This window comes from Stappia indica (assembly GCF_009789575.1).
Classification (GTDB): domain Bacteria; phylum Pseudomonadota; class Alphaproteobacteria; order Rhizobiales; family Stappiaceae; genus Stappia; species Stappia indica_A.
On sequence record NZ_CP046908.1, the window covers coordinates 848327 to 905997 of the forward strand.

Consider the following 57671-nt stretch of genomic DNA (forward strand, 5'->3'; position numbering starts at 1 on the left):
CCGCAGCGTGCTCCTGGGCGCCGCGGCCACCGGCGCCAGCCTCGCCCTCGGCAGCCGGGCGGCCTTTGCGCAGCCGGCACTCGCCCCGCCGCATATCATCAAGCCGGGCACGCTCGTCATGAGCACCAACCCGACCCTGCCCCCGCTCCAGTTCGTCGACGACAAGGGCGAAGTGCAGGGCATGCGCATCGAGCTCGGCAAGGAGATCGCCTCCAAGCTCGGCCTGACGCCGGAATACATCAAGGTCGAGTTCGCGGCGATGGTGCCGGGCCTGGCCGCCGGCCGCTGGGACATGATCAACACCGGCATCTTCTGGACCGAAGAGCGCTCGAAGCTGATGTACATGGTGCCTTACGAGCGCGCCGCCGTGAGCTTCCTGGTGCCCAAGGGCAACCCGAAAAACATCACCAAGTGGGAAGAGCTGGCAGGCCTGTCCGTCGGCGTCGAACTCGGCGGCATCGAGGAGCGCCGCACCCGCGAAGTCGACACGATGCTCAAGAATGCCGGCCTCGAGGGCATCACCGTCCGCGTGTTCAACAACTTCTCGGAAGCCTTCCAGGCCCTGCGCGCCGGCCAGGTCGACGCGGCGACCTCGATCGACGCGACCGCGAAGTTCCTCGAGGACCGCGACGACTTCACCCGCGCCATCGCCGGCCTGTTCCCGCAGACCGCAACGCTCGCCTTCGCCGACAAGACGCTGGCCGAGGCGGTCGTCGGCGCGCTGAACGACCTGCGCGCCAGCGGCTTCTACGACGAGCTGTTCGCCCGCTACGGCGTGCTGACCATCGAGGAAGAGAAGTTCGCGATCAGCGGCCCCGGACCTGCCTGATTTCCGGCCTGAAGGCCGGGCTCGACTGCCCGGCCCTGCTCTCCCGGACCTGCCAGGTGCCCTGCACCAGGCAGGTCCTGCGGCGGACGGCGCCCCATCGCCGCCGCCGCGCTCCCCTTTCTGATACGGTCTGGACATCGTGATGAGCACCCGCCCCCGGGACAGGCTCGGGGTCATCGGCTTCGGGCCCATCGGCAGACGACTTGCCGCCCGCTTCCGCGATGCGAGCGAAGGACCGCAGCTTGCAGCCCTTCTCGTGCGCGAGCGCCAGGCGGGCGATGCTGCCGCCCTTGCCCCCGATGCCGCGATCTGCACCGACATCGACAGTTTCCTGAAAGCCCGGCCGACCGTCGCGGTGGAATGCGCCTCCGCCGCAACGCTGGTCGAGGCGGCCCCTGCCCTTTTGGCCAGCGGCTGCGATATCCTGCCCCTGTCGCTCGGCGCCTTTGCCGACCGAGATACGGAACGTCTCCTGCGGGAGGCAGCCGCCACGGGACCGGGCCGGATCGAGGTGCCGGCCGGAGCGCTCGGCTCCATCGGCTTCCTGACCGCCGCCCGCGAGAACGGCCTTTCCCGCGTTGCCATGCGCATCGGCTATCCGCTGGAGCGCTGGCAGACGATGGGCGCCGACCGCTTCATCGGCCTCAAGGGCTTGCACGAGCCGACTGTCTTTCTGGAGGCAAGCGCCCGCGAGATCGCTGCGCAGTTTCCCGGCCATCTCAATGTCACCATCGGCGTCGCGCTGGCCGGTCTCGGCCTCGACGACACCCGGGTGACGCTGGTCGCCGATCCCACGGTCACGCAGGCCTGGTTCGAGGTGGAGGCCGACTCCGCCTCCGGCCCCGTGCATCTTCGCGTCGACGGGCGCGATGCCCCCGTCCATCACGATCCGCTCGACTACACAACGTTCAGCGTCATGCGCCTCTTGCTGCGCCGCTCGGCGGCCATCGCGACGTGACGGCCGACAGAAAGACCGACAGGGAGACCACCGTGACATCGATCCTGCAGGACATCGCCAGCGCCTCGGCGCGCCAGCACGCGCGCATTCTGGACGGGCTGCGGACCTATGTCCGCGCCGGCAAGGGCGGCGAGGCGGCGGTCCAGACCCTGTTCGCCGAGAGTGCCGAGGCGCTCGGCTGCACCGTCGAGGCAAGCTCCTACAATCCGGCGGATGTGCGCATGATCGAGGAGTTCGCCGGCGAGGCCGCCATCGATCCGCAGACCCGCACCAGCATCATCGCGCGTTGCAAGGGGACGGGCGGCGGGCGCAGCCTGATCCTCTTCGCCCACCCGGACGGCGAGCCCGTCACCGGCACCGACCGCTGGCAGCACGACCCGTTCGCCGGCGAGGTCGAGGACGGCCGGCTCTACGGATGGGGCGTTGCCGACGATCTCTCCGGCGTTGCCGCCGGCCTGCAGGCGCTGGAGCTGCTCGCCTTTCTCGGCCTGCGCCCGGCTGGCGACGTGCTCATCGCCAGCACGCCGAGCAAACGCCACGCCCGCGGCGTCTCGCGGCTGATGCAGGAGGGAATGACGGCGGATGCCGCACTCTACCTGCACCCGGCCGAGTCCGGTGTCGGACTGCGGGAGATCAAGGCGCTGGCCTCCGGTCAGGTCGACTTCCGGGTAATCGTCGAAGGCCGGCAGCCGCCGACGACCGAGCCGCTCCAGACCGCCTTCGGGCATCTGGGCGTCAATGCCATCGACAAGGCCTACGTCGTCTGGGAAGCACTGAAGCGGCTCGACGCCCGGCGCGGCGAGGCGGTGCACCACCCCGCGCTGCATGGCGAGGTCGGCCGCTCGACCAACATCATGATGTCGTACATCTCGGCCGGCGATCCGAAGCGGCTGGCCCGCCTTGCGACCAGTTGCACGCTGGGCGCGGCGCTCGCCTTCCCGCCGCCGGAAAAGCTCTCGGACGTCTGCGCGCAGATCGAGGCGGCGGTGGCGGAGGCGGCTGCAAGCGATCCCTGGCTTGCGGAAAACCCGCCGCGCATCGTCTGGGACAGCGGCACGACCGGCGCCGAAGTGCCGGGCGACCATCCGCTGCTGCTCGCCGCCCATGACGCGATCCGCGGGGTCTGCGGCCTGGAGGCGCATGTGAACCCGATGCACACGGGCAGCGACATCCGCAACCCGATGATCCAGAAGGGCATCCCGACCATCGGCATCGGCCCGCTCTGCGGCGATCTCAGCCAGAACGACGGCGTCGACGAATGGGTCGATACCGAGGATCACGTGCGCTTCGTCGGCGCGGTTGCCGGCATCATCGCGCAGTGGTGCGGCGTCTCGAAACTGCAGGCCTGAGGCCGCTTGTAGAAGATGATTGCGGCGGCGAGACATGCCCGCCGCCGCAGAACCCGTCAGTCGCAGGCGGCGGTGACGATGATCTCGACCTTGAGGTCGGCGCGGGCGAGCTTGGCCTCGCCGCAGGCGCGGGCGGGTGCGCAGCCGGCCGGCACCCAGGCATCCCAGACCGAGTTCATCTCGGCGAAGTCGTTCATGTCCGCCAGCCAGATGATGGCCTGCAGCATCTTCTCGGGCGAGGAGCCGGCGCGATCGAGCAGAGCCTCGACGCGGGCGATGCAGTCGCGGGTCTGCTCGGCGACGGTCTCGCCCTCGCCGACCTGGCCGCACAGATAGACAACGCCGTTGTGCTTGACGATCTTGCTCATGCGCGTCGCGACATCGATGCGTTCGATCATTCCGTAGTCTCCTTGCTTTGCGAGGCGGCCAGTGCCGCCAGTTCGCCCAATGTCACCGGCTTCAACGGCGGCCGGATGCGGTAGTAACCGGTCTCGTCCTGGCTGCGCCCGTTTGCGGCGGCCAGCAGCTCCGTCACGGTCAACCCGCAATAGCGCCCCTGGCACGGCCCCATGCCGACCCGGCCGAAGGCCTTGGTCTGGTTGGGACCAAGGCACCCGATGGAGGCATAGCGCCTGATGTCGCCCGCCGTCACCTCCTCGCAGCGACAGACCAGCGTGTCATCCCCTGGAAGCAGCGCGCCGGCAAAGGGCGGATAGGCCCGATCCAGGAACGGGCGCACCGCCAGCTCCCGCGACAGTGCCGCCTGCAAGGGCCGCGCGGCGCGATCCCGCTCGCCCGGCGCAAGGCGGCCAAGATCGCAGGCAATAGCCAGCGCGGCGAGCCGGCCGGCAAGCGCGGCCGCCCCGGCGCCGCCGATGCCGCCGCCATCGCCGGCGATGAAGACGCCTTCCGGTCCCGCCGCGCGGCCCCAGGGGTCGCGCTCGGGCAGGAAGGCACGCTGGGCGTCGTCCCAGCGATGCGGAACGCCGATGGAGCGGGCGACCTGGGTGTTGGGCACGACGCCGTGATGCAGCAGCACCGTCGAACAGTCGATGCGATGGGTGCGCCCGCCGGCGGTAAAGCGGAGCGCCTGTGCCTGCGACGCGCCTTCCACGGCAAGATCGCTGGCGCCGGTGTAGCGGCGCACGCCTGCCCGCCGCAGCTCGGCCAGCAGGCCAAGCCCCTTGGCAAGCGCCCGCCAGCCGTGCAGCGCACCGCCGATGTGGCGCAGTGCGGCCAGCCGATCAGAATGGGTCTGCGTCTCGACCAGGGCCAGCGGCAGCGTGCCGGCGCGGCACATCTGCGCCGCCACGAGATACAGCAGCGGCCCGGAGCCGGCGAGTACCGCCCCCTCGCAGACGATGCCCGACTGCTTCAGCAGGATCTGCGCGGCACCGGCCGTCATGACGCCGGGCAGCGTCCAGCCGGGGATCGGCATCGGCCGCTCCAGCGCGCCGGTCGCGATCAGCAGCCGGCGACCCTCGACCAGCTCCGCCTCGCCGTCGAGGGTGAAGGCAACGCGGCGCCCCTCCTCCACCTGCCAGGCGGTGGCGCCTGCCAGATGCCGGATATTCGGATGCGGCAGGTCGCGGACGAGCTCCGCACCCTTGAGATAGTCGGCCCCGAGGATCGCGGCGCGGCTCTCTCCCGCCCGCTCCACATCGCGGTAGATCTGGCCGCCGGCGCGCGGCTGCTCGTCGAGCAGCACCACCGAAAGGCCGGCTTCCGCCGCCGTCCGGGCAGCAGCCATGCCGGCGGGCCCGGCGCCCAGGATGACGAGATCGGCCTCACGCATCCCCGTCCCTCCCCGCAGCCGGCATCGCGATCTCCATGCCGGGACCGACCTCGCACATGCAGGCCTGGCGGGTGACGCCGTCGATCTCCACCAGGCAGTCGAAACAGGCGCCCATCATGCAGAACGGGGCGCGCGGCGCGCCGGAAACGGGCGTGCGGCGAAACGGGGTGACGCCAGCGGCGAGCAGCTCCGCCGCCAGGTTGCCGCCTTCGCGCAGCATCAGGTCCTGCCCCGCAAAGCGGACGCGGACCCTTGGCCCCTCCGGCTCCAGCTCACGAAAGGTCGAAGCGGTCTTCACTGAACACCTCCAGGTCGGGGGCCTGCGCCGTGCCTTCCAGCCAATCGGGCAGGAAGCGCGCATGGGCGGCGGCAAGCGTCACTCCGCTGTGACAGGTCACGAGATAGGCGCCGGGCATCTCCCGGCTTTGCTGGTAGATCGGCAGACCGTCGGGCGACAGCACCCGCAGCGCGCCCCAGGCGCGCACCAGCTGGGCCTTGGCCAGCACCGGATAGGCGGTGATGGCCTGCGCGGCGATCCCGGCAATGCCGTCCACCGTCACCGTGTCGTTGTGGCCGACCTCCTCGTTGGTCACGCCGATCTGGACGCCGCCCTCGTCCACCTGGCGGGCGATCAGCGAGGGGCGGTTGAAGATCTTGGGCAGTTTCTCGGTGATCAGCACCTGGCCGCGCTGCGGGCGGATCGGCGCGCGAAACCCCATCTTCGGCCCCAGCACCGCCGAGCCGAGGCCGGCGGACAGCACCGTGCGCGCCGCCTCCACGATGGTGCCGTCGGTGCACTCGATGCGGAACACGTCGTTGCGGCTGACGGACTGCACGGTCTTGCCATTCAGCACCCGCCCGCCGCGGCGGCGGACATCGGCGGCCAGGGCCCGGAGCAGCTTCAGCGGATTGGCGTGGCCGTCCTGGTGATGCAGGATCGCGCCAACGACCTTCGGCCCGATCGCCGGCTCCTCCATGCGCAGTTCGTTATGGCCGAGCACCTCGTAAGGGTAGTTGCCGTCCAGCTTGGCCTTCAACACCTCGTAGCGGGCGACGGTCTCGGCCAGCGTCTCCTCGGAGAAATGCAGATCGTAGCCGCCGTCCTGCCGAAGCGCGGGATCCTCGCCCGTGCCCTCGCGCAGCTCCTCGGAAAAATCGCGCCAGGCGGCGGCCGAGCCTTGCGACCAGCTGGCATAGCGCGGCTGGGTCATGCCCTTCGACTGCACCCAGACGAGCCCGAAATTGCCGCGGCTGGCGCGAAAGCTGCCGTCGTCGCCGTCGATCACGGTGACCGAGCGCCCGCGCCCGAGCAGGCCCCAGGCAACGGAAAGGCCCACAACGCCCCCACCGATGATGGCGTAGTCAGAATCCATGACGATGTCCGATCAGATTGGAAAGGGTGCCGGGCAGCACGGGGCCGCCCGGCAGGAGGCAGGATCAGTCGCGGGTGTTCTCGAGAACCGAGCGCGCCCAGTCCTCGCCGATGTCCTTCAGCACCTCGGGCCACACGGCCGCGCGCACGCTTTCGGCCATCGCCGACAGCTGCTCCTCGGAGAGCGCCACCACCGTGGTGCCGAGCTCGTCGGCCAGCCGCTTCTCGTTCTTCGCCTGGTCCTGCTCGGCCACGGTCCAGCGCAGGGTCTCGAACTCGGTGGCGACACGCTGCATGGCCGCCTGGACGTCCGGGTTCAGCCCCTCGAACACCTCGGTCGAGATGATCATGAACCAGACCTCGAAATGGGTGTTGGCGGGGATGTAGGTCTTGGTCACATCGCGGAAGGAGGAGTAGTAGCCTTCCGCGCCCGAACCGATCACCCCGTCGACCACGCCGGTCTGGATCGCGGTGAAGGCCTCCGAGAACGGGATCGGCGAGGGAATGTAGCCGAGCGCCTCGCCGGTGAGCTGGAAGCTCTTGATGCCGGGGACGCGCACCTTGATGCCCTTGGCCTCGGTCGTGCCGGGGGTGATCGCGTCGCGGTTGAGCGCGATGCCGCCGAAATAGACCGGATAGGCCGCCAGCATCGTGATGTCCTGCTCGGCGAAAAGCTCCGCCATCGTGGCGTGCATGGCCCCGCCCCGGCCGTAGACCTTGCGCGCCTCCTCCCAGTTGGAGGCCAGGAACGGCAGGGAGGCGATCTGCATCCGGCGGTCGGCGGCGGTCGCCGCCGGCTGAACCGACATGTCGATGGCGCCGACCGACACGCGCTCCTGCACGGTGGTGTAGTCGCCCAGCGCAGAGGCCGCGAAGATCTGGATGTTGACCTCTCCCGCGCTCGCCTCGCGGATCGCATCGGCGAAGACCTTCAGCTCGGTGTCGATGGTCGTGCCCTGCGGGCGCACGTGGCTGATCTTCAGGTCGGCGGCCTGGGCAAGGCCGGCGGTCGCCAGCCATACGGCAGCAGCGGTGACATGCAGCATGTGTTTCATGAGTACCTCCTCTTCAGGTTTTGAAAGGTCAGCGTTCTTCTTGTTGTTGTCGGGGGTCAGTAGCCGAACAGCCGCGGCAGGTAGAGCGACAGGTCCGGCCAGAACGAGGTCAGAAAGACCACCGGCAGATATCCGGTGGCGATCAGCAGCATCGCCGGCGGGATCACCTTGGTGACCTTCACCTTGCCGATGCGCGCGCCGAGATAGAGGATCGAGGCATAGGGCGGCGTGACCCCGCCCATCGCCGTGTTGACGCCCATGATCGCCGCGAACTGCACCGGCGAGACGTCCATCGCCTGCATCAACGGCATCAGGAGCGGGGCGACGAGCAGGATCGCCGTCGTGTCGTTGACCACCATGCCGATCAGGAAGAGCAACACGTTGATCATGATCAGCAGCAGGATCTTGTTCTCGGTGATGCCGAAGATCGTCTGGACGAGTTGCTGCGGGACACCCTCGTAGACGAACATCTGGCCGACGATCATCGAGAACAGGATCATCAGCATGATCGCGCCGACGGCGGTGGCCGCTTCCTTGCCGGCGAGCAGGAAATTGTCGAGCTTCAGCCCCTTGTAGACGAGGAAGCCGACCGGCACGGCGTAGATCACGGCGAGCGCCGCCGCCTCTGTCGGCGTGACGATGCCGCCATAGATGCCGCCGAGAATGATCACCGGCATCAGCATCGCCGGGAAGGCATGGACGCCGCGCCGCGCCACCTCGCCGGCCAGGTCCCCGAGCGCCGGCTTTTCGTCCAGCACCAGGTTGAACTTGCGCGACATCCACAGGTTCACGACCGAGAAGTTGAACATGATCAAGAGGCCCGGCCCGAGCGTCGCCAGGAAGCAGGCAAGGATCGAGGTCTCGGTCACCCAGCCGAACAGGATCATGCTGAGGGATGGCGGGATCAACAGGCCGAGGATCGAGGAATTGGCGATCAGGGCAGTGGCGTATTCACGCGGATAGCCGCGCTTTTCCATCTCCGGGATCAGGAGCGGGCCGATCGCCGAGATGCCGGTGAGGCCGGAGCCGGAGATCGCGCCAATCACCGCGCAGCTGACCGCCGCGACGATGCCGAGGCCGCCGCGCACATGGCCGACGAAGGCATTGACGAAGCGCAGCAGCGCGGCGGCGATGCCGCTTTCCGACATCACCGCGCCGGCAAGCACGAAGAGCGGAATGGCCAGCAGAACGGGATTGCCCAGCTGCTGGAAGCCCCAGAGCACCATGCCCTTCATGGTGACGTCGCCGAGATAGTACATCACCATCAGCGCGGCACCGAAGCACCAGGGCAGCGGAACGCCGAAGGACAGCGTGACGACGAGGGCCGCAATGGCCAGGAGCGCGATCTCGATCATCGTGCCGCCTCCCCCGAAAGGGCGCGGACATGGCCGACCATGTGGATCACCGTGTAGAGCATCATCAGCGCCAGGCCGATCACCAACGCCACATCCGAGTAGAAGGTCGGGATGTAGAGGGTCGGGCTCTCCTTCCACACGCGCCAGGCGTAGCGGGTGAAGTCAAAGGCCCAGTAAAGCAGCCAGAGGCCGATGATCAGGCTGAGGATCTCGCCGATGATGGCGAGGATCGTGTGCTGGCGCTTCGTCTTGAGGAAGATCTCCAGCACGTTGGCCCGGATATGGCTGTTCTCGCGCGAAGCATTGACCGCGCCGAGAATGTAGAGCCAGAGCGTCGGATACATCATCGTTTCCTCCAGCCCCATCACCGGAACCTGGAAGACGTAACGCGTCAGAGCCTGAGCAAACTGACCGAGCGCCACGATGCATATCAGCGTGGTCAGAAGGTATTTCGCAAACCGATCCAAGGCACTCCCCCCTCTCATGGCGCTCTTGCGAGCCCCACAGCAACCTCCATTGCAGTTGCCATTGTCGGATCTGCTATGGCATAAAATCAAATTAGAATTACTGCTATATCGATAAAGTCGATCTATGGGACGGACATGAACCTGTCATTCCGCCAGTTGCAGACATTCGTGGAGGTGATGCGCACGGGCTCGGTCTCCGAGGCCGGCCGCTCCCTCGGGCGGACCCAGCCGGCGGTGAGCGCCATGATTTCGGGACTGGAGCGGGAAATCGGCTTTCCCCTGTTCGAGCGCGAGCGCGGGCGGCTGGTCGCCCGCCCCGAGGCCCACTACTTCCTGGAGGAAGCGGAATTCGTGCTGGAGCGCCTGTCGCACTCGGCGCGCACGCTGCAGGAAATCGGCAATCTGGAAAAGGGCAAGCTCAGGATCGCCTGCAATCCGGCCGCATCCGGCTTCTTCATGCCCAAGGTGGTGGCAGGGTTCCTGCGCGGCCGGCCGCAGATCGAGGTGTCGCTGATGATGCAGTCCTCGGTGGTCATCACCGACTGGATCGCCTCGCAGCAATACGACATCGGCCTTGCCGAGACGTCCGAGCCGCGCCGCACGATCCGCTCGCAGGACTTCGCCTTTCCCGGACTTTGCGCGATGCCCGCGGACGATCCGCTCGCCGAACGCGAGGTGATCACCCCGGCCGACCTCCACGGCCGGCCGCTCGCCATGCTGTATGACGAGCACATCACCGCGGTGCAGACCTGCCGCGCCTTTCGCGATGCGGGCGCGCAGCTCAACCGCCGCTTCGAGCTGCGCACCTTCCTGCCGGCGCTGCAGCTCGTCTCCGAAGGACTGTGCTGCACCATCTGCGACAGCTTCACCGCCATCAGCCACGAGGAAACGTTCGGGACGTCGAGCCGCATCGTCTTTCGCCCGTTCGCGCCAGACCTTTACCTCAACCTGTCGCTGATGACGCCCGCCAACCGGCCGCTCTCCATGCTGGTGCAGGAGTTTGCCGCAGAGCTGGCCGACCAGCTGGCCGAGCTTGCCGCAAGGCGGGACTGGTAGTGCTGCCGGGCGCTGGAAGAGCGGGCCGGAGCGATGGGAGCGGAAAATCTCCCCCGGCACGTGGGGCCATCACGGCCGGGGGAAGCCATGGCCAGGGGAAGCCACGGCCGGGAAAGCGGACCGTCAGGCCCCCTCCCCCTTTTGGGCAGCGGCGGCAAGACGTGCCGGCCGGATCCGCAGGAACCACACGAACGCCGCCGTCATCAAGAGCAGGATGACGCTTGCCGGGCTGCGCAGGAAGATCGTCGGATCGCCTTCCGAGACGATCAGCGACCGGCGCAGGAACTCCTCGAAATAGGGCCCGAGGATCACGCCCATCAGCGCGGGGACGACCGGATAGCCGAAGCGGCGCAGGAAATAGGCGAGCACGCCGATGGCCAGCGCCATCCACATCTGGAAGATCGAGAAGGACGAGGCATAGACCCCGACCAGCGAGATCAGGCCGATGAAGGCATAGAGGAAGCCGCGATTGATCTGCGACAGCCGCAGATAGACCGGGCCGAAGGCCAGCACCGACAGGAACACGAAGATCGAGGCGACGAAGAGCGCGGCGAACATCGGCGCGATCAGCGGGAAGTTCGCCCCCAGCAAGGCCGGCCCCGGCACCAGGCCGTGGATCAGCAGCACGCCGAAGATGATCGCGGTCACTGCATCGCCCGGAATGCCCATGGTCAGCAGCGGAATGACCGCGCCGCCGCACATGGCATTGTTGGCGCTCTCTGAAGCTGCAAGCCCCTCGTAGGAGCCCTTGCCGTATTGCTCGGGATGCTTCGATCCGCGCTTGGCATCCGCATAGGCGATGAAGGATGCCATCGACGCGCCGCCGCCCGGCAGCATGCCGATCACCACGCCGATGACCGAACTCTTCACCGAGTTCCACACGCCGATCTGGCGCAGCTGCTCGCGGCGGGGAATGAAGTCGCGGCGGCGCGGCCGCACCACCTGCGCTGCGGACACGCCCTGCACCAGCTTGGCCGGAATGCCGGACTGGGCGATCATCTCGCAGATGGCGAAGAGGCCGATCACCGCCGGCAGCAGACCGACGCCCTCGATCAGGTGGTAGCTGCCGAAATCGAAGCGGCCGACCGGCGCCATCGGGTCCATGCCGACGGTCGAGATCATCAGGCCGATGGCCATGGCCACCGCCGACTTCAGCAGCGATCCTTGCGAGACGATGGTCACCGTGACGACGGCCAGCAGCACCAGCGAGAACTTGTCCGGCGTGCGGAACAGCAGCGCAAGGCTGCTGACCGGCTGGGCCAGCGAGATCAGCACCACGGTGCCGATGAGGCCGCCGATGGCGGAGGACAGCGCGCTGACGCCCAGCGCCTGAACGCCCTCGCCGCGCTTCATCAGCGCATTGCCCTCGATCGTGGTGATCGCGCCCGACGGGGCGCCGGGGATGTTCAGCGTGATGCCGGTGATCGAGCCGGCATAGATGCCGGCCATGTAGATGCCCGCCACCATGACCAGTGCATCGGCCACCTTCATCCCGAAGGTGAAGGGCAGCAGGAGGGCGATGGCCAGCGTCGCGGTGAGGCCGGGAATGGCACCGAAGACGATGCCGAGGAGAAAACCGCCGATGAGATAGAGGAAGGTTACGGGGTCGGTGAGCGCGAGAAAACCGTCGGCAAGCTGTCCAAACATCTCACAACTCCCACATCGGCAGGTAGAGCCCGAACAGCTTCACGAAGAACAGCCAGCCGAACACCGTGATCACGGCGGAGGTCGCGAGGGCAAAGAGGACCGACCGGCCCCAGCTGCCGCTTTGCTCGTAATTGAAGAACAGGGCGATCGCGAAGGTGTAGAGCGCGGCGGCGACGATGTAGCCGGCATAGAAGAAGACGATCACGAACAGGCTGATCAGGGCGATGGCCGCCAGCGGACCGACGATGCCGAGCCGCGGGATCGCGCTGAGGGCGCTCTCGACCTCCGGTGCCGGCTCGGGGCTGCGGAACTCGTTGGCCAGGATCTTCAGGACCGCCAGATAGACGAAGCCGCACAGCAGCATCGGCATGAAGGCCGGGCCCGGTTCGCCCGTCGCAAAGGGAAGCGGCATGGCCAGCAGCTGGCTGGCATAGACCGTATTCATTCCGAGCAGGACAAATGCAAACAGCACCTGCCCCGTGACACGTCGCGTCATTGGCATACCCTCCTGCGCCGGCACGGCGCAGCCCCCAGGCCGATCAGGAACGCAAATCGGGCGGGGCACCTTAGCCCCGCCCGCATGAGCCTTACTTCTGCAGCAGGCCGTCGGCGATCAGCTGGTCGATCAGCGCGAACGCCTTCTTCTGCGACTGCTCGACATAGGCCGCGGTCTCTTCCGCGTTCATCCACACGGCGCCCATGCCGGTCTCCTTGGCGGTCGCCTGGAACTCCGGCATCTCGAAGACGGCGGCAAAGCCTTCCTCGAGGGTCTTGCGCATCGCCGGGTCCACCTCGGCCTGGGTGCCGACCAGGCGGAAGCCGCCCCAGACGACGTCGTAGCCGGCTTCCTTGAAGGTCGGAACGTCGGGGAAGTTCGGGTCACGCTTGTCGGCCATCACGCCGAGCACGCGGGCCTGGCCGCTGTCGATGGCCGCATAGGCGGCGGAGATGCTGATGGACGCAGCCTCGGTCTCGCCCGAGAGCAGGGCCTCGCGCTGTGCGGCCGAGCCGCCCGGATACGGGATGTGCTGCACCTCGATGCCCGCCTGGCTGGCGAAGTCGAGCGCCGGCAGGTGCCAGACGCCGCCGGTGCCGACGTTCGAGATCTTCAGCGTGCCCGGCGCGGCCTTGGCGGCCTCGACGAACTGCTCAAGCGTCTGCCAGGGCGAATCCGCCCGCACGACGATGGCCGTCGGGTGCACGGTGACCGAGCCGAGATAGGCGAGCTGGGCCGTGTCGAAACCCGGAACCAGGTCGTAATACGGCACGGTGATCACGCTGTCCCAGGTCAACGAGCCGATGGTGTAGCCGTCCGGGCGCGACTTCATCAGGCGCAGCGTGCCGACGCCGCTCTGCGCGCCGGTGATGTTCTGCGTGTTGATGCCGACGCCGAGCGACTTCTCGGCAAAGCTCATGAAGGTCCGCATGACGGTGTCGGTGCCACCGCCGGCGCTCCACGGCATGATGTGAATGATGTCCTTGCTGGGATAGTCCTGTGCGCTTGCCGCCGGCACGAACGGCAGGGACAGCGCCGCGGCCATGATCAGGGCCTTGGACAGTTTCGCGAATTTCATGAGCTCATTCCCTCTGGTTTGCTGATGTTGATTGAAAGCCCGGTGAAAAGGTGGATGACAGGCCCTGCCCGCCTGCGGATCAGGCGAAATACGGCAGCTTCCGCTCCTTGGCCGTGCGGACCCAGGCCGGCACGAAGGGGACGATCTTGTCCTGCGAGGGCACCATCATCTCGATGAAGTTGGCGCCCGGATTGGCGATCGCCTCGCTGAGCACCGCCTCGATCTGGTCTTCGCTGGTGATGCGCGCCGTCTTGAAGCCGAAGCCTTCCGCCACCTTGATGTAGTCGACGGCACCGAAGTCGGTGGTCCAGGGCGCATCGACATTGTCGAGCAGGATCGCCTCGCCGCGGATCCAGCCATAGGTGTCGTTGCGGGTCAGGATGACGGTGATGTTCTTGCCGCTGCGGCGGATGGTCTCGAAGTCGCCGAGCACGAAGGCCAGCGACCCGTCGCCGGTGAAGGAGATCACCGGCCCGTCGGAGGCGAAGGCCGCACCGATGCCGGCCGGCACGGAATAGCCGAGCGAGCCCATCGAATAGTTGGTGATGTAGCGGCGCCCCGCCTCGCGCACCGACATCAGCGCCGACGGGTAGATGGCGCTCACTCCCGGCTCGGCGGTGACGATGGCATCGGCCGGCAGGATGCGGTCCAGCACCTGCGTCAGCTTGACCGGCGAGACGGTGCCTTCCGGCATCGGCATGTTGGAGTTGAACACCGCGTCGAGCGCGGTGCGCTTCATCTCCGTGAGATCGATCTTCTCGCGCTTGATGCCCGGATGCTCGGCGCGGATCAGCTCGACCATGTAGTCGAGCGTGGCACGCGCATCGCCCACCATGCCGACCTTCAGCGGGAAGTTGTTGCCCACATGCGCCTCGGCGATGTCGAGATGCAGGAAGGTCTTGGTCTTCGGGTCGCCGTAGAGCTTCCAGTGGTCGGTGCCGCTGGAATCGGTGTTCGAGCCGATGAAGAAGACCGTGTCGGCCTCGCGGACATAGGAGTTGGAATACTCCATGCCGCCGCGCGCACCGATCACCCGCAGCGACAGCGGATGGGTCTCGGGGATCACGCCCTTGGCGGGCGTGGTGGTTCCGACGGGGATCTGCAGCAACTCGGCCAGGTCCAGCACGGCCTGCGTCGCCTTGGAGATGAGCGCGCCCTGTCCGCAGACGATCACCGGCTTCTTTGCGGCCAGCAGCACATCGATTGCGGCACGGATCCGGCTGTGATCGGCGACCGGACGGTGGGCGGGGAAGAACTGGTACTCCGGCTCGGCGTAGAGGTCGGTGATCTCCGCCTCCTCATGGAAGACGTTGATCGGCACGCGGATATGCACCGGCGCCGGACGGCCCGAGGTGGCGACGCGGAAGGCGCGGCGCAGCAGGAAGGGGATCTCCGCCACCTTGGTGAGGACGAAGGACTCCTTGCAGATGCTGGCATAGAGCGCCGTCTGGTCGACGCCGGTCAGGCCGTGCTTCTTGTCCTGGTTGATGGGGATGTCCGAGCTGAAATAGATCACCGGCACCGAGCTGAGATAGGCCTCGGTGATGCCCGGCGTGCAATGGGTGACGCCGGGGCTCGGCGCCTCGAGCACGCAAGGGCGGCCCGTGATCTTGGCATAGGCCTCGGCGGCGAAGGAGGCGGTCCGCTCGTCGCGGGTGAGCACGTATTCGATGTTCGAGTGCTCCTGCCATTCCTTGTACCAACCGATGGTCGTTTCCCCCGGCAGGCCGAAGACATGCCGGACGCCATGCAGCTCCAGCATCTTCAGGATGACCTGAGCGCCATTCATCGTCTGTGTCACGAAAGCCTCTCTCGTCGCCGCGCGCGACCTTGCATTCCATTCTGTATACAGGACGATACACAGAACAAAACACAATTCAATTGTTTTTTCGGGACCGATGGCTAGAGTGATTTGCAGGGACGGCGCGGGAAGTGGAACCCATTGAAAAAATGACAAGAACCGAAGGCAGCGTTGAGCGGACATACCGTGAGCTCAAGGAAATGGCGGCGAATTACCGGTTCAAGCCGGATTCCCGCCTGAACGAGAGCGAGCTGGCCAAGAAGCTCGACACCAGCCGCACGCCGCTGCGCGAGGCGCTCAACCGGCTGGTCGCGGAAGGGTTTCTGACGTTCCGCAGCGGCCAGGGTTTCTTCTGCCGCTCGCTGACCCCTGCCGAGATCATGGACCTCTACGAGGCCCGCGCCGCCATCGAATGCGAGGCGGCCAAGCTCGCGGCCCTGCGCGCCAAGCCCGAGGATGTTGCCGCGCTGGAAACATTCCTCAACGAGTCCCGCGTCGACTATCAGCCCGGCACCTCGCCAGTCGACCTCGTGCGGCTGGACGAGGAGTTCCACACGCGGCTGACCGCCCTCTCCGGCAATGCCGAGATGGTGCGGATGCTGGAGAACATGAACGGCCGCATCCACTACGTCCGCCTGATCGACCTCAAGACCCTGTGCGAGCGCGACGGCCCCGACAGCGTGACCACGGAACCGCACCAGCGGATCCTGGAGGCCGTGAAGCGCGGCGATGCGGACGCCGCGCGGGCCGAAATGGCCGCTCATATCGAGCGGCGCCTGGAATCGATCACAGAGAACGTGCGCAACGCCTTCGCGCAGCTCTACGCGCCCTGAGAGGCTGCCCTCAAGACTGCCTGAGAGGCTACGCCAGGGTAGTCAGGGCTCGGTGAACCCGTCGATGCTCAATTGCAGGTCCGCCGGGGAAATGCCCGCATCGTCGAACAGGAAGGCCCCGCGGCGGGTCGCATGGCCGGGCACATAGTCGAACCGGATCGTCTTGCGGATGCGCTGCCCCGCCGCGCCCATGGTCGCGACCTGGGCGACGACCCCTGCCGCCGTCCGGCCGCCGTCGTTGCGCACGATCACCTCCACGAGGGTGCCGTTACGCATCCGGTCGACCCGGTCGATCGACACCGCGAGATCGGGCGGGGTCGCACCGCCAAACAGCGCCTCATAGGCCAGGAAGGCGATGATGCAGGAAACCAACGCGGCCGAAACGAAGCCCACGACCCATTCGATTGCCGGTCTGTGCCCTGCCTCGCGGCGGTTGCCCTCAGCCATCGCCGATCCTCCTCACAACACCAGCCGCGCCGCGGCCGCCCCCAGGGCCGAGGGAAACGCCAGCACCACCGCCGTCATCACGATGCTGCCCGCTTCCTGGCCGTCGAGACGGGCGAACACCCACAGCAGGAACAGGCTCATGGCCAGCGCGATGACGTAGCCGGGCAAGGTCAGGCGCAGGAACGGGCTCCACCACGGCTCCTCCGGCGACGTCGGTGACCCGCCGGCAAAGCCGACCGCAAAGACGAAGGCGTGCATCAGGCCGATCGACAGAGCGAGCAGGCCGAGCGCATGCCATGCGCTCATCTGATAGGAGATCAGCATCATTTCCTCGGTCGGCGCGACGTTGAGGCCGAGGAACAGCGCACCGATCCCCATCAGGAACAGTTCGCCGCCATAGGGCTCGCGAGCCTCCCTCGGAGACTCGTTCCCCTCCCCGCTGCTGCCGGCAAACTGGCTGCGTGCGAGCAGCGCCCCGATCGACGCCGGAACCATCTGGATGGCGATCTTGCCGGCAAGCACATCGGCGGGCTCGTCCAACCGGACCACCCCGAACAGGACCAGGACCACCAGGCAGACCACCGCCGATATGCCGAGCGCGAGCGCGGCGTCGAGACAATCGTCGCGCCAGTTGCGCGTGCTCTCGATGCCGATCCGGCGCGACAGCAGCACCAGCATCGGCAAGGTCACCAGCACCAGCACGAGCAGCCGCACCGGGTCGAGATAAAGACCGAGATCCCACATCTCCATCGTCATCAGCATCGGCAGCGAAAAGATCAACGCACCGCCGCCCGCCCGTCCGACATCCCGGGCAAGCTGGGCGATCCCGTAGTCATCCCTGCGACGAACCTGCACCGGCGCTCCGCTCCTGCCACCCGGAACCGGCCGAACGACCGGCCGTGATGGCAGGCTAACCCGCAGGAACGCCTCCGGTTCCCGGGCGGCTGCAGCGTGGGCTTCGGAAAGCCCGTTGAGGCGGCCCACGCTTGGCTTGTCTCCCTCCCCTCGCCTAATGGCTGCGAAGGCCGTGGGCGCTCGCCGTCCGACGACTGATCATTTTGGTTGGCCGATCCGATCCTCACATCACAGGGCGCTCACCCTGGCGGAGACGACAAGCTGGGCAGCGTCAGAGCCGTCGCCTTTCAACGGGTAGCCGTGCATGGGCCTGTTCAGGGCGCGGGTGAGGACACGAAAGACGGCTGGCGGATCACTGACAATCGTACCCTGCCGAGTGTGAGAAACCACCACTAGAGAAGCCGCCGGGCAACCCTAACCGCCGCGATACTCGTAGCCATCATCGTGCAAGCTTCTGCCTCTCAAGTGTAGTTTAAGTGCCTCAATGTCTTTAGCACTCCACCCCTTTACTCCAGTCGCTTCCAGCCACGCATTCAAATAATGTTCCGGCGCATAAACGTGTCCGTAGCCCATTGGAACAGTATCCGCTAAAGGCATATCGATGAGCAACTGGAGCATGCTCACAACCGGATACCACCTCAGCGCCGGGGAAACGTCCGGACCGCGCGGGGATTTCATCCAATCAGCTTCTTTATAAAGCAAACTCCGATCAAAAAATGTAATCGCGTCGCTGGCATACTGCAGGTATACAAAGCGTACATTGCCCCATCGTGCTGTATTTCCCTCAGGAGTGCCGTTCTGATTCATGAAACGCACGAACCGTCCATTTTGGAAAACAGGCAACCATTCGGCGGAACCAGCATCACGATTATCCGTAATCGAGCGCCATTTCTCGCTTGGGAAAGGCGCCCCGCTCCAAACGGCTCCGTCGATCGGATCTCCAAGAATATCAAAAAACGTTATCGATCTCTGAGAGTTAAACGCGCCAAGGCTGAGTCCATGAAGATACAATTTTGGGCGTCCGTCCGCGGGCAGTTCTTTCCAGTAATCATAAACGACCCGGAACAAAGCCTGCGCCGACTCCAGCCCATGCTCAGGCTGGAATAATAATGAAAGAGGACTGTTTAAATAGGAGTATTGCAATGCAGCGCTCGCAACATCTCCGTTAAACAAATACTCCAGACCATCTATTGCAGATGGGTCCACCCACCCCGTGCCTGTTGGAGTTATAATAACCAAAGCGGCGCGATCAAAGGCGTTCACGCGGATTAGTTCATCGAGCAGTAGTTTTGCGCGCTCATTTGGTGTGTCGGCAGCCTGCAGCCCAGCATAAAGCCTTATTGGTTCAAGTGCCGGCCTCTGCGTGAACTCGCTTATTTCGGTTGCATTCGGCCCTGAGGCAACAAAGGCTCTGCCAGTTCTTCCTAGTTTGCGCCATTCGAGTTTCGATTCGGGACTTCCAGCGCGCTCGGCAATGAGCGGCTGCGGCCGATCTGGTTCGATCAGGGCGTCCAATTGTTGGAATGAACTATCAAGAACGCGGAATGTATACTCAATAATTATTCCATTTGCGATGAAAAAAGTAATCGTCACGGTTATCGCGATACCAAAGACAATAGATATCCGTCGAGGAAAGTAATTATAAATCTTGCTCGCTATGAAGCGCCCCAGACCTATCAGACCCCGAGCCACAAACAGCAGGACAACAAAGGTCAAAATGGCAATCAGGCTAACGCTAAAAGGATAGCCGGTATCGACCGAAGTCATACCCAACACGCCGCGAACAGAATCTTGCCAGCCCCCTGCATGGTACAAGGCGAGCATCAAAATGAAAAAGCAAACAACCGCTAGTGCCAACGTAATATAGTATGACGCTTTTGCGCTTGCATTAGGCATCTCGAGGTATCGCCACAACGATCGGATAAATACGCCTATTCCATATCCAAAGCTAAAAGCGACGCCCGCAAGAATGCCCTGAACCTCGAAACCACGCGGAATGAGACTGGGTGTTAACGAGGCAGCGAAAAACAAAGATCCAAGTACAAGACCAAACCCACATAGCGAACGTGTTAGCTTGTATAGCAAACCAGTCATGTCAAAATTGTTCAAAATCACATCCTCGGGCTATCCTGAGATGGTACTCACCTGACAGTGCCGCGTTTTGAAGCGGTTTCAGGCGGCTTTGGTTTCATGGTTGATTGAAGCCTGTTTTGAGCTCGCTGTCAGCGGTTCTCTCATCGGTTTCTGCGTTGGCTGCGATGCCCTGCAGAGCAGTCCGTCGATGAGGGCCTGAAGCGGCGTTCGCTCGTTCATGTTGCGGCGCTGATGCGGGCGTTTGGTGTTGTATGTGACGAGCCAGGTGTCGAGCGCCTTCTGCATCTAGGTCGTGAACTCATAATTCTGGCGAGAAACGGTATGCCTGAACCTGATCGGGCACAAGGAGCAAGCCTGCAGGAAACCGTCCGGTTTTCAAGGTCTTGCGACGCTGTTGCCGGCAGGTTCGCCCAGACCCGAAGGGCGTCGGCCTGACTTCGATCTGCGGCGTCGGATCGCTCGGCCGGGGGACCTGCCCCGGCCATCACGCTCCTCCTAGCATATCATTGCCGGGCCAGACGCCGTTTCCCGCACAATTATGAGTCCACGACCTAGTCGATGGTCCCCGCACCCTCCGGAGCGATGCCGCTCCCGTTCGTTTGCGTGCCCTCGGTTTCCGGCGCCGCCCCGGCGGAGCCGGCCGCATCCGGCGATGCGGTTCGCTCGAATGCCGCAACGAACATGTTCTGCGGCACGCTGCCAAGCATGAAGATATCGAGGAGGCCGCGGAACCCGAAGGAACTCAGGAGCAGCGCCCGATCGCCGGAAATCAGGAACAGAAGCTCGCCATCCTCACCTCCAGACCTGTGGCGAGAATAAAGCCAATCGTCGGGCGAGCCGATCCACTCGTCCAACGACCCGCCGCCCGTTGCCGGAATGGTGTTCGCGAGAAACGCCTGCAGGTTCGCCTTGTTCGCCTGCTGTTCGGAGTCGAACGTCCAGCCAGGCTGGGCTGCGGTGAACCTGTTCCCGTTGCTTTCGATCTCGATGGTCGATGGGATAAGGGCCCATCCGTTCGCCGGGTCCTCGGGTCTCCAGACGCGCAGATGCGGAACGCCGTAATGCGGCTGGCCGACCATCCTCCACTCCCCCGCGGGGCCTCGGTTCGCCGTAGCCGCCGATGCAGGACCGGTTTCGCCCTCGCCGGCGGCCTGGCTGCCGGAGGCCGGGGGCACGGGCGTGAGAGGGCCATCGAGCGGCGTCAGAGCGAACACGGGAGAGAACGTGGCGCCATCCAGGTTTTCAATCCGCGCGACGATGGCGATGCCGTCGAACGGAAGCATCCTGATGCGCGCCGTCTGGCCGATCTCGGTATAGTCGGCGGAGGTGGCGGCGGTCCCTTCATAGAGGCTGCCGGTCCCGGAAAGCTGCGCATTCATTCGCATCGCGAACGGATAAAAGGTCTCCGCCACCTTGTGAAAATTGGACAGCATCGGGAAATTGAAAAGCGTGTGGCTGCTGCTTTGCACCGGGATCGCCTGCAGCGTTCCGTTGATGCTTCCCGGCCCATCGGCGGAAATCGCCGCCTCCAGCCTCAAGCTGCCGAAATCGGCCTGCCAGTTGCCTTCGGCCCACTCAGCGGCGGGGCTCGGCTTTTCGTCGGTGCGGGTGACCTCGACGCTCGTCGGAAGCTCGCGGCCGCGCCGCGTGCCGAGATGCTGCAATCGCCCCAGTTCGTTGGCGAAGAAGGCAAGGCGGACCGGGAAATCCTGGCCGAGCCAGTCGGAGCGGAAGGCGCCTTCGTAGAGGGCGACGAACTGACCCGGCTCGGAGGCCAGGCTCAGTTCGCCCTCGATGGCGAAGGGCCCATCCTTGTCCACCTTCTCGCAGATCCGTTCGACCAGCACCGGCATGTTCTGCGGACAGATGACCTGTCCTCCGACCGGACCATGCACAAGGCCGATCACCGGATAGGAGGAGCCGGACGATGGTTCGACATAGAAATCGATGACGAACCCGTAGCCATCGGCAACCCATCGGCCGACGGGAGACTTCTCCGACTGTGCCTGTGCGGTTGCGCCCGGCAGCAAGACGGAAAACACGCATGCCAGGAGGAAAAGGGCACGACCTACCTTGTTCATCGTCTCACTCCTCATCTTGCACGCAGGTACTGACTTGAAACCCAGCCCATTGCCCCGGAAGGGCCTGCGCTCCTGTCGGCAACGAAACACCAGCCGTCCTGGCAGCGGCCGTAGCCGGCCAGCCCGCATCGATCGGCATCGAGCGTGCCGACCACTCCGAACTGCGTTCCCGGACCGGCACGCATGTTGAGCGTGCTCGAAATGCCGCTCACGCAGAACGGACCGAGGCCTGCGACCGGCCTTGCCGGGGCGGCCGGTTGGTTGGCTGCCGGCCCGGATGGCCTGGCGCCACCCCGCGCAGGGCCGAGATAGGAAAAGACCAGGTTGGCGTTCGGGCCTTCATGGACGTTGTTGACGATCCGGCAGCCGGAAGGTGCCAGAACGGGCGCGGCGCCCGAGAGCGCCAGATCGCCGGCCGGGCGGTAGTCGCCATAGACGAAATAGTCGATGTCGCAGCCGGGTCGGAAGATCCGGCTCATGCCCTCGAGATAGGAATCGGCGTTCAACTGGCCTTCGAAGAGCACAGTGCCCGGACGAACGCCCTGGGACACCAATCCCGGTCGCGGCGTTTCGTAGACGATGCGGACGGTGTTGCGGTCCTGGCTGATGAGCATGATCGAGCCATTGTGCTCGTAGCGACCCTCCGCATGAGCGGGCACGATGCCCAGCATCAACGCCCCTGCTGCAAGTCCCGGCAGACAGCGGATCATGACCGGTCTCCTTCCAGGATGGGATCGAGATAGGTGCCCGGCACATGCCCGCGCATGCCGCTCCACTCGACCTCGCACCAGGCCGTGGCCAGCAGGTCGCGCTTGCCGGCGCGGTCGGCCTTTTCGAACGTCATCGTGTCGATCTCCGGCGTGCAGCCGAGAACGAGGATCTCGCTGGCATCGCCCCCCATGGCACCGACCGCCTGTCCGTCCCGCGATGGCCGGTCGCGCAGACTTAGCCGGCGTCCCTCGGGTACGTTGCGCAACCGATAGGCCGGCCCCCAGACCCCGATTCCCGGCATGTCGCCTTCCGCCTCGGCGTCGGCGCCGGCGTCGGCGTCAAAGCCGTCGTCGCGGCGCAGCCGCACCAGGCTGACATGCCTGTCCTCCACGAGAGTGCCTTCGACGATGCCGTCCTGCCGCGGAAACCCGAGCAACAGGATGCCTTCGCGTCGTTCGCCCGACCCGTCCGCGTGGAAGGTAATGTCGAGGCTGAAGCCGCCGCCAAGTGCGGCGCGGGGCGCTACGGCGACGTTGGTCAGCGGCCCGAAGCCGGCGGAATCGACCTGCCCGCCGCCGGACAACTGCCAGGACTGTCCACCGAGATAGAGCTCGCCCATGGAGCGGCCGTCGTCGAGGCTCTCCACGCGCCAGCGCGTGGAACCGCCCGGAGCGGCCGGCGGGGGCGCGGCTTGCTGGCGGGATGCCGGAAGCAAGCCGGAGGGAGCCCTGGCAAGTGCCGGATAGCGGGCCAAAAAGGCCGGATCGACCAGGGGACCGGAAAACCGGGCCGGCTGGCGCCGGAGCGCGTCGAGGCGTCCCTCGTCGCACATCGAGGATTGGCAGGAATGCGCCCGGCGGGTCATCGCGATGTCCATGTCCACCCCGCGGTCGGGATGCAGCATGAAGAGCCGGTAGCGGCCCGCTTCCGCGGTGATCTCTGCGATCCGGACGGCATCGTCCCCGGGGATCGTGAAGGCGACCGTCGCCGTGGTCGGCGTGAAGCGCACTCCCCTGACCTCCCCCGATATCAGAGGCTGGTCGGTTCGCGCCCACAGATCCATGCAGAACTCCCGGCGCATGGCGGTGGTGCGGCAGGGTGCGGCCTCCGACAGGAACATCACGACGCTCGCCATGCCGGCGGTGCCGCCGGCAAGCTGGTCCAGTTCGATGGTGATGCTCTGCTCGCCGACCGGAAGGTCGGCTTCGAACCCGCCATACCAGGGCCCCATCTCCTGAGCGCCGGCCAAGGGCAATGATGCGAGAAGAAGCGCGGCGGCGAGTGCCGGAAGGGCAAGCCTGGATGTCATCGTCTGGGCCTCGCTGGATTGGTTGCCGGAACGTGGGGCACGGTCATCGAACCAGGTCGATCACGGTTCGAAACGCCGTTTGCTGACGGCTGCTGGCGAAGCCGAGGAGCAGACTGCGCTGGAGGCACGAGATGTCATCCGGGTCCGTGCCAGCGGCCGAATTCTCGAACTTGCTCGCCAGGGCACCCTTGAGAGGGAGTTCGATGCGATTTTCGCCCATTTTTTCGTCGCGGCGGGGATCGCGGTGGCGCCAGACCTCCCCTTCCAGATTGACGATGATCTCCCGATCCGGATCGGAGAACAGACCCTCGGGCACATCAATCGTGATTGCCCTGCGTCGAGCCTCCAGGGGCGAGCCGGCAGTCAAGGGGCACGCGGCGCGTTCTTCGCGCGCGGCATATTCCGGCGGCGTCACCACAAACACGCTGTCGCGGTCGCCGGTCACGGCGACGCGGTAGTCCTGCGGGGCGTCCCAGATATCGACCCATCGCGGCGTTTCGGCAGCGCGGCTGTAGGTGTCGGCACCGGTGCGAAACTGAACCAGCGCCCTGAGCGAGCCGTACAAGCGCGCCGTCCGCTCGCCGCCGACGAACCCGGTACCGGCATCGTAGAGCAGCGTGTCGGGCGTGATGACGATCTGCTTCGGCTCCGGCGCAAGACAGCCGGCCGCGCAGATGTCGGCGCCCTCCGTCCACCAGGCCGCCAGCGCTGCCTCGATCCCGGCATCGGGTCGCACGCCGCGAAAGAGAGCGGGAATGTTGGCGGATGACCGGATCAGACGGCGCAAATTGGCCCGTGCCGAGGTCACGCTGCCCGTCAGCGGCTCCAGGACGGTGTTGCCGTCGACCCGACCCTCGATCCGCCCCCCCGGCATCCCGGCCTGTCTGCGCAAGGACGGTGCGCGATAGGCGAGCGCCCAGGAGCCGGTGAACTGGCGGCTTGACGGATGGCCTGCCAGGCGCAGCGTGCCCCACGAACCGCTCGGATTGAGCCCGGTGTCGTCCAGCGTCATCCAGATGCCGCGAAACTCGCCGGCCGAGAACATGCGGCCCAGAACGACGGCCGAGCCGGGCGCATAGGCATTGATGTTTCCGTAGACCATACCGTCTGCGTCGGGCGCCGACATGCGCATGATCGCGCCATGGCCCATCGGCCCGATCCGGCTGCCCGACATCGTCAGGCGCCATTCGCCGATGCCGTAACCCTGGTCTGCCGTGCCGGGCGCGGGCAGATCGTCGAAGGCAAGCCAGGCCGAGACCTCCGCGGGAGGCCGGCCGCTCCAATCGGAAGGCATGAAGACGGTGGCTGCATCGGGAGCCGGCGGCGGAACGTCCGAGCCTTGCTTGTAGCCGTACCAGATGGCGTCGTTCTGTTTGGTCGCTTCGATCGTCCGGCCTTGCTTTCCGGAAAACGACAGATTGTCGCCGCCCATCGACACCTCGAAATAGGTGATCGAGGAGGGTATCAGCGGATCGGGCGAGACCACGCTGGTCGCCTCGTATCCGCGCAGGACGCGCCCGCTCGGCGACAGCCGGGCTTCGATCCGCCCGGTAGAGCCGATGAGGCTGCGTGTCCCGAAAACACGGGAGCCTTCCTTGTAGAGGATCAGGGCGCCGTCGGCGTCCCAACGACCTTCCCACATGGACACAGGCCGCGCATCGGCAGGCTGGACCTCGTCCTGCGAGGACGGATCGAGCACCCCGGCATCCGGCGTCTCGCTGCCGAAATCCAGCCAGGCGATGATCGCAGGATTGGGCGCCGGGCCGAGGCTGGAGGGATAGTTCGTGCCCCGAGCGCGGGCGCTGCGGAGGATCGGTTCGGCTGAAGAGCGGCGCTCGCCGTAATGGAGCGGACCTGCCCACACATTGGCTGCAGGTTCCGGAAAGGCGCTCAGGCTGAGCGGCCCGACAAACACGTCGGTCCCGTGCAGGCGCATCTCGGTGAAGCCCCGGCGGCCGTCGCCAAACTGGAAGGCGGCGCGCATGGACCGGCCGTCGCCGCTCACGCGGCCTTCGAAAAACCCGCCGGCGCCGATCTCGCCGAAAACGCGCCCGTCGTTCTCGACGATGCGCCACTCCTCGCCGGAGGTGCTCCATGTGCCCTGCCAGTTCGCAAGTGCCGGGGCCGCCTGGCCGAGTGTGGCCGCAAGCACCACCAGTATCGCCAGCAAGGACCGGCCGGTTCTGGCATGCAGTCTCCGAATGGACCCCATCGCAAAGCGCTCCTGTAACCGTCTCTCAGCACACCTGAACCCGCATCGGGATCGGTGGCGTCACCCAAATGAGTGAGACGGCTGCAGTCGGGGCGCTCCGTTCGGGCCCGCAGCGGAAGAGGAGCCTTGCAGAGGATCGGGCGATGTCCCGGCCCGCTGGCGGTCCGGACAAAGGTTAACGAATTCATCGCCTGTTCATTTTCGCATCGGCCTATAATGACCCAGACGGCTGCGAGGGGTTGGGTTCATGCTCGATGTGGAGGCTCGGACACGATACGTGCTCGGCGATGGAGGAGCCCTGCTGCTGCATCGCCACTGGCGCGGCGAGCGTCGTGCTCCGAGCGTTTTCGTCGGACACAGCCAGCCCACCCATTCAGGCAATGTGACGGATATCGCCGCGGCGCTGGCACGCAGCGGATTCGACGTGCATGCCGGCGACCTGAGAGGCCATGGCGGCTCGGTCTCCGCGCGTCAGCCGCTGGGACATCTCGACCGGCACTCGGGATGGCAGCAATTGATCAGCGACATGCAGACGCTGACCGAGATCGCCTTCGAAGACGTGCCCTGGGAAGACCGGATGATGGTCGTTCCGAACATTTCGGCGTTGCTGACGCTGGAGCTCTTGAAGATCCAGCCGGATCTTTGCCGCAACATCGTCTTGATCTCCCCGCCGCCCAACCAGAAGACTTTGTGGATGCTCGCCAACGCGTTCGTCAAGGCGCGCATGCTGATCTGCGATCCGGCAAAGCCCGATGAGCACACGCTCTACCACCTCTACAGCTTTCTCGGCGCGCACCTGAACGAGAAGAACCACCTTGCCGATGTGATGACACCGGACCGCACCATCATCGATGCACTGGTTGCAGATGACGCGGCATGGCCGACGCCGACGCTCGCCTACTGGACGTCGATCTTCGGCGGCTTTCAGAATGCCTGGCAATGGCCGAGAGGCGCAAAGGTCAAGCCGGGAACGCGGATACTCCTGATGTATGGCGGCGAGGATCCGATGATGGGGCTCGGCAGCTTCATCGATCCGATGAAGGCATGGTTCGGCGCACGCGGGCTCGACGACGTCAGCGCCTATCGGGTGGAAGGCGCGCGCAGCGCTCTCTTTCTCGACGAGAAGCGTCTTTCGGTCTCGCAGGCGATCCTGTCCTGGCACAGGGATGGGAAGCTTGCCGAACAGGAGGCGGAACCGACCGCCACTTCGATCGAGAACCTTTCCTCGCGCATCGTGCGCATGTTTGCCGACGACACCGCCATCGGCAACGAGCTCAATCCGGAAGACCTGGTCGAGCTCTGCTATACGGCCATCGACGACGAAGGACGGCTCACCGAAATCATGTACCGGCTCGCGCTTGCGATCTCGCGCGACGATCGGCTGGATGCGGCGCAGGTCGAGCAACTGGTGAGCACCTTGATGCCGCACTGGGACCGCTCGTACAAGATCAACCGCCAGATCCTCGACAACGCGGCCATCGGCGTCGTTCTTCAGAGCGTCATAGAGCGGTTCGAAATCGGCGTGGCGATGCTGAGCGATACGGGCCGCCCTGTCTTCTTCAACGGCTCTTATCGCAAGGCGCTGCAGCGCTGCGCTTCCGACGTCGCGCTTCCCTGCGATGAAAGCGTCGCCAAGGCGACGGAGAACCTCCTCCGGCGCGCCGGCATCGGCGCGAGCGCGCAGGCGACGATCAACGAGGCCGTAATCGTTGTCGAAAACGATCCGGTCGGATTCTACTTCCGTCCGCCGGTCCTGCGCCAGACAGGGTTGCTGCGCGAGGGGCCGTCGACCATCCTGGTGCTGCGCAACCCGAGCGACCGTACCGGCTCGACGGCCGACAATCGCCTCGCCCTGATGCAGCTTGCCTACGGTCTGACGCAGCAGGAAGCGAATGTGGCGCTCAAGATTGCGGCCGGACTGTCGCCCGAACAGACCGCCGCGGAACTCGGCGTTTCGATCCACACCGTCCGCACGCATCTGAAACGCAATTACGAGAAGATGGGGGTGCAAGGCCAGACGGCTCTGGTCTCGCGCATCATGTCCGGGCCCATCGGGTGGTTGGGCGCGTGATCGTCGCGATCAGGCCTTCGGAGCCGGGCACGCCGCTTGACGTGACGCGGGAGCTGCACCTTGTTTGAATCCGCGACGCTGCTCCTCGTCCTCTTGACGCCGCTGGCCATCGCGATCCTGCGTTCGCGGCGAACCACCGTCGCGGACTTTGTTCTCAACTCCAACAGAAGTTCGCTGCTCCAGACCATCGCCAGCATCGTCGGCGGCAATGTCGGCATCGGCACCTTCATCGCCATCTTCCTGTTTTCCAACGCCAGTCCGCTGATCGGCATTTCCCTGGCGGTGACTTACACGGCCGGGCTCCTGCTGTGCGCCCTGGTCGCGCCCCGGGTGCACCGGGCCTCGCGCGACAACGACGCATTCGGCCTTGTGGATTTCATCGCCTCGGCGCACGGCATCGGCAATCCGGCATTGATCTGGCTTCCTGTCGCAGTGGTCTTCATGCTGCGCACCGTGGTTCAGGTCATGGCCCTGGCGGCAATCGTCGGCGCGGTCTTCCAGCTGCCCTTCGTGCAGGCGCTCGGTCTGTCGGCTCTGCTGGCATCGACCTATGTCGTCGTGGGGGGATACAAGGCGGCGACGGAGACCGACATCTTCCAGGTCGCCATCATCGTCACTGTGATGGTGCTCGCGCTCTTCGGACTGACGTTCGAATTCGACCGGGAGCGCGACTATCTCGACCTCGGCCCCTACAAGCCGATCCTGCTCCTCGGCATCTTTCTCTTCATTCCCTTGAGCCCGATCCTTGCCGTCGACAACTGGCAGCGCATCGCCACCGCGCCGTCGCCTCTCGTCGCCAGGCGCGCCTACATGATCGCGGCACTCATCTGTGGGGCGATCTACACGATCATCGTGATGGTGGCGCTGCAGACAGGCCCGGCAACGGATGTCCTGGAGCGGTTTCGAAACCTGATGCCCGGCGGCCAGAGATGGTTGGCGGATGCCATGTTCGCCGCCTGCATCATGTCGTCGATCGATACCTTCGTGATGCCGCTCGTCACGACATTCGCCCGGAAAGGCCTTTCCCTGCGCTCCCTCAGGGCCCTGGTTGCGGGGCTCTTCCTGGTCGTCGCCACCGTCGCGCTGGCGATCGGCGACATCCTCTCCGGCATCATCGCCGCCTTCAACAGCCTCACCGTGTTCCTGCCTGCCGTGCTCGGAGCCCTTCTGCTCCGCAAGCCATCGCCTCGCGCGGCCGTCTCCTCGCTCTGTCTGGGCGTCGTGAGCACGCTGCTTCTTTCCACCGTCGACATCAATTCCGCGGCGCTGGCCGGGTTTCTGCTGAGCGCTGCGACCTACGGCCTGGTCCATTGGGTCGACCGGCGCCGCGCCTCACTCATTTGAGTGACGTCTGGCGGAAAGAACCCTGATTGACTGGCTCCATGGTCGGAAACCTCGATCAGGGATCTACGCATGGGCTCTCCAGCACTCCCGGCAAATGGCAGGGGCATCCATTCCGGAGCCCGGGGTTCCGGCGCGGCTGCGCCCTGCCCCGCCCTGCGCCGTCGTGCGAGGCAGCCGCGGCGACGCGGCCGAGCGAGTTGAAGACAAGGACACATCGACATGCCCGGGGAAATTCCGCAGGTCTGGGACCCCTTCGTCGGCACGCGCGACGCCGAAGTTCAGCGCATCACACCGCCGACAGGCGGCCTGAACATCCCGGCCTGGGTCGGGCAGGCATTTCTGCTGCTTGCTCTCGCCGCGGTTGTCGGCATCGTGATCTCGATCTTCTGGCGGGATGCGGCATGGGTGGCCGTTCCGGCCCTGGTCGTATCCATCGCCGGGGTGATTTCGGTCGACTATCTGGGCAAGGCGAAGGGCAAGCGCGATTGGCGCTTCTTCCGCATCGCCGAGGAAAACGACTGGTCGTTTCGGCTGATCGCCCCCGAAAGCCGGCGCAAGGTCAACGGCCGCACCGTCATCACGGTCGACCCGCTGGCCAGGCAGGCCTATGAGCGCATCGGCGCCCTGTGCCGGCCGCGCACCGGCCAACTCATCCCCTTGAAGTTCCAGGCGATGTACTGGGGCCGCACGCCCGACGAGATCCCGTTCTGGCTTGGCCTGCAGGAATACGAGGTCGATGCGTCGATGGCCGTCGAAGCGCTCAAGAAGGACGGTTTCAACAATCGCTCTGCACGGGGCAAGCTGTACAACATGGTCGTGAGCTATCGGCTCGACCGCGACACGGGCATCACCGCAAGCCTGCTGGCAGAAGCCTTCGACCGCGACGGCTGGCGCGACGTGAAGACCGAGTCCGCCGAGTTCAACGCCCGCTTCAAGATCGCGGTCGAGCCGGCGCCCGGATCTCGGACCGACGCGCAGATGGCGCTGCTGCGGGCCCTGACCCCCGCCACCCAGGCCACGTTGATCGCCCTGGACGACCGCTACCGGCTTCAAATGATGATCGACGGCGACACCATCCACCTCAGTGGAACCGACCGCATCATGAGCGAAGACGAAGCAGTCATCGCGGCGCACGTCAATGAACTCGTCAACGGTTTTGCTGCGGCTGCCGTTTCGTTCAAGCGCTTTGTCGAATAGCCGAGGCCTACGATGTTTGAACTCCTGCTCATTCTTGCCGTTGCGGCAATCCTGATCGGCTATATCGCTGTTTTCAACGGACTTGGGCGTGCGGTCACGCAGGTCGTCCAGGGCTGGGCGGGCGTCGAGGTGCAACTCAAGCGCCGCCACGACCTGGTTCCCGGACTGGTGTCTGCGGTGCGGGCGGCGCAAAAGCACGAGGTCGACGTTTTCGACCGGCTGCTTTCGGCGAGGGCGCAAGCCATGGCGGCCATCGCGAGTGCCGACAGGCAACAGATCGCGACCGCGGAAGCGGCCCTGGGCAGATCGCTCGGCAATCTCGTTGCCTACGCGGAGGACAATCCCGAGGTGACGGCGACGGCGAACCTGCAGACGCTTCAGCGGCAACTGGAGGAAACCGAGGACCAGATCGCCGCCGCGCGGCGCCTCTACAATGGCAACGTCCAGAACCTGAACGCTCGCATCGTAACGTTTCCGGGCAATCTCGTTGCCTCCATTCATGGCTTCCGGCCGGCGCAACCCTTCGAGATGACCGGGCAGGAGAAGGCGGTGACCTATGAAGCGCCCATTCTCAAGCTCGACACGTAGCCGGCCCGGACTGCTCCGTTCGTGCCGCCCGGCGGGATCGTCTCGACAGACGCAGCTCCTTCGAGGCGCGAGCCGTGTGCCCGAGTGAATTGGAAGGCCGCTCGATGACCGCCCGTCACTCATTTGGGTGACTGAGCCTCGGCGCCCGCGCGCTAGCCTTCGGTGACTGAAGCATCCGGAGGCCTGACATGCACCGACTTCTGCCCATCCTGGTTGCGGCTCTCGCGTCGGCTTCGGCGACGGTGGCCCTGTCTTCCGAAGACGAAGCGAACCTCACAGACGCCCTGGCTCGGGATCCCGGGCTGAGCTTTGCCGCCTTGTTGCCCACCGCTATCGACGAGGCATCGGAAGATGCGTTCCGCAAGCGCCCGACCATGGTGGTGAACGCGGACGGGGAACCGTTCCAGGTGTCTTTCGACATGTCCATGCCGGACTATCCGAATGTCACCATGACCCTCGCCATCAGCGAGGATGCGAGCTTTCTGAGGCTGATAGAGCGGATCTTTTCCATGGCGTCTGCCGGCGTCGTGCCCGGCGGCAACGCCGACACCGATTTCCCGGACGGTTTCGACTGTGTCGGCGATGTTCGCAGCCTCCTGATCTCGTGCCGCATGGGCACGGCCGGCATCCAGTTCTCGGCCAGCGATTACGCCGGCGGCAACTCGATCGACTATGAGGCGACCAAGTCTCTTTTCGCGACATTGCCCATGGAAACCTACCGCCGCCTGTTCGGCCCCGCACAGGAAGAGTGACCCCAAGGCGGGCAGGACAGGCACGCCGCCCTGCCCCGTCGCACCCGTTCCCGGCCCCCCGTTCGAAAGCGCCAGAACCGATGACCGCCTCCCTGAAACGCATCTTCTCTCTGCTGACCGGCCTTTCGGCGGCCGCCCTTGCCATGCCGCCCGCCGCTGCGCAATCGCCGACCGCCGACACCATCATCGTGTTGGACGGCTCGGGCTCGATGTGGGGGCAGATCGACGGCAGGACGAAGATCGAGATTGCCCGCGAGACCCTGTCGGGCGTGCTGCTCGACGTTCCGGCCTCGATGAACATCGGAATGATGGTGTATGGGCACCGCGTGCGCGGCCGGTGCTCGGATATCGAGGAGGTCGTGCCGGTCGGCCCCGCCGGGCAGACGGTGCCGCGGATGATCGATGCGGCTGCCGCCGTCAATCCGCGAGGCATGACGCCGCTTTCGGCGGCCGTCCGCCAGGCCGCGCAGACCATGCGGCATACCGAGCGGGCGGCGACGGTCGTGCTTGTGACCGACGGTATCGAAACCTGCGACGCGGACCCTTGTGCGCTCGGCCGCGAGCTGGAGGCGGCCGGGATCGATTTCACGGCTCATGTCGTCGGGTTCGGGCTTTCCGGTGACGAGGGCCGACAGGTCGCCTGCCTTGCCGAGAACACCGGAGGCCTCTACCTCGCCGCCGACGATGCCGAGGGCTTGAACGCTGCCCTGCGCCAGACGGTTGCGGTGGACGAGCGCGACTTCGTCGACGATGTCGCCCAGATCGAGCCGGCAGACAGCGATTTCGTCGACGAGGACCCCGCCGCCTCGCCGCGCCGCGTCGAGTTCATTCTTCGCGACACCGACGGGGGACCGCAGCTGACGATCCGGAACGTCCAGATGACCGTCGAGGCCGCTGGCGAAGGATCGTTCGAGGATTTCGAGCTCTACTACGAGGACCGCCCGTTCACCGCGGCCGGAACCTTCGTTCCGGGACGCTACATCGCCTATGTGACGCGAGAGGAATCGCGCAAAAACCAGATCCGCACACGCCTCGAATTCGAGGTCGAGCCGGGAGACGGCACCCAGACGATCGAGCGCACCATTGCCGCCCGGCTGCGCGTGAACACCTTCATCAACGCCGCCGAGCCCCTGGCGCCGGGGGAAACGGTTCGAAGCGGCGTCGCGGGATCGGGCGGCGCCTATTACTGGGCCTATCCGGTCGTCGATGGCGCGGTCGACGAGGCCAATGTCATCACCGACACGTCCGCCTCCTTCGACCGCACCCTCCCGCCGGGCACCTATCTGCTGCGCGGAACCTTTGCCCGCACGATCACCCGCGAGAAACTCGTCACCGTGAACGCGGGCGGGACCACGGAGCTCGATTTCGATTTCGGCCTCACCCGGGTCTATTTCGACGTCCGCGACGCCCAAGGCTTTCCCGCGGCCCGTCAGACGACATTCCTGACGGACCAGCCGACCGGGACGAGCCGCTCCATCTACTTCGCCAGCGGCTCCAGCTTCAGTTCCTCGGGCGATCCGGGGCCGTTCTTCCTTCCCAGGGGACTGTGGCGGGTCAATACGGGCGCGGAGGGCGGCGGCGCACGGCGGGCCGAGGTCATGGTGCGGGTGGACGGCAATGGCGGCGAACAGCGCCTGCGTCTCAGCGAAGGCCAGCGCCTGAGCGAACAGGACATCGCGGCAATGTCCGGCCCGGAACGCGGCCCAGGCTGCATCGCAAGACGCGGCACCAGCAATGCCGCCAATGCCTGCCTCGTCGAAGAGGCGGACCTTTCGGGCGGCAGCGCTTCGCAGTCCGAAACGGTCGACGAGGCGGCCACCGACGGGCCGGCAGATCCGAATGAGGGCAACGATCCGCAGCCCGGCCAGTCTGACGAGGCCGCGCCGTCGGACGGGGCGGCACTGCCTCCCGGCATCTACGGTGTCCTGCCGGGAGCCGACCACGCCTCGCTCGACAGCCAGCAGATCGCCAGGGCCGTCAACGCCTGCATGTTGCGCCCCTACATCGCCTATCCCGACGGACTCCTCGTCGCGAAGACATTCGAGGCAGAGCTGGCGAACGCCGGCCGGTCACCGTATCGCATCGCCAATCACGCCTTCTGCACCCGCGGCGCGAACACGCTGCGCTGCGATGTGCGCGCCGGCGATATCGGCACAGGCGGGACCGGGAACCAGATCGTCGCGGCAATCTCGATATCGGACGAAGGCCATATCAACCTGGCGCCCGTGGATGGCAGCACCGGCTCGCTGTTCTATGCCTGCGTGCGTCCGGGCGGCGAAATCGATGTCGCCGAGACGCTTCCCGACGGTCGCCGGGCGATCGACCACATCATGGCGCGAAGCGACGGCGGCCCGGAACTTTCCTATGCGGACGATGGCACCTATCGGGGACCCGCAGAGCCCGGAGCGCCGGCAGGCGCACCCGAGCCCGGCGGCGATTTCTCCGCCGTTGCCGGTCTCTACGGGTTCCTGAAACCGGATCAGGGCTACCCGCTGGCCGGCGACGCGTTGCTGGACAGATGCTATCTCGACGGCCTGGCCCTGTTTCCCGACGGACTGGCGCAGAACTTCAGGCCGAATTTCGGCACCCAGCCGCCCGCCGGAACCATCGATGCCGTCGAGCCGATCATGCACATGTACTGCCGGGGCACGGCAGACAGCGCAAAGTGCGATGCCCATCAGGGCGGCTATCCAGGCGCCGGAGGGAAACCGCAGCTCATCGAGATGACGACGGCGGCAGCCGATGCGCTCCGGCTGTGCCAGCCGGGCGAGCCGCCCGACCGCTGCAGGATTGCGCAGAAATGCGAAAACCCTCGTCAGGCTTTCGCCGGGGACCTTCCCGCGCCGGATGGCTCACCCTGGTTCGAACGCGTCCTGAACCGCAACGACGACGGCCCGGGGCTGCAGTAAAACTGCCATGCACTATGCCGAACGGAGATGGGTCTGAATCATTCCCACTCGATGGTGCCGGGGGGCTTGGAGGTGATGTCGTAGGTGACCCGGTTGATGCCTTCGACCTCGTTGATGATCCGCGTCGCGGTCTCGCCGAGGAACTCGTGGGTGAAGGGGTAATAGTCCGCCGTCATGCCGTCGACCGAGGTCACCGCGCGCAGCGCGCAGGCATAGTCGTAGGTCCGCCCGTCGCCCATCACGCCGACGGTGCGCACCGGCAGGATCGCCACGAAGGCCTGCCAGATCTCGTCGTAGAGGCCATGGCGGCGGATCTGGTCGATATAGACCGCATCGGCCTTGCGCAGGATGTCGAGCTTCGCCCGCGTGATCTCGCCCGGGCAGCGGATCGCAAGGCCGGGCCCGGGGAACGGATGGCGGCCGATGAAGCTGCCCGGAAGACCGAGCTCGCGCCCGAGCGCCCTCACCTCGTCCTTGAACAGCTCGCGCAAGGGCTCGACCAGCTTCAGCCCCATCTTCTCCGGCAGGCCGCCGACATTGTGGTGGCTCTTGATCGTCACCGAGGGGCCGCCCGAGAAGGACACGCTCTCGATCACGTCCGGATAGAGCGTTCCCTGCGCCAGGAATTCGGCGCCGTCGATGCTGTTCGCATGCTTCTGGAAGACGTCGATGAAGAGCTTGCCGATGGTCTTGCGCTTCACTTCCGGGTCGCTGACGCCCTCCAGCGCCGACAGGAACAGCTCCTGCTCGTCGGCATGGATCAGGCGGATGTTGTAGTGGTCGCGGAACATGGTTACGACCTCCTCCGCCTCACCGAGGCGCAGCAGGCCATGATCGACAAAGACGCAGGTGAGCTGGTCGCCGATCGCCTCGTGGATCAAAACCGCCGCGACCGAACTGTCGACGCCGCCGGACAGGCCGCAGATGACTTTCTTGTCGCCCACCTGCTCGCGGATCTTGCGGATCGCCTCCTCGCGATAGGCGCCCATCGTCCAGTCGCCGGTAAAGCCCGCCAGCTTGACGAAGTTCTCGTAAAGCCGCTTGCCGTTCGGCGTGTGGTGCACTTCCGGGTGGAACTGCACGGCGAAGAACCGGCGCTGCGGGTCGGCGGTGATGGCGAAGGGCGCATTGGGCGAGGTGCCGAACACCTCGAAGCCCGGGGCCAGTCGGCTGACATGATCGCCATGGCTCATCCAGACCTGCTCGCGTCCGCCGTCGAACCAGCCGTCGAGGAAGGGCAGTCGCTGCTCGGTCGGCGTGACATAGGCCCGGCCGAATTCCGCCGTGCCGCCGCCGCCGGAGATCTTGCCGCCTTCGACCTGGCCGCCGAGATCCTGCATCATCACCTGCTGGCCGTAGCAGATGCCGAGGATCGGCACGCCGAGCTCGTAGACGGAGGCCGGCGGGCGGGGCGATCCCTGGCGGGTCACCGAGTCCGGGCCGCCGGAGAAGATCACCGCCTTCGGCCGGAACTCGGCCAGAAAGTCGTCGGTGACGTTCTGGAAGGGATGGATCTCGCAATAGACGTTCAGCTCGCGCAGACGCCGCGCGATGAGCTGGGTTACCTGCGAGCCGAAATCGATGATGAGGAGCTGGTCGGTCATGGGCAGCTAATAGCCAAAGCGCCGCAGGTTTTGAACAGGAATCTTGCGCCGTCAGCCCTGCGTTTGCCGCAATGCCGCAATCTTGCCGGACGGCTGCGGATAACTGCGGGAACGGACGCAGGAACTTTGACCATCAGGACGAAGCACCCTACGCTCCCGCAATGACCTGCTATGCAGACCGCGCGGCCGAATCGCCGCTGTCGGACCGCAACGGCACTAGCGCGGCTCAGGAGCCCACCCGATCCATGGCCTCATTCCTTTCGCCGCCCGAAGCCTCAGATGCTCTCATCGCGGCGGCCGCACGCGAATCCGCCGGCGACTTCAACGGCGCCCTCGACATCTACCGTGCGCTGATGACCCGCGATCCGGAGGACTTCGAGGCCCGCTACCGCGCCGGCACCGCGATGATGCGCAAGGGCGATCTCGACGAAGCGGTGACCTTGCTGCGCCAGGTGGTGTTCACCCGTCCCGAGCACGGCCCTGCCCGTGCCAATCTCGGCAATGCCCTGCTGCTGCTGGGGCGCTACGACCAGGCTCGCGAGGCGTTCCTCGCCGTGCTCGACTTCGACCGCGACAACCGCAACGCGCTCTATGGCCTGTCGACCATCCTGATCCGTTCGGGTCGCCACGCAGAAGCGGCCCCCCATGCGCGCCGCCTGCTCAAGGCGATGCCGGAAAGCGCCGCCGCCCTGACGCTGGATGCCGATGCCCAGGCGCCGCTCGGCAATGTCGCGGCCTCCATCGCCCAGTATCGCCATGCCCTGCGCCTCGACGAAGCCTATGTTCCGGCCCTGAAAGGGCTGGCTCGCATCCTGTTCCGACAGGCGCGCCATGAGGAGGCCCTGGACGCGGCCACCCATGCGGTGGCGCGCGGGGCCGCCGATGCCGAAATCATGGCCCTGCTCGGATCGATTCACCTGGCCGGCGAACGCTGGAGCGAGGCGATCGAGGCCTTTGCCGACGCACAGGAGCTGGAGCCCGACAACCCGGAGCATCCGATCCAACTCAGCCATGCCTGCCGCAAGGCGGGCGATCTTGCCGGCGCCCTGTCCAATGCCCGCGCCGCATGGGAGCTGGATGCCGACAACCGGGCTGCCGGAAATGCCCTCGGCACCGCCCTCGCCGCCGCCGGCGCCGGCCTGCAGGCCCGAAGCGTGCTGATGGCCGCCGGCCAGCGCGACCGTGTGCCCCAGGGGGTCTGGCGCGATCTCGACGTGCTGGTGCCGCAGCTTGAAAGACAGGCGGTGGAGCGGGCACAGGAAGCGGCAGACCGGGCCGAACGGCTGCTCGCCGAGCGCCAGCAACCGGCCGACCAGGTCCCTGCTGCGGAAGAGCTGTTCACCGAGCCCGCATCGGACGAGACGGGGGAGGCAAGACACGCCGAAGGCGAGACCGGCGACGAGGGCGAGAGACGGCGCGATCCGGAGAACCTGCCACTGTTCCCCGGCTTCTGACACGCGAGCTCATCCCGCCTGAAACAAAAGAGGCTGCCCGCAGGCAGCCTCTCTCATCGGCTATCGTTGACGCCTCCGACGGCTCAGGTCCCTTCGCGGCGCCGCAGCAGGGCGATGAAGAACCCGTCCGTCGCGGTGCGCGCAGGGCTCAGCGTCGCAAAGCCCGGTTCCTCGAAGCGCGGGCGCGGCGCGGCCTCGCCGAACAGCTCCGTCCAGCGCGGCTCCAGCGACACGACCTCGAAATCGGACGCCTCTGCCAGGAATGCGCGCACCTGCTCGCCGTTCTCGCAAGGCAGCAGCGAGCATGTGGCGTAGAGAAGGTGGCCACCGGAGCGCACATGCCGGCTCGCGGCGGACAGCACCTCGCGCTGCTCGCGCACACGCGCGGCCAGGGCATTGGGCGTGATGCGCCACTTGGAATCGGGGCGCCTGCGCCATACGCCCGTGCCGGAGCACGGAACATCGACGAAGACCAGATCCATCCGCCCTTCGAGATCGGCGAGCGACGTCGCTTCCGGGTCGCGAACCTGGATATTGCGGGCGCCTGCGCGCTGCAGCCGCTCGAAAATCGGTGCCAGGCGCAACTTGCTGGCATCATGGGCATAAATCTGCCCGCGATTGCCCATGGCGCCGGCCAGCGCCAGCGTCTTGCCGCCACCGCCGGCACAATAGTCCAGAACCTGCGTCGGCTCGACGGACGCAGCAACGAGCGCCGCCACCTGGCTTGCCTCGTCCTGCAGCTCGAACCAGCCCTTGCGGAAGCCCTCTTCCGCCTGAACATGCGGCGCACGCTCCTTGCCGAGCGGCGGCTCGATCCTCAGTCCCACCGGCGAGATCACCGTCTCGTGCAAGGACAGGTGCGAGAGCTTGCGCAGCATGCGCTCGCGGTCGCCCTTCAGCAGGTTGACGCGCAGGTCGATGGGTGCGCGGGCGGCAAGCGCCCTGCCCTCCTCGACCGCGGCATCGCCGAACGCCTCATGGAACTGCGGCCACAGCCACTCTGGAATATCGGCCGCCACATGCGGAGCCATGTCCGAAGGCAGCTCGGCGACAAGGCGCGCCGCCTCGGCCTCGGTCACCGGTTCCGGCGCGAACCTGTCGCCGTCGAGAACCGCAACAAGGCCCTCGACGCCGAAACCCCAGATCCGCGCATAGGTGGCAAGAACCAGCGCACGCGGGCTCTCGTCCTGCATGATCGCGGCCAGCGACAGCCTCCGCCGCAGCGCGTCGAAGACGAGATTGGCGATGACCAGCCGGTCGCCCGACCCGGCAAAACGGTGCTGCCGCCCCCAGTCGCGCAGCGCATCCTGCACCGGCCGGCGCGCTTGCTCGACGTCGCCGAGAATCTCGATTGCCGCCGCCAGGCGGCCTCCGTCCTTCATATTCCGTGCCCTCGAAATTCGTCCATGCGCACCGGCCTGTCGCGGAACTGGCCGCGCCGCGCAGCCGCTGCCCGAGGCGCGACGCGCGAAATCCTGCCGGCAAGCCCGTCACCGCCCTGTCGGCCGGCACTGCGCCTTTCGGCTGCTTTAACCGATCCGTCACCGATTGCCAATCTCTGGCCGCCCTTCCGGGTCCGGTTGCCGTCTGTCGATTTTGCGGCCACCTTCATCCAGGGATTGTATTACCAGTCAACCTGAAGTAGGAATGACTAGTTATTATTTACATAGTACAACTTTATCTCAACCAATACGTGTCGGCGAATAGAATAGAAATAACGCTTCCATAACGTCCCCAGGCGCCAAATCTTTCTGACCGGAGGAGGATGCCATGCGCCAAGACATCAATCAGCCATCAGCAAGTCCGACAACGGATCCCGAAAAGGAAATCCGCGCCTGGAAGGCGTATTTCGCGTATGCGGCTCAGGACATGGTCGGGGAATCCCCCGAGCTTCTCGTCGCCTGCGCGCATCGCCTTCTGGAGATGTCGCGCGAGCCGCGTGCGCCCCGCCGCGGAGGCCGGCGGCGCGCCTCGCCTGCGACCGCGCCGGACGCGATCGCCAGCTGATCTTCCGGAATTCGAGCCAAGTGCTGCCGGAAACGAAAGCGGGCGGGAGATGTCTCCCGCCCGCTGCTTTTGTCGTTGGCGTTGCCCGCGCCGCCCTCAGACACCGCCGGGGTAGTTCGGGCTCTCGCGGGTGATCGTGACGTCGTGCGCGTGGCTTTCGCGCAGGCCCGCGCCGGAGATCCGCACGAAACGCGCCTTCTCCTGGAGATCGGGAATGCTGCGCGCGCCGACATAGCCCATGGCCGCCCGCAGGCCGCCGCCGAGCTGATGCAGCACGCTGGCAAGCGGCCCCTTGTAGGGCACCTGCCCCTCGATGCCTTCCGGCACCAGCTTCAGGGTGTCGCGCACCTCGGCCTGGAAATAGCGGTCGGCGGAGCCGCGCGCCATCGCACCGACCGAGCCCATGCCACGATAGGCCTTGTAGGAGCGGCCCTGGTACAGATAGACCTCGCCCGGGCTCTCGTCCGTGCCGGCCAGCAGCGAGCCGACCATGGCGGCCGAAGCACCTGCAGCCAGCGCCTTGGCAAGATCGCCGGAGAACTTGATGCCGCCGTCGGCGACGATCGGCACGCCGTCCTTCTCCGCGGCCGCGCAGGCTTCCATGATCGCCGTCAGCTGGGGAACGCCGACGCCGGCGACGATGCGCGTGGTGCAGATCGAGCCCGGCCCGATACCGACCTTGACCGCATCCGCGCCCGCATCGATCAGTGCCCGCGTGCCGTCGCCGGTGGCGACATTACCCGCCAGGACCTGCACTGCGTTGGACTGCGCCTTGACCCGGCGGACCATCTCCAGCACGCGCTCCGAATGGCCGTGGGCGGTATCGACGACCAGAAGGTCGACGCCGGCATCCATCAGCCGCTCGGCCCGCTCGAAGCCCTCCGGCCCGACGCTCGTTGCCGCGGCGACCCGCAGACGGCCCTGCTCGTCCTTGGAGGCGTTGGGATTGAGCTGGGCCTTCTCCATGTCCTTGACGGTGATCAGGCCGACGCAGTTCTGCCGGTCGTCGACGACGAGCAGCTTCTCGATGCGATGGGCGTGCAGCAGGCGCTTGGCTTCCGCCTGGTTGACCGTGTCGCGCACCGTCACCAGCCCCTCGCGGGTCATCAGCTCGGCAACGCGCTGCGCCGGATCGGAGGCGAAACGCACATCGCGGTTGGTCAGGATGCCGACCAGGCGGCCGACATGCTGGCCGCCCGCACCGCCGTTCTCCACCACCGGAACGCCGGAAATGCCGAAGCGCTGCATCAGGTCCAGCGCCTGCTGCAGGGTCGCGTCCGGGCCGATGACCAGCGGGTTCACCACCATGCCGGACTCGAACTTCTTGACCTGGCGGACCTGCTCGGCCTGCTGGTCGACGGTGAGGTTGCGGTGGATGACGCCGATGCCGCCGGCCTGGGCCATGGCGATGGCGAGCCGCCCTTCCGTCACGGTGTCCATGGCGCTCGACAGGATCGGCAGGTTCAGCTCGAGATCGCGCGTCACCCGGGTGCGCAGGTCCGTTTCCGCCGGCAGGACCTCGGAATGGCCCGGCATCAGCAGGACGTCGTCGAAGGTCAGAGCCTCCGTACCGTGAATGGACTGGTAGAATGCGGGCATAGGCCAATTCCCCTTTCAGGAAAAACGAAACTCGTCCGGTCGGGAGGCGTCCGGAAGAGAAATCGCAGATGGGAGAAGTTGGCGCGGGTCATTAACACGCGTGCGACGGGAAGGGAAGCGCGATCGCGGAGGGACCAGCCCCTCCACGATCTTTTCTTCAAGGCACCGATACGGCGACTGCCGCCCGCTCAGTCCTGCCGGCCGCGAAAACCCTTCGCAAGCACATAGAGTTCCGGGCTTTCCTTGCGGCTCGCCGGCGGCTTGATGTGATGCACCGTCTGGTAGTCGCGCTTGAGCTCGGCCAGCTGGTCGTTCTCCGCCCCGCCGCGAAACACCTTCGACAGGAAGGCCCCGCCCGGCGCCAGATTCTCGCGGGCAAAGAGAGCGGCGACCTCGAACAGGTGAGTCGTGCGCAAGTGGTCGGTCTGGCGGTGGCCGGTGGTCGGCGACGCCATGTCGGACATCACGAGGTCCGGTGCGCGGCCACCGAGCGCCTGCAGCAGCGCCTCCGGCGCATCGTCGTCGAGAAAGTCCTTGAGCAGCAGCACCACGCCGGGCAGCGGCTCGACCTCCAGATAGTCGATGCCGACGATCAGCGGGTCCGCGTCGGTCGAGCCGATCTTGGCCGCCGCCACCTGACACCAGCCGCCGGGCGCCGCGCCCAGGTCGACGATCCTCTGGCCCGGCTTCAGCAACTTGTGCTTCTCGTCGATCTCCAGCAGCTTGTAGGCCGCACGCGACCGGTAGCCGTCGATCTTCGCCCGGCGGACATAAGGATCGTTGAGCTGCCGCTGCAGCCAGCGGGTGGAGGAGTTGGAGCGCTTGCGTGCGGTCTTCACCCGCTCGAACATGCCGCGGTCGCCGCGTCCGCGGCCCGAAGTGGTCATTGCCTTGTCCTATCTCGTGCGCCCGCGCGGGCGCTGTCGGTGCGGCGGCTTGCGGCGCCAGACATTGTCGGCTGCCATCAGCTCCATCAGGATGCCCTCGCGCAAGCCGCGGTCGGCGACACGCAGACGCTGGCAGGGCCAACGCCGCCGGATCGCCTCCAGGATTGCGCAGCCGGCCAGCACCAGATCGGCCCGGTCGGCGCCGATGCAGGGGTTGTCGACGCGCTCCTCATAGGGCATCGCGCGCAGCCGCTCAATCATCGCGGTGACGTCTTCGTTGTCCATCCACGCCCCGTCGACCCGGCGACGGTCGTAGCGCTTCAGGCCGAAATGTACGCCGGCCAGCGTCGTGACCGTGCCGGACGTGCCGAGCATGTGTACCTTGCCGTCGCAGATGGCGGCACTCAGCTCGCGTCCGAGCGTGAAGGCCTCCAGATGCGCGCGCGCGTCGTTGACCATCGCCTCGAACGTGTCGGCCGTGACATGGCGCCCGCCGTGGCGCTCTGCAAGGTTGACCACGCCGACAGGCAGCGAGATCCAGGCCCGGATGAAGCGGGTGAGTGCCACACCGCGCGCGCCGCAGCGGTTGCGCAGGTCCAGCCAGACGATTTCCGACGAGCCGCCGCCGATGTCGAACAGCACCACGCCATTGGCGTCCGGGCACACCAGCGACGCGCAGCCCGCAACCGCCAGCCGCGCCTCCGTCTCGCGCGAGGCGATTTCCAGCGCCAGGCCGGTTTCCTGCCGCACCCGCTCGATGAACTGCGGGCCGTTTTCGGCCGCGCGGCAAGCCTCGGTGGCGATCAGGCGGAAGCGTTCGACGCCCCGGTCCTGCAGCTTGTCGCGGCAACAGGCCAGCGCTTCGAGCGCCCGATCCATCGCCGGCTCGCTCAGGCGGTTGGTATGGCCGAGCCCCTCGCCCAGCCGGACGATCCGCGAATAGGCGTCGACGACGCGAAAGCCGCGCTGCTCGGGCCGCGCCACCAACAGGCGGCAATTGTTGGTTCCAAGATCGAGCGCCGCATAGAGGCGCCCCTGCGCCTCCTCCGAAACCGTCGGCGCCTCGCGGGAGGCAGGACGCGAGCCGGAGGCGCAATGGGGGCCGTGAGTCGCGGCAATCGCGCCCCGATGGTCGGGCCCGGCACGGTCGGGCTCCCGCGAACAGGGGCCGGCAGCGGCTGGCGCTGCGCCAGCCTCCCGTTCAGCAACCGGCGGCACCGACGATGCCTTCGCGCCGGCCGGATGCGGCCTTGCCCGGAGCGCTTCGTCGGCCCCTCGGCCTTCTGCGTGGTGCGGTCCGTTCGCAGCCGATCCTGTTTCGGCGGCCGAATGGCTGTCGGTACGGGCCGCGCCTGCACGGCGTTCGGCCCGGTTCGGGCGGTGCCGCTTGCGGCTGCGCTTGCGGCTGCCGGCGGACGCAGTCTTGCCGTCGGCGCCGCCCCTTGAGGGCGCGCCGGTTGAATTCGCTTTCGCATCCCGGTCTCCGACGGCGCGTCCCGCGCCCTGGCCGGAGACCCCGGCCTGAATGCTCCCGGCATTCTGCGGCCTGCGTCTCTTCCGGGATCTCTTGCGCTTGGCGGGCCCTGAGCCGGCGCCTGTCGCGTCGTCCTGTCCCGGTGTCGAGCCGGGATGCAGCCGGTCGTCGCCCGGCCTCATCTGTCCCGATTCGCTCACAGTCTGTCCTTGCCGGCGCCCTATGGCGCCTCTGCTTTCCCTACGGCAGCCTGCTCGTGGCCGCCGCCCGGAAACGCATTCTCGTTAGGTAGAGTTTACCACCATATGCGCAGCCCGCAACGTGCCAGCCCTCGCGAAGTGTCGAGAGAGGCGGCCGAACGCAGTCCGCGCAGTTCCTCATGATATGGGAGGCGGCGCGCGGATATGCACAGGCAGGAGGGATCAATTTTTCCGTGAGCCGGCATCCATGCTTGACAGCGCAGGCCCGCATTCATAAAAAGCCGCCCATGGATGCGTCGCCGCTTCGCGGTGGGCGTCGGTCGAGTTTTTTCGAAAAGCTCTTCCGGCGGGATCGCAAGGCACCAACGGCCCCAGGGTCGCATATGCCCGAAGATCCAACAGTTCCGGCTCGGCCGGACAAGGCGTCCATAGGCATTGGGGAATAGGTTAACGGTAGACCCGCGGACTCTGACTCCGTTAGTCCTGGTTCGAATCCAGGTTCCCCAGCCAACTTCTCTCCCATATCTCCCGAAAGTGTTCGTTCCGGACGACATCTGCCTGCACCCGCAGCGATGTGCGCATGCGTCCGCGCGTTGACGCTTGAGGAGACGCCCCTGCCCGGCTAGGCTGCAGGCGGGTCTGTTGCTCTACGTGACATTGTCCGCTCCGGAGGATGTGCCGGTGAAACGCGAAGTCCTGGGCATGCTCGCCGGCGCCACGCTGGCGTTGTCCATCGTACCGGCCAGCGCCGACTATCTGCAGCCGCGCAGCAGTTCCGACTGCAACCTCACCAATCCCGCCTATCCCTTTCGAGCAAGGCTGGACGCGATCGATGCCCGCGCCCGCCAGTGCGAGCAGTCGCACAGCCAGCCGGGCTGGACCGCCACTTGCGGCCACTATGGTCCGCACGCATGCCTGCCGATCTATCGGCAGACCTGCACGCTCAAGGACCAGATGGGACGCATCGAGGCGCAGTGCCGCCAGACCTTCGAGAACTGGAAGGTCAGGGAGGCTGCGGAAAAGCGCCGGCGTGAGGCCGAGAACCAGGCGCGCAAGGAGAGCCGCCGGTTCCTGGAACAGGCACGGCAAGGTGCTGGACACACCCAGGAACCTTTTGCCGTGCTGCGCGACGGGCAAGCCTTGCCGTTGGAGATATCCGACCGGCTGCGCAGTGCTCGCGGATTGCCCGGCCCGGGCGGCGCGGAGCAGTTGTCGCGCGCCTTCGTGGAGCACGGCACAGTGCAGATGCAGGACATCCAGGCCGCCGCCCTCGCCTATCTGGAAGGCGCCACCTCCAGCTTCCAGCTCTACAGCCCGTCGGCCAGGAACGGCTACAGCGCCAGCAATCCCCGCCGCTCCGCCTCGCAACTGGATCGTGCGATCCAAAGCCGCAATGCCCAACTGCAGCGGATCGAGGTCATGCGGGACCTGCAAGCGACCGGCGGCTCACCTTCCATGGACAGCGCCTACTCAATCCTGATGACGCAGATCGTCGAAGCGCAGGCCAACGGCAGAGTCTCCGCCGACAACGCCGATGCCGTCACCCGCTGGATCGCCAGCGAAGTGGAGCGGGCGGAAGCGGATTGGGGAATTGCGGAGCGCGCAAGGGTCGCGAACGCCCTGTCGGAGCTGATGCCGCGCCAGCGCTCTCTCGCAAACGCCGCCTTCCAGGTGCTGAACGAGCGTCGGCAGGACGAGGCACGCCGGAGAGCCGCCGACAGACCGGTCGTGGGAAATCGCGGCAGCGGAACGGGCGGAACACGTTCCGGCACCGCTTCGGGCGCCGGCAGCGGCGGGCACCCCGGCGGTCCCCGCTACGAATACTGTCAGGCCAATCCGCATCTGAGCTGGACCAACTGCCTGCTCGGGCGCGATACCGTGCCGAAAGTCAGACAAAGGCCGGGCAGCAACTCCGACACCAACGGCAGCACGAACAATTGCGGCCGCCGGTCATGCGGCGTCTTTTGAGGTCAAAGACGAGGGATCGCCATGCGAAAGATGACCAGCGCCCTGCGGGCAGTTTCCCTGTCCGTGTTGTTGATGACCTGCCCGCATGTCGGAACCGGGGCCCTCGCGGCCCAGGACGGCATCTCCAGAACCGATGCGGCGGTAATGGCCGCAGCCCGTGCCGACGACCTCGACACCTTGAAACAGCTGGCCGAGACCGGACTGGATCTCGCCTCGGTGGAGCATGCCGGCATCAACTTGGCAACCATCGCCGCCATGCGCGGCTCGCCGGACACGCTTGCTTTCCTCGCGGCACAGGGCGTCGACCTCGACCTTAAGGACGCAAGGGGCTACACGCCGGTCATGCGCGCGCTGGAGCAGGCACGTATCGACAATGCGCTCAAGCTCCAGGAACTGGGCGCCTCCCTCGACGGCATTACCGAGGACGGCTATTCGGTCAGGGTCCTCGCCGAAGTGGCCGGGCTGGAGGATTTCGGCCCCGAGCCTCCCCCGCCCTCCCTGCAGCTCTCCCCGGATGCCGCCGACACGATCCTGCTGAAGGCAACGGAATTCGGCGACTTCGACAGTGTCCGCTTTGCCCTCGACCATGGCGCGAGTGTTTCCGCAAGGGCCGCCAACGGATGGACGCCGCTGATGATCGCCGCCCTCGGCGGCCATGCGGACATCGTCCGCCATCTGGTGACTGCCGGAGCGGCAGGCGACGGGGACGGCCCCTTGCCGACCGTGAACGGCAAGATCGACGCAGTGGTCGCAGCGCTGGTCGGCGGCGCCAGACGGGACGAGAACAGCGTCGACGAGCTGTTATGCGCCATCTCGGACACTAAGAACCTTGCCCGCGACATGCCGCGATATCGCATGGTGGCAAGCAGGCTCGGCTACAGCGAGACGTTCCTGGAGAAACATTTCCCATCCGACGACCTGCCCCCACTGGAAATCGACTTGCCCTATCCGCAGACGGGAGATCCTGCGGCCTGGCGCATACTTCAAAAACACTTGCAGGAAAAGGGAGTTTACAAGGGAACCGCCGACGGCATTCTCGGCGACCAGACCCTGATTGCGCTCCAGACCTATTTCCAGCCGCTGCTGGAAAGGCTCGTCCAGCGCTCGGCGACGGCGGCAGCACGCGCGCAAGCTGCCAGGGCGAGTGACGGCACCTCTCCTTATGGCGAGGTCGGCCCCGGCACGATGGGCGGAAAACTCTATGGCCATAAGTTCGGATCGACGCCGACGTCGAGATATTTCGCCGAGGGGATAGACAGCGCCGGTCGCGCCGCAGGCGACAAGGTCATCGTCACTTACGAGGGCGAAATCGATGGGCGTCAACGGCGGCTGCAGCTGAGCCAGCAGCCGGACGGGTCCGGGTTTTACCAGTATTTCCATACCTATATCGCCGGTGGCTTTTTCTCGGCCCATGTGCGCGGCAACTCGCTCACGCTGAGTTTTTACGGCGAGCGGCCTAGGATCCAGCACGAGGTCAGGCTGAACCTGTCCGCCGGGTCGCGGATCGAGGTGCAGCCCCTTGCCGGCGCCAGTCTCAGCCCGTCTCGACCTCCCCCCTGCCTGCCGCTCGATTCCCCGCCGGTCATTCTCGACTCCTCGTCCAACTCCGCCCATCTCGACGCGTCGGACGATACCCCGGCCGAGCCGCGCTCCCGGCTTCTTCGCATCGACGAGGACGCACCTGCGACGCCCGAGCCGGCCGCGAGCTCGCCCATCCAGGATGCCAGCGAGGCCTGGGAGCGCTGATCGCAGCCCGCGCGCGGGCGCTCGACCGACGCCGCGTCTTCCTCGGCTTCCCTCTCTTGCTCCCCTGTCTTCTAGCTTGCAACCAGGTCGGACCATGGACGCGCGAAGCGCCTCGATTCCGTTTGTCCGACAAACCGGCAAAGCACAAAATCAACATCAAGCAATCTCTCATCGGCGGAAATCCGGAGGCTTAGAAGGCGGAAAATATCCGCTTGACGGTCAAATCCTGCTTGTGCCAACCTTTGTCCGACAAAGGGACGAACTGACAAGGCGCGCCGCCAAGATGCGTGCCGCAGCCGTCCGGGAGGAGACGTTCAGCAATGTCGGTGGCGGAGCCGGGTCGCTTCGAAAAGATCAAGGTGCCGTCCGCCTACCAGATGGTCGCGGAGGCGATCGAGCGCGAGATCATGGCCGGGCGGCTGCGTCCGGGCGACGAGATCGGCACCGAGGCGGAGCTGGTGCGCCAGTTCGGCGTCAACCGCTCGACGGTGCGCGAGGGCATCCGCCTGCTGGAGCAGGCAGGGCTGGTCCAGCGCGAGGCCGGCCGCAAGCTCTATGTCTGCCTTCCCCACTACCGCAAGCTGTCCGACCGCATGAGCCGCGCGCTGGTGCTGCACCAAGTGACCTTCCGCGAGCTGTTCGAGGCGGCCGTGATCCTCGAGCTCGGGGTGATCGAGAGCGCCGTCGACGAGGCGACGGAAGAGGACCTTGCCGCGCTGGAGGCCAACCAGACGATGGCCGAGGCGGCGCTCGACGATCCGGTACGCCTTGCCGGTCTCGACACGGAGTTTCATGCGCTGCTGGCCAAGGCCTCGCGCAACCGGGTGCTGGAACTGGCGCGCGAGCCGGCCGCACTTCTTTTCTTCCCCACATCGGAGCTGATCTGCCGCCGGGTGCCGCAGGGCGCGGGCCGCATGGTCGCTGCCCACCGACGGCTGATCGATGCCGTTGCCGCGCGCGACAGGGAGGAAGCGCGCCTGTGGATGCGGCGGCATGTGGTCGACTGGAAGCGCGGTTTCGAGCGCGCCGGCCGCGATATCGACGAACCGGTGGAGAGCATTTTCGAGCGCCTGTCGGGGGTGAGACAATACGCGTCGTGATCTGAGGTTTTCCGGCCCTGGAGGGGGCCGCCGGCCGAGACCGGAAAGACAAAGGACTGGGAGGAACATGTCGGACGCCCTGCACGACCGGCCGAGAACGGCCGGATCCATCGCGCGCATGCGCAGCCGGAGTGCTGCCGCATCTGCCGGGACGACGCGCCGATGACCGCGCCCCGCGAGACAGGCGCCGCGCGCCTGGAGGTCGAGGGCCTGTCGCTGTCCTTCGGCGGCCTGAAAGCCCTGCGCGGCGTGTCCTTCTCGGCCGAGCCGGGCTCGATCACGGCGCTGATCGGCCCGAACGGCGCCGGCAAGACCTCCATGTTCAACTGCATCTCGGGCTTCTACAAGCCGCAGCAGGGCAGTGTCCGCTTCGACGGTCGCGACGTGACGCGCATGCATCCGCCCGAGCGCGCCGGCCTCGGCTTTGCCCGCACCTTCCAGAACATCGCGCTGTTCCGCGGCATGACCGTGCTCGACAATATCAAGCTCGGCCGCCATGCCCACATGAAGACCGGCCTACTGCAGGCGCTTGCCTATTGGGGACCGGCCCAGCGCGAGGAGATGGAGCTGCGCGCCGAGATCGAGCGCCGCATCATCGACTTCCTGGAGATCGACCATATCCGCAACATGCCGGTCGCCTCGCTGTCCTACGGACTGCAGAAGCGGGTCGAGCTCGCCCGTGCGCTGGCCATGCGCCCGCGCATCCTGCTTCTCGACGAGCCGGTCGCCGGCATGAACCGCGAGGAGACCGAGGACATGGCGCGCTTCATCCTCGACGTGAAGGAGGAGTGGGGCACCACGATCCTGATGGTCGAGCACGACATGGGCATGGTGATGGACATTTCCGACCATGTGGTCGTGCTGAATTTCGGCGAGGTCATCGCCAGCGGCCTGCCGCACGAGGTGCAGGCGGACCCGCATGTGACGGAAGCCTATCTCGGCAGCGGCGATCCGGCCGCTCTGATGGCCCGGCTCAAGGGCGAGGCCGCCCCGGCTGACGGCGGCAACGCCGCAGAGAACAGCAAGACGCGCGAGGACGTGGCATGAGCGACCTTCTCTTCTTCTTCGAGGTGACGCTGGCGGGCCTCGGCTCCGGCGCGCTGCTGTCGCTGACCGCGCTTGCCTTCGTGCTGATCTACAAGGCGACCCGCGTGATCAACCTTGCGGTCGGCGAGTTCCTGATGCTCGGCGGCTACCTCTTCTTCGCCTTCGCCGCCGGCCTCGGCCTGCCGGCCTGGGCGGCGATCCCGCTCGCCATTGCCGGCGGCGGCCTCGTCGGCGCGGTGGTCGAGCGCGGGCTGATCCGCCCGATGCTCGGCGAGAGCCCGATTGCCGTCTTCATGGTGACGATCGGCCTCGGCTCGATCCTGGTCGGCCTCGTCGAACTCGTCTGGGGCACCGACCCGCGCGCCCTGCCCGCCTTCATGGGCAACGCGCCGATCTTCATCGGCGAGGCCTATGTCTCGCGCAAGATCGCCATCGCCTTCGCGGTTGCCGCCGTGGTGATCGCGGTGTTCCTGGTCCTCTTCCGCTACTGGCGCGGCGGTGTCGCGCTGCGGGCGACGGCAACCGACCAGGCCGCGGCCTATTCCTGCGGCATCAATGTGCCCGGCGTCTTCTCGCTCGCCTGGGTGATCGGCTGCGGCACCGCTGCCGGTGCCGGCGTCCTGCTCGGCTCCATCGGCGGCATTTCTCCGTCCATGGGCGTCTTCGGCCTCTCCGCGCTGGTCGTGGTCATCGTCGGCGGGCTCGATTCCGTCGCCGGAGCCCTTGTCGGCGGCCTGGCCATCGGCCTCATCGAGGCCTGGGCGGGCACCTATCTCGGCGGCGAATTCAAGCTCGTCACCACCTTCGGCCTCCTCCTCGTCGCCTTGATGATCCGTCCCTACGGCTTGTTCGGCACGACAGAAATCGAGCGTCTCTGACATGCAGATCGGAACCGCCAAGCACAGCTACCAGGCCGACGAGGCGCTGCTGACCACCCGGCCGCAGCGCGTGTGGATGGCCCTGTTCGCCCTGAGCCTTTGCATCGCGCCCTTCGTGCTCGACAATTACTGGCTCTATCTGGCCTGCCTCGTTGCCATCAACGTGGCGAGCGCCACCGGCCTCAACATCCTGACCGGCTATACCGGCCTCGTCAGCCTCGGCCAGGCCGCCTTCATGGCAGTCGGCGCCTACACGGTCGGCTGGATGCAGCTGAACCTCGGCACGCCCTTCCTGCTGAATCTCGTGGCGGGCGGCATCATTGCCGCGGCGGTCGGCATCCTGGTCGGCATCCCCAGCCTTCGGGTCAAGGGCCTCTACCTGGCCATCGCCACCATCGCCGCCTCGTTCATCCTGCACTTCATCTTCGTCAACTGGCAGAGCGTGACCAACGGCAACAGCGGCCTGACGCTGACGCCGGCGAGCTTCTTCGGTACGCCGCTGACGGAGTACCAGCAGCTCTATTTCGTCTTCGTGCCGATCACCGCGCTGATGGTGCTTGGGGCGGCGAACCTCTTCCGCACCCGCGTCGGGCGCGCCTTCATCGCCATCCGCGACCGCGACATCTCGGCCGAGGTGCTGGGCATCTCGCTGCTGCGCTACAAGCTGATGAGCTTTGCGATCTCGTCCTTCTATGCGGGCGTGGCCGGCGGCATGTGGGCCTATTTCTTCCGCGTGGTGACGCCGGAGAGCTTCCCCTTCGTCTATTCGATCTTCTTCCTCGCCGCGATCATCGTCGGCGGCATGGGGACGATCCTCGGCGGCATTCTCGGCGCCGTGTTCATGACCCTCGTGCCGGAGCTGCTGCGCTTCGGCATCGACTGGCTCACCCCCGTCCTTCCCAATGCGGCGGCGATGCTTTCGCCGGTTCGCACCGTCGTTTTCGGCCTCCTCATCGTCGGCTTTCTCATTTTCGAGCCGAAGGGACTTGCCGAAATCGTCCAGAGATCCCGGCGTTACTTCCATCTCTGGCCCTTCAAGAAGTGAATGACCAAAAGTCACGCGATAAAACCGGAGGAAACAATGCTTAGCTTTACCAGGAGAACGCTGCTTGCCCTGTCGGCATCGGCAGCCATCGCCACCGCGCTTCCGGCCGTTGCGGCCGAGGACATCGTCATCGGCGGCTCGATCCCGCTCACCGGCGTCTTCGCCTTCGCCGGCGTCGGCATCGAGGCCGGCATGCAGGACTACATCAAGATCGTCAACGAGGCCGGCGGCATCCAGGGCCGCAAGCTGCGCCTTGCCTACGAGGACACCGGCTACAAGGTCGACGCCTCCGTCGCCGTGTTCAACAAGCTGACCAGCCAGGACGAGATCCACCTCTACTACGGCGACTCCACCGGCTTTGCGAAGACCATCAACGGCGAGATCGACCGCCGGGGTTCGATGATCATGGCCGGCGCCTCCTTTGCGACCGAGCTGAACGATCCGAAGGTGTTCCCGCACCAGTTCATGGCCGGCCCCGACTATTCGGAAATGACCGGCATCCTGTTGGAATACATCGCCAAGGAGAAGCCGGGCGCCCGCATCGTGCTGGTCAACTCCGACACCGAGTTCGGCCGCGACCCGATCGCCGCCACCAAGGCGCGCGCCGGCGAGCTGGGCCTTGAGGTCGTCGAGGAGATCATCACCCCGCCGACCGCCGTCGACGTCTCCACCGAGGTGCTGAAGCTGCGCCGCGCCCGTCCGGACTACACCATCTTCCACGGCTACGTGCTGGCGCCGCTGCCCGAGTTCATGAGCCAGGCCAAGCAGCTCGGCCTGGAAACCAAGTTCATGGGCACGTTCTGGTCGATGGACTCCAGCATCTGGGCCAAGGTCGGCGAGGCTGCCGACGGCTTCATGGGCGTCATGCCCTATCGCTACTACTACGACGAGGCCGACAACGCGCCGATGATGGACCGCATCCGCGAGATGCGCCCCGAGTACCAGTCGACCCCGTACATGCAGGGCTTCCTGACCGCCATGCTGTTCACCGAGGCGGCCAAGCGCACCCTTGAGGCCGGCAAGGAGCTCAACGGCGCCAACCTGAAGGCCGCGCTCAACTCCATCGAGAACTTCGACACCGGCGGCATCATCGGCGTGCCGATCTCGATCCCGGGCAACTCGATCCCGGTCGGCCGCATCTACCGTTACGACGCCAGCGCACAGCAGATGAAGCCCGCGTCCGACTGGATCAGCGTTCAGGAGTAAGTGAGATGGCCGCGGACATCCTCCTCGACATCAACAACATCGAGGTCGTCTACAACAAGACGGTGCAGGTGCTCCGCGGCCTGTCACTGAGTGTCGGGCGGGGCAAGATCGTCACCCTGCTCGGCTCCAACGGCGCGGGAAAATCGACGACGCTGAAGGCGGTGTCGAACCTTCTGGCGCTGGAGAACGGTGCCGTCACCGCCGGAGCGATCCGCTTCGACGGCGACGACATCTCCCGCCTGGCGCCCCACGCCCTGGTGCGGCGCGGCCTCTTCCACGTGATGGAGGGGCGCCGCATCTTCGAGGACCTGACGGTCGAGGAAAACCTGACGGCGGCAACCTTCGCCCTGTCCGGGCGCGGGCTCAAGCCGACGCCTTTCGACCTCGTCTACCAGTATTTCCCGCGCCTCTTCGAGCGGCGGAACGGGCGCGCCGGCTACCTGTCGGGCGGCGAGCAGCAGATGCTGGCGATCGGGCGCGCGCTCATCGCCCAGCCTTCGCTGATCCTCCTGGACGAGCCCTCGCTCGGGCTGTCGCCGGTGCTGGTCGAGGAGATCTTCACCATCATCGCCTCGATCAACCGCGATCTCGGCGTGTCCATGCTGCTGGTCGAGCAGAACGCCGCCGTCGCCTTCGCCGTCGCCCATTACGGCTACATCATGGAGACCGGCAAGATCGTGCTCGACGGGCCGACGGAGCGGCTGGTGAAGGACGACGACGTGCGCGAGTTCTACCTCGGCGCCAGCGGCGGCGAGGGCACCAAGAGCTACCGCGACATCAAGCACTACAAGCGCCGCAAGCGCTGGCTGTCCTGAGGCGAGACGACATGGCCGATTTTCCCGAACTCACCCTGCCGCAGATGCTGCGCGCCCATGCGGAGGCGACACCCGACCGGGTGGCGGTCCTGCAGAAGGACTTCGGCATCTGGAACCCCCTCACCTGGCGCCAGTATCACGAGCGCGCCTGCGATGTCGGCGAAGGCCTGCTGGCGCTCGGGCTCGGCGAAGGCGGCCATGTCGCCATCCTGTCCGAGAACCGGGTGGAATGGGTGCTGGCGCAGCTCGGAGCCAACATCGTCGGCGGCGTCGCCATCGGCGTCTACCCGACCAGCCCGGCCAACGAGGTCGGCTATGTGTTGGAGCATTCCGACAGCGAGATCATCGTCTGCGAGGACCAGGAGCAGCTCGACAAGGTGATCGAGGTGCGCGACCAGCTGCCGAAGCTGCGCCGCGTTGTGGTGATCGAGACCAAGGGACTGCGCGGCTACTCGCAGGACTTCGTCATCTCCTTCGCCGCCATGGAGGCGATGGGGCATGCCCGCCGCTCGGGCGCTCAAGCCTCGCAGCGCAAGGCGTCCGCCGACCGCACCCTCGATGACATCGCCCTGATGATCTACACGTCCGGCTCAACCGGAAAGCCCAAGGGCGCGATGCTGTCCTATCGCAACCTGCGGGCCCAGGCGATCGCGATTGCCGACCGCATCGACCTCGACGCGCAGACCGTCCACCTCTCCTACCTGCCGCTGTGCCACGTCGCCGAGCAGATGGTGACGGTGATGGCGCCGATCTATCTCGGCTCGCGGATCTGCTTCGGCGAGTCCCTGCGCACCGTCCAGGAGGACCTGCGCGAGGTCGCCCCCTCCTCCTTCCTCGGCGTGCCGCGGATCTGGGAGAAGCTGCATTCCTCGATCCATATCCGCATGCTGGAGGCCGGCGGCTACCGCCGCGCACTCTACGAATGGGCCTATCGCGCCTGCGAGCCCTTCGCCGAAAAGTCCCGCGCGGATCGCAGCCTGCGCGAGCGGGTCACCTTCGCGCTCTGCTACCTCTTCGTCTTCCGCGCCCTCCAGAACTATATCGGCCTGCGCCGGACGCATATCGCCATGACGGGCGCCGCGCCCATCTCCCCGCGCATCGTCCGCTTCTTCCGCACCATCGGTGTGCCGCTGGTCGAAGTCTACGGCATGACGGAATCGAGCGGCGTCGCCCTCGGCCAGACGCTGGACCGTCTCGTGTCCGGTTCCGTCGGTCCCGCGGCCAAGGGCGTCGAGGCGCGCGTCGGCGAGCACGGCGAACTGCTGCTCAAGGGCGATACGGTTTTCGTCGGCTACTACAAGAACCCGGCCGCCACCGAGAGCTCGCTGCGCGATGGATGGCTCCACACCGGCGACGTGGTCGAGGTGGAGAACGGCGAGTTCCGCATCGTCGACCGCCTCAAGGACATCATGATCACCGCCGGCGGCAAGAACCTCAGCCCCTCGGAGATCGAGAACACGGTCAAGGGCAGCCCCTACATCAAGGAATGCATCGTCATCGGCGAGGCCCGCAAATACGTGGCGGCGCTCATCCAGATCGACTTCGAGACCGTCGCCAAATGGGCGGAGGAGAAGGGCCTCTCCTACACCACCTTCCGCAGCCTTGCCGAGAACGCGGCGGTGCGCGAGCTGGTCGACACGGAGATCCGTGCCGCCAACGACCAGCTGGCCCAGGTCTCCCATATCCGCCGCTTCCACCTGCTCACCAAGGAGCTGGATCACGACGACGACGAGGTCACCGCGACCATGAAGGTGCGCCGCTCCAGCATCCAGACCAAATATGCCGGAGAGATCGCCAGCCTCTATCCGACCGGCTGACGCATCCCCCACCGGATCCAACGGAGCCCGACATCCCGCCATGCCCGACGCCCTGATCTACGACCACCTGCGCACGCCGCGCGGCAGGGGAAAGCCGGACGGCGCCCTGCACGAGGTGACGCCGATCCGCCTTGCCACCACCGTGCTGGAGGCGGTGCGCGAGCGCAACGCGCTGGACACGGCCCTCGTCGACGACGTGGTGATGGGCATCGTCATGCCGGTGGGCGAGCAGGGCCAGTGCCTGCCGCGCGTTGCCGCCATCGCCGCCGGCTATGCGCAAGAGACCGCAGGCGTCCAGATCAACCGCTTCTGCGCCTCGGGGCTGGAGGCCTGCAACATGGCCGCCGCCAAGGTGATGGCCGGCCAGGCCGACATGATGGTCGCCGGCGGCGTCGAATCCATGTCGCGCATCCCGATCCTTTCCGATGGCGGGGCCTGGGGCGCCGATCCGCAGGTGGCAGCCGCCACCACCTTCGTGCCGCAGGGCATCTCCGCAGACCTGATCGCCACCAAATGGGGCTACTCCCGCGAGCAGCTTGACGCCTATGCGGTGGAAAGCCACCGCCGCGCCGCGCGGGCCTGGTCGCAGGACCGTTTCGCCCGCAGCATCGTTCCGGTCCGGGACCGGGTCGGCGAGGTGCTGCTCGCCCGCGACGAGACCATTCGCGGCAACTCCACCGTCGAGGATCTCGGCCGGTTGAAGCCCTCGTTCGCGGGGCTCGGCGATAAGGCCGGCTTCGATGCGGTGGCGCTGGAGCGCTATCCCGGCTTTGCCGAAATCCGCCACGTCCACCATGCCGGCAATTCGTCCGGCATCGTCGACGGCGCCTCGGCCGTGCTACTCGGCACCCGCGAGGCGGGAGCGCGCGCCGGCTTGGTCCCGCGCGCCCGCATCCGCGCCTTCGCCGAAATCGGCTCCGAGCCGACCATCATGCTCACCGCGCCCTCCTTTGCTGCGGAAAAGGCGCTGAAGCGGGCCGGCATGACCGCTGCCGACATCGATCTTTTCGAGATCAACGAGGCCTTCGCGGCCGTCGCCCTGCGCTTCATCGAGGCGCTCGATCTCGACCCCGAAGCCGTCAACGTCAACGGCGGCGCCATCGCCATGGGCCATCCGCTGGGGGCAACCGGCGCGATGATCCTCGGCACCGCGCTGGACGAACTGGAGCGGACGGATCGCCAGACCGCCCTCGTCACCCTGTGCGTCGGCGCCGGCATGGGCGTCGCCACCATCATCGAACGGATCTGAGGACGCACCCGTGCTGACAAGCGAGATCGACAGCGGCGGCATCGCCCTCCTGACCATCGACATGCCCGGCCGCTCGATGAACGTCATCGACTGGGCGTTCACAGAGGCCCTGCGCGAAGAGATCGCCCGGCTTGCCGCCGATCCGGCGGTCACCGGCATCATCGTCGCGTCCGGCAAGGACAGCTTCATCGCCGGTGCCGACCTTGCGATCATGAACGGTATGACCGGTCCCGGCACCTCGCCGGCCACCGCGTCGGAGCGCATCCGCGCCATGACCGACGCCTTCCGCGCGCTGGAGACCTGCGGCAAGCCGGTGGTTGCTGCAGCCAGCGGCACCGCGCTCGGCGGCGGGCTGGAACTGATGCTCGCCTGCCACCACCGGATCGCCGCGCGCAATCCCAAGGCCGTCTTCGGCCTGCCCGAGGTCACGCTCGGCATCCTGCCGGGCGCCGGCGGCACCCAGCGCCTGCCCCGCGTCATCGGCATCGAGGCGGCCCTGCCCCTGCTGCTGGAGGGGCGCCGTCTGTCCGCGGACGAGGCGCTGTCGCTCGGCATTCTCGACGAGTTGGCCGAGCCGGACGATCTGATTGCCGCAGCAAGGCGCGCGCTGACGGAAGGCCGTGTCCCGGCCGCCGCCCCGTGGGACGCGAAGGGCTTTGCCCCGCCCGGTCCGGCCGTCACCTCCGAGGCAGCGTCGAATATCTTCCTCTTCGCCAATGCCAAGGTTCGCGCGCGCGGCCACCGCAACTATCCGGCGCTGGAGGCGATCCTCTCCTGCGTCTACGAGGGGCTGAGGCTGCCCATCGACAAGGCGCTCAAGGTGGAGCGTCAGTATTTCGGCCATCTGGTCCATGGCGATGTCGCGCAGGCGATGATCCGCACCCAGTTCTTCGCCCGGCAGGTGCTTGCCCGCG

Annotated in this window: 48 protein-coding genes and 1 tRNA gene (2 of these 49 running past the window's edge); 25 read left to right on the plus strand and 24 right to left on the minus strand. The window is 66.4% G+C overall.

Features of this window, described 5'->3' with window-relative positions:
• The 3 genes from GH266_RS03955 to GH266_RS03965 all read left to right on the plus strand — a co-directional run.
• Positions 1–829, plus strand: the 3' portion of a protein-coding gene (locus tag GH266_RS03955) for an ABC transporter substrate-binding protein (protein ID WP_158192741.1). The gene continues 47 nt to the left of window position 1, outside the view; the window shows 829 of its 876 coding nt (coding positions 48–876); its start codon lies beyond the left edge, outside the window; the stop codon is at positions 827–829.
• A gap of 142 nt (positions 830–971) precedes the next feature.
• Positions 972–1787 carry an aspartate dehydrogenase domain-containing protein gene (locus GH266_RS03960; RefSeq protein WP_158192742.1) on the plus strand — a complete coding sequence of 272 codons (816 nt, stop codon included), beginning with the start codon at positions 972–974 and terminating at the stop codon, positions 1785–1787.
• Between the two features lie 32 nt (positions 1788–1819).
• Positions 1820–3136, plus strand: a complete 1317-nt coding sequence (locus tag GH266_RS03965; protein WP_158192743.1) for a M20/M25/M40 family metallo-hydrolase — start codon at positions 1820–1822, stop codon at positions 3134–3136.
• 56 nt (positions 3137–3192) lie between these two features.
• Here the strand turns inward: GH266_RS03965 and GH266_RS03970 are convergent, their stop codons facing one another.
• The 7 genes from GH266_RS03970 to GH266_RS04000 form a co-directional block, all read right to left on the minus strand.
• Entirely contained in the window at positions 3193–3534 is a 342-nt protein-coding gene (locus tag GH266_RS03970) for a RidA family protein (RefSeq protein ID WP_158192744.1), read from the minus strand.
• Positions 3531–4931 (minus strand): FAD/NAD(P)-dependent oxidoreductase, encoded by a 1401-nt coding sequence (locus GH266_RS03975; protein ID WP_158192745.1) that lies wholly within the window; start codon positions 4929–4931, stop codon positions 3531–3533. The genes GH266_RS03970 and GH266_RS03975 overlap by 4 nt, the downstream gene beginning before the upstream one ends.
• A complete protein-coding gene (locus GH266_RS23430) occupies positions 4924–5229 on the minus strand; it encodes a (2Fe-2S)-binding protein (protein WP_425329561.1) in 306 nt (101 codons plus the stop codon). The genes GH266_RS03975 and GH266_RS23430 overlap by 8 nt, the downstream gene beginning before the upstream one ends.
• A complete protein-coding gene (locus GH266_RS03985) occupies positions 5204–6304 on the minus strand; it encodes an NAD(P)/FAD-dependent oxidoreductase (RefSeq protein WP_158192747.1) in 1101 nt (366 codons plus the stop codon). The genes GH266_RS23430 and GH266_RS03985 overlap by 26 nt, the downstream gene beginning before the upstream one ends.
• 64 nt (positions 6305–6368) lie before the next feature.
• On the minus strand, positions 6369–7358 hold the full coding sequence (gene dctP, locus GH266_RS03990) for a TRAP transporter substrate-binding protein DctP (RefSeq protein ID WP_158192748.1): 990 nt from the start codon (positions 7356–7358) through the stop codon (positions 6369–6371).
• A gap of 56 nt (positions 7359–7414) precedes the next feature.
• A complete protein-coding gene (locus tag GH266_RS03995) occupies positions 7415–8713 on the minus strand; it encodes a TRAP transporter large permease (RefSeq protein ID WP_158192749.1) in 1299 nt (432 codons plus the stop codon).
• The gene (locus tag GH266_RS04000; protein ID WP_209001538.1) at positions 8710–9135 is read right to left on the minus strand and encodes a TRAP transporter small permease; all 426 of its coding nucleotides are present in this window, start codon (positions 9133–9135) and stop codon (positions 8710–8712) included. The genes GH266_RS03995 and GH266_RS04000 overlap by 4 nt, the downstream gene beginning before the upstream one ends.
• A gap of 180 nt (positions 9136–9315) precedes the next feature.
• On the opposite strand from GH266_RS04000, the gene GH266_RS04005 reads away from it, so the two are divergent.
• Positions 9316–10236: a LysR substrate-binding domain-containing protein gene (locus GH266_RS04005; RefSeq protein WP_158192751.1), complete on the plus strand. Its 921-nt coding sequence runs from the start codon at positions 9316–9318 to the stop codon at positions 10234–10236.
• A gap of 123 nt (positions 10237–10359) precedes the next feature.
• On the opposite strand, the gene GH266_RS04010 is transcribed toward GH266_RS04005, so the two are convergent.
• The 4 genes from GH266_RS04010 to GH266_RS04025 form a co-directional block, all read right to left on the minus strand.
• The gene (locus tag GH266_RS04010; RefSeq protein ID WP_158192752.1) at positions 10360–11883 is read right to left on the minus strand and encodes a tripartite tricarboxylate transporter permease; all 1524 of its coding nucleotides are present in this window, start codon (positions 11881–11883) and stop codon (positions 10360–10362) included.
• Between the two features lies 1 nt (position 11884).
• On the minus strand, positions 11885–12379 hold the full coding sequence (locus GH266_RS04015; RefSeq protein ID WP_158192753.1) for a tripartite tricarboxylate transporter TctB family protein: 495 nt from the start codon (positions 12377–12379) through the stop codon (positions 11885–11887).
• 91 nt (positions 12380–12470) lie between these two features.
• Positions 12471–13457 (minus strand): Bug family tripartite tricarboxylate transporter substrate binding protein, encoded by a 987-nt coding sequence (locus GH266_RS04020; RefSeq protein WP_158192754.1) that lies wholly within the window; start codon positions 13455–13457, stop codon positions 12471–12473.
• 79 nt (positions 13458–13536) lie between these two features.
• A complete protein-coding gene (locus GH266_RS04025; protein WP_158192755.1) occupies positions 13537–15258 on the minus strand; it encodes a thiamine pyrophosphate-binding protein in 1722 nt (573 codons plus the stop codon).
• 149 nt (positions 15259–15407) lie between these two features.
• Between GH266_RS04025 and GH266_RS04030 the strand changes: the two genes are divergently transcribed.
• Entirely contained in the window at positions 15408–16091 is a 684-nt protein-coding gene (locus GH266_RS04030) for a GntR family transcriptional regulator (protein ID WP_158192756.1), read from the plus strand.
• Positions 16092–16133: 42 nt separating this feature from the next.
• On the opposite strand, the gene GH266_RS04035 is transcribed toward GH266_RS04030, so the two are convergent.
• The 8 genes from GH266_RS04035 to GH266_RS04070 form a co-directional block, all read right to left on the minus strand.
• Complete coding sequence (locus GH266_RS04035) at positions 16134–16538, minus strand: hypothetical protein (RefSeq protein WP_158192757.1); 405 nt, start codon at positions 16536–16538, stop codon at positions 16134–16136.
• A gap of 12 nt (positions 16539–16550) precedes the next feature.
• A complete protein-coding gene (locus GH266_RS04040) occupies positions 16551–17522 on the minus strand; it encodes a TIGR02587 family membrane protein (protein WP_244953771.1) in 972 nt (323 codons plus the stop codon).
• Between the two features lie 285 nt (positions 17523–17807).
• Entirely contained in the window at positions 17808–19502 is a 1695-nt protein-coding gene (locus GH266_RS04045) for an alpha/beta hydrolase (protein WP_199270437.1), read from the minus strand.
• Between the two features lie 63 nt (positions 19503–19565).
• Positions 19566–19772 carry a hypothetical protein gene (locus GH266_RS04050; RefSeq protein WP_158192758.1) on the minus strand — a complete coding sequence of 69 codons (207 nt, stop codon included), beginning with the start codon at positions 19770–19772 and terminating at the stop codon, positions 19566–19568.
• A gap of 266 nt (positions 19773–20038) precedes the next feature.
• Positions 20039–21568, minus strand: coding sequence for a hypothetical protein (locus tag GH266_RS04055; protein WP_158192759.1), 1530 nt, complete (start codon positions 21566–21568; stop codon positions 20039–20041).
• 11 nt (positions 21569–21579) lie between these two features.
• A complete protein-coding gene (locus GH266_RS04060) occupies positions 21580–22278 on the minus strand; it encodes an SH3 domain-containing protein (protein WP_158192760.1) in 699 nt (232 codons plus the stop codon).
• Positions 22275–23588 (minus strand): SH3 domain-containing protein, encoded by a 1314-nt coding sequence (locus tag GH266_RS04065; protein ID WP_158192761.1) that lies wholly within the window; start codon positions 23586–23588, stop codon positions 22275–22277. Before GH266_RS04065 ends, GH266_RS04060 begins: the two co-directional genes overlap by 4 nt.
• 43 nt (positions 23589–23631) lie before the next feature.
• The gene (locus GH266_RS04070; RefSeq protein WP_158192762.1) at positions 23632–25758 is read right to left on the minus strand and encodes a hypothetical protein; all 2127 of its coding nucleotides are present in this window, start codon (positions 25756–25758) and stop codon (positions 23632–23634) included.
• A 289-nt stretch (positions 25759–26047) separates the two neighbouring features.
• Here GH266_RS04070 and GH266_RS04075 point away from each other — a divergent pair, with 289 nt between their 5' ends.
• From GH266_RS04075 to GH266_RS04100, 6 genes are all read left to right on the plus strand, one after another.
• Positions 26048–27871 carry a serine aminopeptidase domain-containing protein gene (locus tag GH266_RS04075; protein ID WP_158192763.1) on the plus strand — a complete coding sequence of 608 codons (1824 nt, stop codon included), beginning with the start codon at positions 26048–26050 and terminating at the stop codon, positions 27869–27871.
• A gap of 60 nt (positions 27872–27931) precedes the next feature.
• On the plus strand, positions 27932–29215 hold the full coding sequence (locus GH266_RS04080) for an SLC5/6 family protein (RefSeq protein ID WP_158192764.1): 1284 nt from the start codon (positions 27932–27934) through the stop codon (positions 29213–29215).
• Positions 29216–29434: 219 nt separating this feature from the next.
• Complete coding sequence (locus GH266_RS04085; RefSeq protein WP_158192765.1) at positions 29435–30412, plus strand: hypothetical protein; 978 nt, start codon at positions 29435–29437, stop codon at positions 30410–30412.
• Between the two features lie 12 nt (positions 30413–30424).
• The gene (locus tag GH266_RS04090) at positions 30425–31000 is read left to right on the plus strand and encodes a LemA family protein (RefSeq protein WP_158192766.1); all 576 of its coding nucleotides are present in this window, start codon (positions 30425–30427) and stop codon (positions 30998–31000) included.
• A gap of 188 nt (positions 31001–31188) precedes the next feature.
• The gene (locus tag GH266_RS04095) at positions 31189–31752 is read left to right on the plus strand and encodes a hypothetical protein (RefSeq protein ID WP_158192767.1); all 564 of its coding nucleotides are present in this window, start codon (positions 31189–31191) and stop codon (positions 31750–31752) included.
• An 80-nt stretch (positions 31753–31832) separates the two neighbouring features.
• Entirely contained in the window at positions 31833–34661 is a 2829-nt protein-coding gene (locus tag GH266_RS04100; RefSeq protein WP_199270438.1) for a vWA domain-containing protein, read from the plus strand.
• Positions 34662–34699: 38 nt separating this feature from the next.
• Here GH266_RS04100 and guaA read toward each other — a convergent pair whose 3' ends face one another.
• Positions 34700–36265, minus strand: a complete 1566-nt coding sequence (guaA, locus tag GH266_RS04105; RefSeq protein ID WP_209001539.1) for a glutamine-hydrolyzing GMP synthase — start codon at positions 36263–36265, stop codon at positions 34700–34702.
• Between the two features lie 245 nt (positions 36266–36510).
• Here guaA and GH266_RS04110 point away from each other — a divergent pair, with 245 nt between their 5' ends.
• Positions 36511–37719 (plus strand): tetratricopeptide repeat protein, encoded by a 1209-nt coding sequence (locus GH266_RS04110; protein WP_158192768.1) that lies wholly within the window; start codon positions 36511–36513, stop codon positions 37717–37719.
• Between the two features lie 83 nt (positions 37720–37802).
• Here GH266_RS04110 and GH266_RS04115 read toward each other — a convergent pair whose 3' ends face one another.
• Complete coding sequence (locus GH266_RS04115; protein ID WP_158192769.1) at positions 37803–39101, minus strand: RsmB/NOP family class I SAM-dependent RNA methyltransferase; 1299 nt, start codon at positions 39099–39101, stop codon at positions 37803–37805.
• Positions 39102–39489: 388 nt separating this feature from the next.
• On the opposite strand from GH266_RS04115, the gene GH266_RS04120 reads away from it, so the two are divergent.
• On the plus strand, positions 39490–39726 hold the full coding sequence (locus tag GH266_RS04120; RefSeq protein ID WP_158192770.1) for a hypothetical protein: 237 nt from the start codon (positions 39490–39492) through the stop codon (positions 39724–39726).
• A 96-nt stretch (positions 39727–39822) separates the two neighbouring features.
• On the opposite strand, the gene guaB is transcribed toward GH266_RS04120, so the two are convergent.
• From guaB to GH266_RS04135, 3 genes are all read right to left on the minus strand, one after another.
• Positions 39823–41325, minus strand: coding sequence for an IMP dehydrogenase (guaB, locus tag GH266_RS04125; RefSeq protein WP_158192771.1), 1503 nt, complete (start codon positions 41323–41325; stop codon positions 39823–39825).
• Positions 41326–41513: 188 nt separating this feature from the next.
• Positions 41514–42212, minus strand: coding sequence for an RlmE family RNA methyltransferase (locus GH266_RS04130; RefSeq protein WP_158192772.1), 699 nt, complete (start codon positions 42210–42212; stop codon positions 41514–41516).
• 9 nt (positions 42213–42221) lie between these two features.
• Positions 42222–43430, minus strand: a complete 1209-nt coding sequence (locus GH266_RS04135) for a Ppx/GppA phosphatase family protein (protein ID WP_425329562.1) — start codon at positions 43428–43430, stop codon at positions 42222–42224.
• An 892-nt stretch (positions 43431–44322) separates the two neighbouring features.
• Here GH266_RS04135 and GH266_RS04140 point away from each other — a divergent pair.
• The 12 genes from GH266_RS04140 to GH266_RS04195 all read left to right on the plus strand — a co-directional run.
• Positions 44323–44396 (plus strand) — tRNA-Gln (locus GH266_RS04140).
• 132 nt (positions 44397–44528) lie between these two features.
• Entirely contained in the window at positions 44529–45854 is a 1326-nt protein-coding gene (locus GH266_RS04145) for a hypothetical protein (protein ID WP_158192773.1), read from the plus strand.
• A gap of 21 nt (positions 45855–45875) precedes the next feature.
• Positions 45876–47600: an ankyrin repeat domain-containing protein gene (locus GH266_RS04150; protein ID WP_158192774.1), complete on the plus strand. Its 1725-nt coding sequence runs from the start codon at positions 45876–45878 to the stop codon at positions 47598–47600.
• A gap of 320 nt (positions 47601–47920) precedes the next feature.
• On the plus strand, positions 47921–48700 hold the full coding sequence (locus GH266_RS04155) for a FadR/GntR family transcriptional regulator (RefSeq protein WP_158192775.1): 780 nt from the start codon (positions 47921–47923) through the stop codon (positions 48698–48700).
• A gap of 162 nt (positions 48701–48862) precedes the next feature.
• The gene (locus tag GH266_RS04160) at positions 48863–49747 is read left to right on the plus strand and encodes an ABC transporter ATP-binding protein (protein WP_158192776.1); all 885 of its coding nucleotides are present in this window, start codon (positions 48863–48865) and stop codon (positions 49745–49747) included.
• Positions 49744–50625, plus strand: coding sequence for a branched-chain amino acid ABC transporter permease (locus tag GH266_RS04165; RefSeq protein WP_158192777.1), 882 nt, complete (start codon positions 49744–49746; stop codon positions 50623–50625). Before GH266_RS04160 ends, GH266_RS04165 begins: the two co-directional genes overlap by 4 nt.
• A gap of 1 nt (position 50626) precedes the next feature.
• A complete protein-coding gene (locus tag GH266_RS04170) occupies positions 50627–51670 on the plus strand; it encodes a branched-chain amino acid ABC transporter permease (RefSeq protein ID WP_158192778.1) in 1044 nt (347 codons plus the stop codon).
• 36 nt (positions 51671–51706) lie between these two features.
• Entirely contained in the window at positions 51707–52876 is a 1170-nt protein-coding gene (locus GH266_RS04175) for an ABC transporter substrate-binding protein (RefSeq protein WP_158192779.1), read from the plus strand.
• 5 nt (positions 52877–52881) lie between these two features.
• Positions 52882–53691, plus strand: a complete 810-nt coding sequence (locus tag GH266_RS04180; protein WP_158192780.1) for an ABC transporter ATP-binding protein — start codon at positions 52882–52884, stop codon at positions 53689–53691.
• 11 nt (positions 53692–53702) lie between these two features.
• A complete protein-coding gene (locus GH266_RS04185; protein ID WP_158192781.1) occupies positions 53703–55508 on the plus strand; it encodes an AMP-dependent synthetase/ligase in 1806 nt (601 codons plus the stop codon).
• A 40-nt stretch (positions 55509–55548) separates the two neighbouring features.
• Entirely contained in the window at positions 55549–56757 is a 1209-nt protein-coding gene (locus GH266_RS04190) for an acetyl-CoA C-acetyltransferase (protein ID WP_158192782.1), read from the plus strand.
• 10 nt (positions 56758–56767) lie between these two features.
• A protein-coding gene (locus GH266_RS04195) for an enoyl-CoA hydratase-related protein (protein ID WP_158192783.1) crosses the window boundary here: on the plus strand, positions 56768–57671 show its 5' portion. Its footprint extends 488 nt past the window's final position; 904 of the gene's 1392 nt are visible here — the first part of the coding sequence; it begins with the start codon at positions 56768–56770; its stop codon lies off the right edge, out of view.

Excerpts from the sequence above, each read along its gene's own strand:
- GH266_RS03960 (WP_158192742.1), top strand. The coding sequence starts at position 972 with ATGAGCACCCGCCCCCGGGACAGGCTCGGGGTCATCGGCTTCGGGCCC.
- GH266_RS03970 (WP_158192744.1), bottom strand. The coding sequence starts at position 3,534 with ATGATCGAACGCATCGATGTCGCGACGCGCATGAGCAAGATCGTCAAG.
- GH266_RS03975 (WP_158192745.1), bottom strand. The coding sequence starts at position 4,931 with ATGCGTGAGGCCGATCTCGTCATCCTGGGCGCCGGGCCCGCCGGCATG.
- GH266_RS03985 (WP_158192747.1), bottom strand. The coding sequence starts at position 6,304 with ATGGATTCTGACTACGCCATCATCGGTGGGGGCGTTGTGGGCCTTTCC.
- dctP (WP_158192748.1), bottom strand. The coding sequence starts at position 7,358 with ATGAAACACATGCTGCATGTCACCGCTGCTGCCGTATGGCTGGCGACC.
- GH266_RS03995 (WP_158192749.1), bottom strand. The coding sequence starts at position 8,713 with ATGATCGAGATCGCGCTCCTGGCCATTGCGGCCCTCGTCGTCACGCTG.
- GH266_RS04005 (WP_158192751.1), top strand. The coding sequence starts at position 9,316 with ATGAACCTGTCATTCCGCCAGTTGCAGACATTCGTGGAGGTGATGCGC.
- GH266_RS04010 (WP_158192752.1), bottom strand. The coding sequence starts at position 11,883 with ATGTTTGGACAGCTTGCCGACGGTTTTCTCGCGCTCACCGACCCCGTA.
- GH266_RS04015 (WP_158192753.1), bottom strand. The coding sequence starts at position 12,379 with ATGACGCGACGTGTCACGGGGCAGGTGCTGTTTGCATTTGTCCTGCTC.
- GH266_RS04020 (WP_158192754.1), bottom strand. The coding sequence starts at position 13,457 with ATGAAATTCGCGAAACTGTCCAAGGCCCTGATCATGGCCGCGGCGCTG.
- GH266_RS04030 (WP_158192756.1), top strand. The coding sequence starts at position 15,408 with ATGACAAGAACCGAAGGCAGCGTTGAGCGGACATACCGTGAGCTCAAG.
- GH266_RS04035 (WP_158192757.1), bottom strand. The coding sequence starts at position 16,538 with ATGGCTGAGGGCAACCGCCGCGAGGCAGGGCACAGACCGGCAATCGAA.
- GH266_RS04050 (WP_158192758.1), bottom strand. The coding sequence starts at position 19,772 with ATGCAGAAGGCGCTCGACACCTGGCTCGTCACATACAACACCAAACGC.
- GH266_RS04055 (WP_158192759.1), bottom strand. The coding sequence starts at position 21,568 with ATGAACAAGGTAGGTCGTGCCCTTTTCCTCCTGGCATGCGTGTTTTCC.
- GH266_RS04060 (WP_158192760.1), bottom strand. The coding sequence starts at position 22,278 with ATGATCCGCTGTCTGCCGGGACTTGCAGCAGGGGCGTTGATGCTGGGC.
- GH266_RS04065 (WP_158192761.1), bottom strand. The coding sequence starts at position 23,588 with ATGACATCCAGGCTTGCCCTTCCGGCACTCGCCGCCGCGCTTCTTCTC.
- GH266_RS04075 (WP_158192763.1), top strand. The coding sequence starts at position 26,048 with ATGCTCGATGTGGAGGCTCGGACACGATACGTGCTCGGCGATGGAGGA.
- GH266_RS04085 (WP_158192765.1), top strand. The coding sequence starts at position 29,435 with ATGCCCGGGGAAATTCCGCAGGTCTGGGACCCCTTCGTCGGCACGCGC.
- GH266_RS04090 (WP_158192766.1), top strand. The coding sequence starts at position 30,425 with ATGTTTGAACTCCTGCTCATTCTTGCCGTTGCGGCAATCCTGATCGGC.
- GH266_RS04095 (WP_158192767.1), top strand. The coding sequence starts at position 31,189 with ATGCACCGACTTCTGCCCATCCTGGTTGCGGCTCTCGCGTCGGCTTCG.
- GH266_RS04100 (WP_199270438.1), top strand. The coding sequence starts at position 31,833 with ATGACCGCCTCCCTGAAACGCATCTTCTCTCTGCTGACCGGCCTTTCG.
- guaA (WP_209001539.1), bottom strand. The coding sequence starts at position 36,265 with ATGACCGACCAGCTCCTCATCATCGATTTCGGCTCGCAGGTAACCCAG.
- GH266_RS04110 (WP_158192768.1), top strand. The coding sequence starts at position 36,511 with ATGGCCTCATTCCTTTCGCCGCCCGAAGCCTCAGATGCTCTCATCGCG.
- GH266_RS04115 (WP_158192769.1), bottom strand. The coding sequence starts at position 39,101 with ATGAAGGACGGAGGCCGCCTGGCGGCGGCAATCGAGATTCTCGGCGAC.
- GH266_RS04120 (WP_158192770.1), top strand. The coding sequence starts at position 39,490 with ATGCGCCAAGACATCAATCAGCCATCAGCAAGTCCGACAACGGATCCC.
- guaB (WP_158192771.1), bottom strand. The coding sequence starts at position 41,325 with ATGCCCGCATTCTACCAGTCCATTCACGGTACGGAGGCTCTGACCTTC.
- GH266_RS04130 (WP_158192772.1), bottom strand. The coding sequence starts at position 42,212 with ATGACCACTTCGGGCCGCGGACGCGGCGACCGCGGCATGTTCGAGCGG.
- GH266_RS04150 (WP_158192774.1), top strand. The coding sequence starts at position 45,876 with ATGCGAAAGATGACCAGCGCCCTGCGGGCAGTTTCCCTGTCCGTGTTG.
- GH266_RS04155 (WP_158192775.1), top strand. The coding sequence starts at position 47,921 with ATGTCGGTGGCGGAGCCGGGTCGCTTCGAAAAGATCAAGGTGCCGTCC.
- GH266_RS04160 (WP_158192776.1), top strand. The coding sequence starts at position 48,863 with ATGACCGCGCCCCGCGAGACAGGCGCCGCGCGCCTGGAGGTCGAGGGC.
- GH266_RS04165 (WP_158192777.1), top strand. The coding sequence starts at position 49,744 with ATGAGCGACCTTCTCTTCTTCTTCGAGGTGACGCTGGCGGGCCTCGGC.
- GH266_RS04170 (WP_158192778.1), top strand. The coding sequence starts at position 50,627 with ATGCAGATCGGAACCGCCAAGCACAGCTACCAGGCCGACGAGGCGCTG.
- GH266_RS04175 (WP_158192779.1), top strand. The coding sequence starts at position 51,707 with ATGCTTAGCTTTACCAGGAGAACGCTGCTTGCCCTGTCGGCATCGGCA.
- GH266_RS04180 (WP_158192780.1), top strand. The coding sequence starts at position 52,882 with ATGGCCGCGGACATCCTCCTCGACATCAACAACATCGAGGTCGTCTAC.
- GH266_RS04185 (WP_158192781.1), top strand. The coding sequence starts at position 53,703 with ATGGCCGATTTTCCCGAACTCACCCTGCCGCAGATGCTGCGCGCCCAT.
- GH266_RS04190 (WP_158192782.1), top strand. The coding sequence starts at position 55,549 with ATGCCCGACGCCCTGATCTACGACCACCTGCGCACGCCGCGCGGCAGG.